The sequence below is a fragment of the Kitasatospora sp. NPDC001132 genome (assembly GCF_053598415.1).
This window is the reverse complement of record NZ_JBSFKF010000007.1, coordinates 1-56,797: the sequence shown is the minus strand read 5'-3', so window position 1 is coordinate 56,797 and position 56,797 is coordinate 1. Positions and strand designations below refer to the sequence as shown.

The 56,797-nt window shown below is 70.3% G+C and carries 55 protein-coding genes, 2 tRNA genes and 1 pseudogene (1 of these 58 cut by a window edge); 46 read left to right on the top strand and 12 right to left on the bottom strand.

The window, feature by feature from the left end; genetic code table 11:
• The 7 genes from ACWDBE_RS11880 to ACWDBE_RS11850 form a co-directional block, all read right to left on the bottom strand.
• On the bottom strand, positions 1–88 hold the start of the coding sequence (locus ACWDBE_RS11880) for a hypothetical protein (RefSeq protein WP_449788086.1). The gene continues 701 nt to the left of window position 1, outside the view; the window shows 88 of its 789 coding nt (coding positions 1–88); it begins with the start codon at positions 86–88; its stop codon lies off the left edge, out of view.
• A gap of 196 nt (positions 89–284) precedes the next feature.
• Positions 285–358: transfer RNA gene (locus ACWDBE_RS11875), tRNA-Met, on the bottom strand.
• Positions 359–408: 50 nt separating this feature from the next.
• Positions 409–1,737, bottom strand: coding sequence for a PrsW family intramembrane metalloprotease (locus tag ACWDBE_RS11870; RefSeq protein WP_449807887.1), 1,329 nt, complete (start codon positions 1,735–1,737; stop codon positions 409–411).
• Between the two features lie 115 nt (positions 1,738–1,852).
• Entirely contained in the window at positions 1,853–2,683 is an 831-nt protein-coding gene (trmB, locus tag ACWDBE_RS11865) for a tRNA (guanosine(46)-N7)-methyltransferase TrmB (protein ID WP_449788088.1), read from the bottom strand.
• 206 nt (positions 2,684–2,889) lie between these two features.
• A complete protein-coding gene (locus tag ACWDBE_RS11860; RefSeq protein ID WP_449788089.1) occupies positions 2,890–4,467 on the bottom strand; it encodes a TROVE domain-containing protein in 1,578 nt (525 codons plus the stop codon).
• A gap of 427 nt (positions 4,468–4,894) precedes the next feature.
• Positions 4,895–4,958, bottom strand: a tRNA-OTHER gene (locus ACWDBE_RS11855).
• A 128-nt stretch (positions 4,959–5,086) separates the two neighbouring features.
• On the bottom strand, positions 5,087–6,514 hold the full coding sequence (locus ACWDBE_RS11850; protein ID WP_402415666.1) for an MFS transporter: 1,428 nt from the start codon (positions 6,512–6,514) through the stop codon (positions 5,087–5,089).
• Positions 6,515–7,342: 828 nt separating this feature from the next.
• Here ACWDBE_RS11850 and ACWDBE_RS11845 point away from each other — a divergent pair.
• From ACWDBE_RS11845 to ACWDBE_RS11830, 4 genes are all read left to right on the top strand, one after another.
• Positions 7,343–9,496, top strand: a complete 2,154-nt coding sequence (locus ACWDBE_RS11845; protein WP_449788090.1) for an asparagine synthase-related protein — start codon at positions 7,343–7,345, stop codon at positions 9,494–9,496.
• Between the two features lie 154 nt (positions 9,497–9,650).
• Positions 9,651–10,172, top strand: coding sequence for a universal stress protein (locus ACWDBE_RS11840; RefSeq protein ID WP_449788091.1), 522 nt, complete (start codon positions 9,651–9,653; stop codon positions 10,170–10,172).
• 211 nt (positions 10,173–10,383) lie between these two features.
• A complete protein-coding gene (locus tag ACWDBE_RS11835) occupies positions 10,384–12,207 on the top strand; it encodes a recombinase family protein (protein ID WP_449807886.1) in 1,824 nt (607 codons plus the stop codon).
• A gap of 515 nt (positions 12,208–12,722) precedes the next feature.
• Positions 12,723–13,076, top strand: coding sequence for an HNH endonuclease (locus ACWDBE_RS11830; RefSeq protein ID WP_449807885.1), 354 nt, complete (start codon positions 12,723–12,725; stop codon positions 13,074–13,076).
• Between the two features lie 80 nt (positions 13,077–13,156).
• Here the strand turns inward: ACWDBE_RS11830 and ACWDBE_RS11825 are convergent, their stop codons facing one another.
• Positions 13,157–13,498 carry a hypothetical protein gene (locus tag ACWDBE_RS11825; RefSeq protein ID WP_449807884.1) on the bottom strand — a complete coding sequence of 114 codons (342 nt, stop codon included), beginning with the start codon at positions 13,496–13,498 and terminating at the stop codon, positions 13,157–13,159.
• 396 nt (positions 13,499–13,894) lie between these two features.
• Between ACWDBE_RS11825 and ACWDBE_RS11820 the strand changes: the two genes are divergently transcribed.
• The 31 genes from ACWDBE_RS11820 (at position 13,895) to ACWDBE_RS11670 (ending at position 42,204) form a co-directional block, all read left to right on the top strand.
• A complete protein-coding gene (locus ACWDBE_RS11820) occupies positions 13,895–14,239 on the top strand; it encodes a phage terminase small subunit P27 family (protein ID WP_449807883.1) in 345 nt (114 codons plus the stop codon).
• A 25-nt stretch (positions 14,240–14,264) separates the two neighbouring features.
• The gene (locus ACWDBE_RS11815) at positions 14,265–15,818 is read left to right on the top strand and encodes a terminase large subunit domain-containing protein (protein ID WP_449807882.1); all 1,554 of its coding nucleotides are present in this window, start codon (positions 14,265–14,267) and stop codon (positions 15,816–15,818) included.
• A 45-nt stretch (positions 15,819–15,863) separates the two neighbouring features.
• Positions 15,864–17,201, top strand: coding sequence for a phage portal protein (locus tag ACWDBE_RS11810; protein WP_449807881.1), 1,338 nt, complete (start codon positions 15,864–15,866; stop codon positions 17,199–17,201).
• Complete coding sequence (locus tag ACWDBE_RS11805) at positions 17,164–17,778, top strand: HK97 family phage prohead protease (RefSeq protein ID WP_449807880.1); 615 nt, start codon at positions 17,164–17,166, stop codon at positions 17,776–17,778. Before ACWDBE_RS11810 ends, ACWDBE_RS11805 begins: the two co-directional genes overlap by 38 nt.
• Entirely contained in the window at positions 17,778–18,974 is a 1,197-nt protein-coding gene (locus ACWDBE_RS11800; protein WP_449807879.1) for a phage major capsid protein, read from the top strand. Before ACWDBE_RS11805 ends, ACWDBE_RS11800 begins: the two co-directional genes overlap by 1 nt.
• A 63-nt stretch (positions 18,975–19,037) precedes the next feature.
• A complete protein-coding gene (locus ACWDBE_RS11795) occupies positions 19,038–19,403 on the top strand; it encodes a hypothetical protein (protein ID WP_449807878.1) in 366 nt (121 codons plus the stop codon).
• 9 nt (positions 19,404–19,412) lie between these two features.
• Entirely contained in the window at positions 19,413–19,844 is a 432-nt protein-coding gene (locus ACWDBE_RS11790; protein ID WP_449807877.1) for a hypothetical protein, read from the top strand.
• A 12-nt stretch (positions 19,845–19,856) separates the two neighbouring features.
• The gene (locus tag ACWDBE_RS11785; RefSeq protein WP_449807876.1) at positions 19,857–20,864 is read left to right on the top strand and encodes a phage tail tube protein; all 1,008 of its coding nucleotides are present in this window, start codon (positions 19,857–19,859) and stop codon (positions 20,862–20,864) included.
• Entirely contained in the window at positions 20,857–21,285 is a 429-nt protein-coding gene (locus tag ACWDBE_RS11780) for an HK97 gp10 family phage protein (protein WP_449807875.1), read from the top strand. The genes ACWDBE_RS11785 and ACWDBE_RS11780 overlap by 8 nt, the downstream gene beginning before the upstream one ends.
• Positions 21,286–21,294: 9 nt before the next feature.
• Positions 21,295–21,567, top strand: coding sequence for a hypothetical protein (locus ACWDBE_RS11775; RefSeq protein WP_449807874.1), 273 nt, complete (start codon positions 21,295–21,297; stop codon positions 21,565–21,567).
• Positions 21,568–21,840: 273 nt separating this feature from the next.
• Positions 21,841–24,030 carry a phage tail tape measure protein gene (locus tag ACWDBE_RS11770; RefSeq protein WP_449807873.1) on the top strand — a complete coding sequence of 730 codons (2,190 nt, stop codon included), beginning with the start codon at positions 21,841–21,843 and terminating at the stop codon, positions 24,028–24,030.
• 52 nt (positions 24,031–24,082) lie between these two features.
• Positions 24,083–24,859, top strand: coding sequence for a hypothetical protein (locus tag ACWDBE_RS11765; RefSeq protein WP_449807872.1), 777 nt, complete (start codon positions 24,083–24,085; stop codon positions 24,857–24,859).
• A 49-nt stretch (positions 24,860–24,908) separates the two neighbouring features.
• The gene (locus ACWDBE_RS11760) at positions 24,909–25,964 is read left to right on the top strand and encodes a hypothetical protein (RefSeq protein ID WP_449807871.1); all 1,056 of its coding nucleotides are present in this window, start codon (positions 24,909–24,911) and stop codon (positions 25,962–25,964) included.
• Positions 25,965–26,001: 37 nt separating this feature from the next.
• A complete protein-coding gene (locus tag ACWDBE_RS11755; protein WP_449807870.1) occupies positions 26,002–26,751 on the top strand; it encodes a hypothetical protein in 750 nt (249 codons plus the stop codon).
• Between the two features lie 8 nt (positions 26,752–26,759).
• On the top strand, positions 26,760–27,026 hold the full coding sequence (locus ACWDBE_RS11750; protein ID WP_449807869.1) for a hypothetical protein: 267 nt from the start codon (positions 26,760–26,762) through the stop codon (positions 27,024–27,026).
• A 23-nt stretch (positions 27,027–27,049) separates the two neighbouring features.
• Positions 27,050–28,471: a hypothetical protein gene (locus tag ACWDBE_RS11745; RefSeq protein WP_449807868.1), complete on the top strand. Its 1,422-nt coding sequence runs from the start codon at positions 27,050–27,052 to the stop codon at positions 28,469–28,471.
• 98 nt (positions 28,472–28,569) lie between these two features.
• Positions 28,570–29,346, top strand: coding sequence for a peptidoglycan-binding protein (locus tag ACWDBE_RS11740; RefSeq protein WP_449807867.1), 777 nt, complete (start codon positions 28,570–28,572; stop codon positions 29,344–29,346).
• Positions 29,347–29,443: 97 nt separating this feature from the next.
• Positions 29,444–29,662: a hypothetical protein gene (locus tag ACWDBE_RS11735; RefSeq protein WP_449807866.1), complete on the top strand. Its 219-nt coding sequence runs from the start codon at positions 29,444–29,446 to the stop codon at positions 29,660–29,662.
• The gene (locus ACWDBE_RS11730; protein WP_449807865.1) at positions 29,659–30,228 is read left to right on the top strand and encodes a deoxynucleotide monophosphate kinase family protein; all 570 of its coding nucleotides are present in this window, start codon (positions 29,659–29,661) and stop codon (positions 30,226–30,228) included. Before ACWDBE_RS11735 ends, ACWDBE_RS11730 begins: the two co-directional genes overlap by 4 nt.
• A 167-nt stretch (positions 30,229–30,395) precedes the next feature.
• Positions 30,396–31,628, top strand: coding sequence for a hypothetical protein (locus ACWDBE_RS11725; protein ID WP_449807864.1), 1,233 nt, complete (start codon positions 30,396–30,398; stop codon positions 31,626–31,628).
• A 61-nt stretch (positions 31,629–31,689) separates the two neighbouring features.
• A complete protein-coding gene (locus ACWDBE_RS11720; protein ID WP_449807863.1) occupies positions 31,690–31,899 on the top strand; it encodes a hypothetical protein in 210 nt (69 codons plus the stop codon).
• Between the two features lie 227 nt (positions 31,900–32,126).
• The gene (locus ACWDBE_RS11715) at positions 32,127–32,966 is read left to right on the top strand and encodes a hypothetical protein (RefSeq protein WP_449807862.1); all 840 of its coding nucleotides are present in this window, start codon (positions 32,127–32,129) and stop codon (positions 32,964–32,966) included.
• 142 nt (positions 32,967–33,108) lie between these two features.
• The gene (locus tag ACWDBE_RS11710; protein ID WP_449807861.1) at positions 33,109–33,810 is read left to right on the top strand and encodes a recombination directionality factor; all 702 of its coding nucleotides are present in this window, start codon (positions 33,109–33,111) and stop codon (positions 33,808–33,810) included.
• Positions 33,811–33,870: 60 nt separating this feature from the next.
• Entirely contained in the window at positions 33,871–34,914 is a 1,044-nt protein-coding gene (locus tag ACWDBE_RS11705; protein WP_449807860.1) for a DNA cytosine methyltransferase, read from the top strand.
• Positions 34,915–35,176: 262 nt separating this feature from the next.
• A complete protein-coding gene (locus ACWDBE_RS11700) occupies positions 35,177–35,701 on the top strand; it encodes a hypothetical protein (RefSeq protein ID WP_449807859.1) in 525 nt (174 codons plus the stop codon).
• Positions 35,688–38,123, top strand: coding sequence for a phage/plasmid primase, P4 family (locus tag ACWDBE_RS11695; RefSeq protein ID WP_449807858.1), 2,436 nt, complete (start codon positions 35,688–35,690; stop codon positions 38,121–38,123). The genes ACWDBE_RS11700 and ACWDBE_RS11695 overlap by 14 nt, the downstream gene beginning before the upstream one ends.
• 105 nt (positions 38,124–38,228) lie before the next feature.
• Positions 38,229–40,040, top strand: a complete 1,812-nt coding sequence (locus ACWDBE_RS11690; protein WP_449807857.1) for a DNA polymerase — start codon at positions 38,229–38,231, stop codon at positions 40,038–40,040.
• A gap of 239 nt (positions 40,041–40,279) precedes the next feature.
• Positions 40,280–41,104, top strand: a complete 825-nt coding sequence (locus ACWDBE_RS11685; protein WP_449807856.1) for a sigma-70 family RNA polymerase sigma factor — start codon at positions 40,280–40,282, stop codon at positions 41,102–41,104.
• The gene (locus ACWDBE_RS11680) at positions 41,101–41,259 is read left to right on the top strand and encodes a hypothetical protein (protein ID WP_449807855.1); all 159 of its coding nucleotides are present in this window, start codon (positions 41,101–41,103) and stop codon (positions 41,257–41,259) included. Before ACWDBE_RS11685 ends, ACWDBE_RS11680 begins: the two co-directional genes overlap by 4 nt.
• 11 nt (positions 41,260–41,270) lie before the next feature.
• Positions 41,271–41,528, top strand: a complete 258-nt coding sequence (locus ACWDBE_RS11675) for a hypothetical protein (protein WP_449807854.1) — start codon at positions 41,271–41,273, stop codon at positions 41,526–41,528.
• A 334-nt stretch (positions 41,529–41,862) separates the two neighbouring features.
• A complete protein-coding gene (locus ACWDBE_RS11670; protein ID WP_449807853.1) occupies positions 41,863–42,204 on the top strand; it encodes a hypothetical protein in 342 nt (113 codons plus the stop codon).
• Between the two features lie 141 nt (positions 42,205–42,345).
• On the opposite strand, the gene ACWDBE_RS11665 is transcribed toward ACWDBE_RS11670, so the two are convergent.
• Positions 42,346–43,419, bottom strand: a complete 1,074-nt coding sequence (locus ACWDBE_RS11665; protein ID WP_449807852.1) for a Scr1 family TA system antitoxin-like transcriptional regulator — start codon at positions 43,417–43,419, stop codon at positions 42,346–42,348.
• A gap of 177 nt (positions 43,420–43,596) precedes the next feature.
• On the opposite strand from ACWDBE_RS11665, the gene ACWDBE_RS11660 reads away from it, so the two are divergent.
• The 6 genes from ACWDBE_RS11660 to ACWDBE_RS11635 all read left to right on the top strand — a co-directional run bounded on the left by ACWDBE_RS11660 (position 43,597) and on the right by ACWDBE_RS11635 (position 47,502).
• Entirely contained in the window at positions 43,597–43,860 is a 264-nt protein-coding gene (locus ACWDBE_RS11660; RefSeq protein WP_449807851.1) for a hypothetical protein, read from the top strand.
• Between the two features lie 674 nt (positions 43,861–44,534).
• Positions 44,535–44,975 (top strand): NUDIX domain-containing protein, encoded by a 441-nt coding sequence (locus tag ACWDBE_RS11655; RefSeq protein WP_449807850.1) that lies wholly within the window; start codon positions 44,535–44,537, stop codon positions 44,973–44,975.
• Positions 44,976–44,978: 3 nt separating this feature from the next.
• Positions 44,979–45,359, top strand: coding sequence for a hypothetical protein (locus ACWDBE_RS11650; RefSeq protein WP_449807849.1), 381 nt, complete (start codon positions 44,979–44,981; stop codon positions 45,357–45,359).
• Between the two features lie 13 nt (positions 45,360–45,372).
• Positions 45,373–46,479, top strand: a complete 1,107-nt coding sequence (locus tag ACWDBE_RS11645; RefSeq protein WP_449807848.1) for a radical SAM protein — start codon at positions 45,373–45,375, stop codon at positions 46,477–46,479.
• A complete protein-coding gene (locus ACWDBE_RS11640) occupies positions 46,476–46,610 on the top strand; it encodes a hypothetical protein (RefSeq protein WP_359820620.1) in 135 nt (44 codons plus the stop codon). The genes ACWDBE_RS11645 and ACWDBE_RS11640 overlap by 4 nt, the downstream gene beginning before the upstream one ends.
• Positions 46,611–46,692: 82 nt before the next feature.
• Positions 46,693–47,502, top strand: coding sequence for an aminoglycoside phosphotransferase (locus ACWDBE_RS11635; RefSeq protein WP_449807847.1), 810 nt, complete (start codon positions 46,693–46,695; stop codon positions 47,500–47,502).
• Here ACWDBE_RS11635 and ACWDBE_RS11630 read toward each other — a convergent pair.
• On the bottom strand, positions 47,499–47,798 hold the full coding sequence (locus tag ACWDBE_RS11630; RefSeq protein WP_449807846.1) for a GntR family transcriptional regulator: 300 nt from the start codon (positions 47,796–47,798) through the stop codon (positions 47,499–47,501). The genes ACWDBE_RS11635 and ACWDBE_RS11630 overlap by 4 nt on opposite strands.
• Positions 47,799–47,959: 161 nt before the next feature.
• Between ACWDBE_RS11630 and ACWDBE_RS11625 the strand changes: the two genes are divergently transcribed.
• From ACWDBE_RS11625 to ACWDBE_RS11615, 3 genes are read left to right on the top strand one after another with little or no spacing between them, the layout of a single operon-like run.
• Positions 47,960–48,418, top strand: coding sequence for a hypothetical protein (locus ACWDBE_RS11625; protein WP_449807845.1), 459 nt, complete (start codon positions 47,960–47,962; stop codon positions 48,416–48,418).
• A complete protein-coding gene (locus ACWDBE_RS11620; RefSeq protein ID WP_449807844.1) occupies positions 48,415–48,594 on the top strand; it encodes a hypothetical protein in 180 nt (59 codons plus the stop codon). Before ACWDBE_RS11625 ends, ACWDBE_RS11620 begins: the two co-directional genes overlap by 4 nt.
• Before the next feature lie 26 nt (positions 48,595–48,620).
• The gene (locus tag ACWDBE_RS11615) at positions 48,621–49,346 is read left to right on the top strand and encodes a DsbA family oxidoreductase (RefSeq protein WP_449807976.1); all 726 of its coding nucleotides are present in this window, start codon (positions 48,621–48,623) and stop codon (positions 49,344–49,346) included.
• Positions 49,347–49,445: 99 nt separating this feature from the next.
• Here the strand turns inward: ACWDBE_RS11615 and ACWDBE_RS11610 are convergent, their stop codons facing one another.
• Positions 49,446–51,689 (bottom strand): sigma-70 family RNA polymerase sigma factor, encoded by a 2,244-nt coding sequence (locus tag ACWDBE_RS11610; RefSeq protein ID WP_449807843.1) that lies wholly within the window; start codon positions 51,687–51,689, stop codon positions 49,446–49,448.
• A gap of 338 nt (positions 51,690–52,027) precedes the next feature.
• Complete coding sequence (locus ACWDBE_RS11605) at positions 52,028–52,918, bottom strand: TetR/AcrR family transcriptional regulator (protein ID WP_449788093.1); 891 nt, start codon at positions 52,916–52,918, stop codon at positions 52,028–52,030.
• A gap of 523 nt (positions 52,919–53,441) precedes the next feature.
• Here ACWDBE_RS11605 and ACWDBE_RS11600 point away from each other — a divergent pair.
• A complete protein-coding gene (locus ACWDBE_RS11600; protein WP_449807975.1) occupies positions 53,442–54,845 on the top strand; it encodes an NAD(P)/FAD-dependent oxidoreductase in 1,404 nt (467 codons plus the stop codon).
• Positions 54,846–55,015: 170 nt separating this feature from the next.
• Positions 55,016–56,308 (top strand): annotated as a pseudogene (locus ACWDBE_RS11595) (SpoIIE family protein phosphatase); the annotation flags it as partial.
• Positions 56,309–56,797 lie beyond the last annotated feature (489 nt).

Below are 56,797 nucleotides of genomic sequence, written 5' to 3'. Positions count from 1 at the left end.
CGTCGCTCTTCTCACTACCGCACGCGGCGGTGCCGGCGGCCAGGACGAGGCAGATCGCGGCGGTGCTGACCAGTCGCTTCGACAGCATGAGGTGATTCCTGTCCGGGGCGGCCCGAACAGCCCGCCCCAAATGTGATGAATTTTTCATCAGTATGGTTCAGGCCTCCGACAGCGGATCATGGGATCGGCCGCTGTTACAGCTTCGTGGCAGGACCGTGTTCTGCCCGTACCCGGAAACGCGGAAGGCCCGGAGGACGAATCCTCCGGGCCTTCCGGCTACTGAGTAGCGGGGACAGGATTTGAACCTGCGACCTCTGGGTTATGAGCCCAGCGAGCTACCGAGCTGCTCCACCCCGCGTCGGTGAACACAACGATACGGGGAAGTCGCCGAGATGGGAAATCGGTTCCTCAGGACGCCCCGCTGCCCGGCACCCGGCCGGGCAGCGGATGCCGGGCCGTGCGGCATCTCGCCCAGGCCGCGAAGCAGACCAGCGCGGCGAAGCAGGGCACCATCAGGGCCCCGTACACCACCAGGAAGCCGTCCGTACCGAGGTCGGCGGCGGCGTTCCAGGTGCCGTGCAGCGCCATCGCCAGCAGCAGCCCGGCCGGCGCCGCCAACCGAGCCAGCCAGCGCCGCGCGGTGGTGAGGGCGACGGCCAGGCCGATACCGGTGAGCGCGGTGAACAGCGGGTGCGCGAAGGGGGAGAGCAGGGCGCGCAGCACGAAGGTCTGCACGGTGCTGTCGAAGTCGCGCAGGCTGGGCGGGTCGCCGAGGCCGATGCTGTCCAGCCGCTGGCGCTGGTCGCTGGTGAAGGCCCGGCCCAGGTAGAGGGCGTTCTCGGTGAAGGCGAAGCCGCAGGCGGCCATCCCGCCGAGCACCATCCCGGCGGCCAGGGTGCGCGGTCGGGAGCGCTGGTGCGGCCCGCCGGAGGGCGGGGCGGGGCGCAGGTAGGGCAGCGGCCGCAGGTACGGGCGCAGCCGCAGCCGGCCGCGGGCGTGCGGTCCGACCGGGTGGCGCGGGTACGGGCGCGGGCTCCGGGGCGCTGGCGACCGGCGCAGCAGCGGCGCGCAGGGGCGCCCGGTGTGGCGGCCGCGGCAGCGCAGCCGCTGGCCGAGCGGGAGCAGGAGCACCAGGAGGGCGGTGGCCTTGGCGGTCTCCTCGATCACCGGGGTGGCGATCCCGGCGCCGAGCAGCTCCCCGAACGGGCCCCGGTGCCGGGTCACGTAGCTCGCCGTCCAGTTGTTGGCGAGGATCGCGACGGTGGTGGCCGCGCAGGCGCCCCAACCGAGGCAGAACACGGTGTGCCGCAGTGGCACCCGCGCGGTGAGGTTGAGCCAGGCCAGGCCGCCGAGGACGAACGGCAGCGGCACCATCGCCAGGCCCAGGCCGACCAGCAGGCCGACCGTGCCGGTCTGCCGCTGGACCAGGTGGAGGATCAGTACCCCGCAGCCGATCAGGGTCAGCACGGTGGTCGCGGTGACGGAGGAGAGCGCCATCGAGCGGCCGCGGCCCGGCGGGGCCCCGGCCGGCCTCCGGCGCCGTTCCCCCGGGCCGAAGGCCGGGACCGGTCCGGCGGCGGCACCCGGCCGGGACAGCAGGCGGTGGGCCCGGCGCCTCCGGGGCCCCGGGATGGTCCGGGTGCCGCCGGTGCTCGGGACCGTCTCCGGTGCGTCGGCGGCGGCGCTGACCGTCGTCCGGCCGTTCGTCCGGAACCCGCCGCCGGACGGGCTGCCCATGCGGCACAGGGTAGGCCACGGTGGCGGCCCGTCGGGAGGAATCGGGCCGGGCCGGCCGTCCCCGGCCGGCCCGAACGGCCGCCGCACGGGCGCCCGTTCGAACGGCGCCGGTGGGTCAGCGGCGGCGGAACAGCAGGTCGTGGACGACGTGGCCCTTGGCGATCCCGGCCCGTTCGAACTTGGTGACCGGACGCCAGTCCGGCCGCGGGGCGTAGCCGGGGATGCTGCCGTCCGGGTGGTCCGCGGGCTCCAGCCAGCCGGTCCCGTCACCCTCGGGGTGCAGGTTCTCCAGCTCCGGGGAGTCGGACAGCACGGCCAGCATCTGCTCGGCGTACGGCTCCCAGTCGGTGGCGCAGTGCACCAGGGCGCCCGGGGCGAGCCGGGGCAGCACCAGGTCGAGGAAGGCGGGCTGGACCAGCCGGCGCTTGTGGTGCTTCGGCTTGGGCCACGGGTCGGCGAAGTAGACCCGCAGACCGGCCAGTGAGGCGTCCGGGAGCATGTCGCGCAGCAGGATCACCGCGTCGCCGGCGGCCGTCCGGACGTTCCGGGAACCGTCGCGCTCCAGCAGGCCGAGCAGGTTGCCGTGGCCGGGGGTGTGCACGTCGGCGGCGAGGATGCCCATGTCCGGGTCGGCGGCGGCCATCGCGGCGGTGGTCTCGCCCATGCCGAAGCCGATCTCCAGGGTCACCGGCAGGCCGCCGAACAGCTCCGGCAGGTCCAGCGGGGTGCCGTCGATGGGTATGCCGTACGTCTCCCAGCTCCGGTCCAGGGCGCTCGCCTGGGCGTTGGTCATCCGGCCCCGGCGCGGCTGGAAGCTGCGGATGCGACGCTCGCGGTGCTGGGCCTCGGTGGCCTTGTGCGGGTACATCGGCGCGGGGTAGGCGGCCGGCGCGGCGGACAGCCGGGCGGACGGCGAGGGCTGGGGGATCGGGGCGGTGGCAGTCACAATCACCCGAGTCTACGGGGCTGTCGGGGCGCTCCGGCGGGGCCTGTGACCGGGCTCATCCGCCCGAGCGCCGGGGCCGGCCGCCGCTTCCCGTCGCCCGGTCCGGCCGCTGCTTCCCGCCGCCCGGTCCGGCCGCCGCCGCTCCGGCCTCGGGAGAGAGGGGGAGCCGTCCCCTTCGGTGACTCCCCCCTCTCCCCGGCGTTCCGCTACTCCTCCCAGGGCCAGCGGGCGTTCGCCCCGGCCTCCAGGAGGGGGATCAGCCGGAAGGCCGCGTCGCTCAGGCCGCCGAAGGTGTGCCGGTGGGCGCCGCCGCTGGGGCCGTGGCCGGTGGCGTAGCCCGCCAGGTTCCAGGTGTAGACGGGCACGTGGGCCGGGACGGCGGCGAGCGGGTCGCCGCCCCGGTGGTTCGGGCCGGTCTGCTCGTCGGTGACGATCACCACCCGGTCGTGGCCGCGGTAGTGGGTGCGGACGGCGTCGGCGGTGTTGGTGCCGCCGAGGTCGGAGAAACGGTCCAGCACCCGCAGCACCGCCTCGCCCCGGCCCACCTCGACCACCCGGCTGGTGGTGCCGAACTCGACCAGGTCCGCCTCGGCGGCCCGGACCTTCAGCGCGGTGCCGAAGATCGCCGCCGAGTCGGCCCGGTTGAGCTCGGTCGGCCCGCCGGAGCGGTCGAACATCGATCCGGAGCGGTCCACCAGGACCAGTGTCCGGCCGGGCAGTTCGGGCACGTTGGCCAGCGAGTGGCCGAGCGCGGTCTCCAGCGCGTGCCCCCAGCGCAGTGAGGTCACGTTGCGGTGCGCGGCCAGGTACCGGAACGGGAACTGGCGCGAGCGCCGCACCTCGCCCCCGTCGGAGATCCGCCGGGCCACCTCGGCCGCGACGGCGTCCGAGATCCCGGCCCGGTCGAAGTTGCGCAGGTTCCGCACCAGCGCCATCGGTCCCATCGAGGGGATGACCGCCTCCCAGACCGCGGCGTCCAGCGGCCCCTGCAGCCAACCCGCCAGCGCCTCCCAGGTCAGCCCGGCGGCGGCCAGCCGCTCGGCGCCGCCCTCGGCGGTCACCGCCGCCCGGCGTTCCTCGACGGGCAGCGCGAGCAGCGCCCGGTTGGCGGTCAGCATCCGGTCGGCGGCCGGCGGGACGGCCTCCTCCGGCCGGTGGCGGCGGTCCAGCGCGTACGCGAACAGGGCGCCCTGCCACTCCTTCCCGGGGGCCGGCGAGGGGTGGGTCAGCTCGATCACGTCGCCGAAGCGATAGCCCTTGCCCGCGGTGTCGTACTTGAGCAGCGCGCGGGCGTCGTACAGGTGCCGGACGGCGTCGGCGACGCCGCGCTTGAGCGGCTTGGGCAGCGCCCGGCCGTAGCGCGAGGTCCAGTAGGCGAGCAGCTCGCCGGGCTCGTCGGCGCGCCGCAGCACCGCCGCGACGGCCTGCCGGGAGTGGCCGTGGGCGCCCGCGTCCAGCCGGGCCCGGGTGAACTCGGCGGCGCCGACCAGGGCGGCGGTGCGCATCTGGGCGCCGTGGCGCAGCCAGCGCAGCAGCCCGAGGGTCCACTCCGGCTCGGTGACGGCGAGTTCGCGCACCAGCGCGGTGTAGCGGTCGTCGCGTTCGCCGCCGCGCTCGTGGAAGGTGTCCTGGCCGACCATGTTGGCCACCGCGAGCAGGAAGAGCTCGGACTTGCGGTCCCGGACGAATCCGGTGCCGCCGTTGTGGTTGACGGTGCGCAGGCCGGTGGTGGCCACCGGCGAGCTCGGACTCGCCTTGGTCCTGCGGAAGTTGAACCTGGACATGCGGCAGCCCCCTCGGCCTGCTGGTGTCAGTGGGGAGGGAGGCATGCCGCGGCCAGGGGTGCCCGAGTTCGTGCCGGCCGCGGGCGGCCGACATCGGCGGAGGTGTATGCCTTGTGCTCTGTCCGATTTGAGCCGGCGGCCGCGCTCGCGCACGGCACGCCCGGGACTCGAACCCGGAACCGCAAGATCCGAAGTAACCCCCGCCTGCGCACCGGGCACTCCGGAACGCGTTGCCTCCCGAGATCAAGGATGGCGGCGGTGTTTCGCGGGCTCGAACCGCGGCGTCCTGCGGACGCCTCACCAAGAAGTAACCGCGGCCGTCGCACCGGGAGGTGCGGAATCTGTTCACGTGTAGGTGTCCAGAGATCGAAGGCGGCTGAGGTGACGAAGCTGCTCTGGCCGACTGAGCTACACCGGCACGGAGCACCGATGACGGGATTCGAACCCGCGACCTGCCCATTTGGAGTGGAAGTAACCTCTGCCTGCGCACCTGGACGGGAGAAACCCTAGCCAGGCCCCTCCCGCCGCCGCACTCCATTTACCGTCGGGATCCACCGGCGGGCCCGGATCGTGGCACCGGGCCCGCACGCCAGGCCCGCACACCGGGCGCGGGCGCCGCTCAGGCCGGAGCGACGATCACCGCCCGGGCCCGCTCGGTCAACTCCCTTACCCGGCGTTCACCTTGGAAGGGCTCCAGCCGCCGCAGCATCTCCACCACGTACTCCCTGCTGCGCTGCGAGGAGATCCGGCCGGCCACCTCGACGGCGCGTTCGCCGGCGGCGACCGCGGCGTCCAGGTTGCCCGCCTCCGCCTCGGCCATCGCCGAGACCACCAGCCGCAGGCCGTGCGAGCGGACGAAGCCCTCGGTGGGCGTGGCCAGCGCCTCGCGGGTGAACTGCCGGACCTTGGAGGGCACTCCGAGGTCGCGGAAGCACTCGGCGGCGTCGGCGGCGAGCCGGTCGTAGGCGTAGAAGTCGATCCACGCGGGATCGGGGTCCCCGGCGCGCGCCCGTTCGAGAGCGCTCTCCGCCGCGCCGAGCGCCGTCGCACACGCCGCCGCGTTGCGTGCCTTGGCCTGGGCCCTGGCCTCCACCAGGTGGAAGAAGCTCATGGTGCGGGCGGTGGCCAGGCCCCGGTTGCGCTCCAGCGCGGCCTGGGCGAGGTCCACCGCCTCCTCGGCGAAACCCCGGTAGCCCGCCTGGAGGCTCATCGACGCCAGCACGTAGCCGCCGAGCGGCACGTCGGCGGCGGCCCGGGCGAGCCGCAGCGCCTGGATGTAGTAGCGCTGGGCGGCCTCGTGCTGCCCGGTGTCGAAGGCCATCCAACCGGCCAGTCTGGTCAGTTCGGCGGTCGCGCCGAACAGCGCCCGGCCGACGGCGTCGCTGTACGAGGCGAGCAGCAGCGGCGCCGCCTCCACCCGCAGGCACTCCGGCACCATCGACGAACGCCAGTCCCCGCCGCCGTACTTGGAGTCCCAGCGGCGGGCCTCCTGGGCGGCCTCGCGGAGCTTGGCGGCGTCCGAGTGGCCGACCCGGTAGGAGGAGGTGTCGGTGGGGGAGCGCGGGACCTCGCGGGCCACCGAGCCGTCCGCCGGGTTGATCAGCCAGCGGGAGACGGGGGTCGCGTAGGCGGCGACCGAGAAGGTGCCGGCCAGGCTGTCGCTCCAGCGGCCGCCGCCGGGGCCCCGGCGCAGGTCGAGGTCGACCCGCCACAGGTCGGTCGCGGAGCGGACCGCGTCGGCGACCTCGCGCGGGAAGGCCAGGCCGAGTTCGGGCGCCGGGTCGGTGTCGCCCAGGCCGATCTCCTCCAGCGGGACGGGCCGGCCGAGCTTGCCGCCGATCGCGGTGGCGATCAGGTGCGGGACGGGCCCCTGCGGCACCATGCCCTTGCTGACCCAGCGGGCCACCGAGGTCTTGTCGTACCGCAGGGTCAACCCGCGTTGGGCGCCGAGGTCGTTGACCCTGCGGGCCAGCCCGGCGTTGCTGATCTGGGCGAGGGTCAGGAGCGTGCCGAGCCGTTCGTTCGGTCCACGTGGGCTGACGGTCATGGTGGCGGCTGCACCTCCTGCGGCCTTGTGCGCGGGGCCCGGGCGGCACCGGGTCGTAGCTGCAGTACCTAGCGTAGTCGGACGCGTTCCGACGGTTAAGAGGTCGCATTCCGGATGGCGGGATCGCGCACTCGGCGGTGCCGCACCGGAGTTGGTCCGGACCACTCGGATCCGGCCGACCGCGCGGCGCTCCGGAGCCTCGTGCTCCGGTCCCGTGTTCACGTGCGCCCGGCCGTGCTCCCTGGCCCGACCGGCAGGTCGGCGATTCGCTGGTGGTCGTGGGTCGGCCTGCCGTCGAGGACCCGGCGGGCCGGGGGAAGCCGCCACCTCAATCCCCGCGGGTGGCGGTGAAGTCCGGGAGGGCATGCGGATGCCCTCCCGGGCCGGGCGACACCTTTCGGCCATCTCGCGATGCCCATGTCAAAGGTGTTCGCGGGTGGTTCCGGGCCGGGGAGGGGGAGGCCCGGCCCGCCCGCCCCCGGGAATGCCGGACGGATCGAACTCGCCTCCGGCGCGCGGAACTTGCTCACCCGGAGCGGTCGAGGCGGCGTGGGAGCCCCCCGGCTCCGGAGCGGTCCGGCGGGCGCGACCGGGAGCCCACCCCCGTCCGCCGTCGTGGCCGCGTCGGCCGTCGAACGGCCGGTTCGAACGGAAACGGAACCCGGAACACCGACCACGGCGGCGCCCCGCGGTGGCACGATGTCTCCTGACGGCGCGTCGAGCTGCGGGGCACGCCGGGACGGCGCGGGCCGGTCAGGCACCCCACCCGGCCGCCCGGCGGCGGCGAACGCGTCGTACGGATGCAGGTCCTCGTCCGGTGGAGGCGCGATGCGGTGGCTGACGGGCTGGTGCACGGGCGCGCCGAGCGCGGGCACCCCGGCGCACGAGACGCTCGGCAGGGTCGAGCCGATCGCCGCGCGGCCCCTGTGGGCCGGGCCCGACCCGCTCTGGGCCGTCGGCGACTGGCGCCCCGGGGAGATCCGCCTGGTCACCCTCCGCCCCGGCGCCCCCGCCGTGGTCAGCACCGGCCCCACCGCCCCCGACCAGGTCGAGGACACCCCCGCCACCTCCCGGCTCGCCGTCCTCGGCCACTGCGGCGCCACCGACGCCGAACTCGCCGCCGGCCTCGCCGCCGCCCGCGGCGGCGCCGTCCGCCACCTGACCGCCTGGCCCGGCAGCTACACCGTCGTGCTGCGCTCCGGCACCCGCTCCACCCTGCTGCTCACCGACCTCGCCGGCGCCCGGCCCGTCTTCCACACCCCGTGGGCCGGCGGCACCGCGTACGCCACCGCCGCCCTGCCGCTCGCCGACCTGGTCGGCGCCCCGCTGGACACCGGCCACCTCGCCGCCCGGCTCGCCTGCCCCGAGTCCCCCGAGGCGCTCGGCACCGGCACCCCGTACCTGGGCGTCCAGCGGGTGCCGCCCGGCCACGTGCTCGGCATCCGCGGCGGCCGCCCGTACCTGTCCGGCTACGACGACCCGGCCGGCGCCGAGCAGCCGCGCGACGAGGCGCCCGCCGTCCGCGAACTCACCCGCGCCCTGCTGGAGTCCGTCCGCTCCCGGGTCCGCACCACCACCCCGGCCCTCGATCCGGCCGGGCGGGCCCGGCTCGGCGTCGACCTCTCGTACGGGACGGCCTCCGCGACCGTCGCGCTGCTCGCCGCCGCCGTCCCGCTGCCGCCGGCGCCGACGGCCGCCGCGTCCACGGCGTCCGTCCCGGCGGCCCGGGCCGCCACCGCCGGGGCCAGGAGCGGCGCGGTCAAGGGCTCCTGGGCCCGCGCCACCGCCCGGGAACCCGCCGCCCCCGAGCAGTTGGCCGCCGTCACCCTCGGCGAGACCGAGCCCCCGGCCGGCCTCGTGCTCGCCCCCGACACCCCGCGGCTGCGGCACACCGTGCTCGACCCCGGCCCGGACACCCTCCCGTACGCCGGGCTGGACGCCGACCCGCGGTCCGGCCGGCTCACCGACGAGCCGGGGCCCGAACTCGTCGCCGCCGCCCGGGCCGAGGCCCGCTTCGACGCCGGCGGCACCGACCACCTCACCGGCTACGGCGCCCGCCAGGTCCTGGACGGGCACCCGGCCCGGCTCGCCGACCTGATCCGGGCCGGCCGGCCACGCGAACTCCTGCCCCCGGTCGTCGCGCTGGCCGGCGCCGACCGGGCGGCCGCGGGCGTCCTCACCGGCACGCTGCGCACCCCGCTCACCGTGCTCCGGGCCGCCCACCGGCTCTCCCGGGTCCGCTACGCGGAGGCGCTGGACGAGGCGGCCGCCAGGCTGACCGCCCGCCACGTCCCGGACGGCGACGGCACGGCGGGGGCCCGCTCGGCCGTCGACCTCGCCTGGTGCGTGCCCGGCCCGGCCGCCCGCTGGCTCTCCGACGAGGCGCTCTCCTCGGTCGCGCTGCGGCTGCGCCTGGCGGCGCGCAGACCGGCGCCCGAGGAACACCCCGGCGCGCACCGGGCCCGGCACGCCCTCTACCGGCAGGCGCGCTCCTTCCGCACCCTCGTGCACGCCGCCGAACAGCCCGGCCAGCGGCTGCACGCGCCCTTCCTCGACAACCAGGTGGTGCGCGCCGCCCGGCTGCTGCCCGACGACGTCCGCCTCCAACCCGGCGCCCGGCACGCCCTCCTGCACGCCGTCCTCACCGGCGCCGGCCGCACCGACCTGCCCCCCGACTGGGGCCGGAGCCCCCGCCCCGACCGCACCGCCCCCACCCGCGCCGGCCTGTGCCTCGCCGCCGACGGACTCGCCGAACTCTTCGACGCCCCGCTGCTCGCCGAAGCCGGCCTGATCGACCTCCCCGCCGTCCGGGCCGACCTCGCCCGCTCCGCCGACCCCGCCACCCCGCTCTCCCCGGCCGCCCTCGCCGGCCTCGCGGACCTCGTCTCCACCGAGCTGTGGCTGCGCCGCGTCCGCGCCCGCCGCCACGGCGCCTGCTGGACCGGCCTGCCCGCCCCCCGCCAACCCGCGCTCACGTCCTGACACCACCGGCTGCTCCCGCCGGTCCCCCGGCCTGCCGCCTGCGGGCCCCGGCCCTCCCGTCCGTCGGCCCCGGTCTGCGGCGCGGTTGCCGGGCCCTGGTGGACGGGGCGGTGATGATGGCGGGGGTGTGGGTCCGGGGCGAGGAGGACGTGCGGTGGCCGGTGGGAGCGCGGGGCGGGAGGTGCCGGTCGTGCTGTCGGTGCTGGGGCGTCCGCCGTCGGGGCGGCCGCCGGGGGTGTTGGCGGCGTGTGACGGGTCGGACGGGTCGCTGTGGGCGCTGGACCGGGCGATGACGGAGGCCGAGTTGTTCGGGCTGCCGCTGTACGTGCTCGCCGTCGTCAATCCGGCGCCGGCCGGCTACCCGCCGGGCATGACGGAGCTGGTGCAGGAGAGCGTGGAGACGCTGGTCGAGAGCATGGCGGACGGGCTGCGCCGCTCGGTGGCCGCCGTTCAGCGCCAGCGCCCCGCGCCGTACGCGGGGGAGCTGTCGCTGCACGTGGTGCTGGGCAACGTGATCGAGGTGCTGCTGGAGGCGGCGACCCGGCAGCACACGCTGGTGGTCGGCACCCGGGGCAACGGAGGCTTCGCCCGGCTGCTGATGGGCTCGGTGAGTTCGGCGGTCGTGCACCACGCGGCCTGCCCGGTGCTGGTGGTCCCGGCGCCGCCCGCGGCCTGATCGGCGGGGTGCCGGGAATGTACCGAGATGGTTCACCGTTCACCCGTCTTGTCCACACCTGACAAGACGCCCCCTGGAGCCCCCCGCATGAAGGTCGAGATCTGGTCCGACATCGCCTGCCCCTGGTCGAAGGCTGCAATAACTCTCTGACCCCGGCGCGGGAAGTCGCTGCGCTCTGGGTTGGTCAGAGACCTACAGCCTAGGACTGACCATGCAGCGTGCCGACTACCAGACCCTTCGCAAGATGGGCTTCGAAGATGACGAACTCAAAGAGCTAGGCCTTTGGGACGTCCCGACCGGAGACCCCACGGAACTGGGAATCGCCTACATTCGGCGGTCTCAGAAGTCCGACGATCTCACGACGCTTCGTCAGCATCTCCGGAATATCGTCCGGGCTGCCGACCGTGACGGCATCAAAATCGCGCATGTCTACTTCGAGCAGCGCAGCGCATCCAAGGCTCACGTTTTCCGTGAGGAATTCGAGAGCGCCACGGGCGATATTCTCAAGGGTCGCGCCAAGACGCTCTATGTATGGAAGTCGGACCGCCTTTCCCGGCGTGGAATGGGGCAGGTAGGCCTTCTTCTTGATGAGTTCGACAAGCGCACTGCCCGTGCGGTAAGCGTCACCGAAGGACTGGACTCTTCCCAGGGCTCCCGAATCGTCTGGGCGATCCTCTCGGAACGCGCACGCGAAGAATCCAAGGACATTGCGCTCCGCTCGAAGACCGGCCTTGACGCGCACCGGGCCGAAGGCAAATGGACGGGCGGAGTCGTGCCGTACGGCCTCATGTATGACCCGGAGACCGGGAAATTGGTCCGGCACCCCACGGAGTTCATTCCGGCCCGCCGTATCGCTATCGGCCTGATCAAGAACCGCACGCCCCAGCAAATCGCCTACGCCATGAACGACCGTGGATTCGTCACCCGCACCGGAAAGCCCTGGGGAGCCACGGGAATCATCTCCCTTGCGCACTCGCTGTCCTGGGCCGGAATTGTGGTGGTCAAGGAACGCATGACCGACGAACACGGCGTACCCATCGACAAATGGCACCGAGGCGGGACGGCGCTACTCGACTCCGACGGATTCCCCGTTTCCTGCGGAGAGGGCGTCGTCACTTACGCCGAACACCTCATCATCGAAAAGAACCTTGCAAGTCGTTCCCGCCCAGGAACCTCGATAGGCGACCGCACCCGAGGGAAGCGCAAAGCGAAGTGCGTCGCGAACACGGCACTTCGCTGCCCCTACTGCAAGGGGCGCATGACGAATGCCGGAGTTTCCTTCTACTGCGAAAAGCGTAAGAATGAAGGCGTGTCGTCATGCAAGGGCTCTTCGATTAACCGGCTCGAAACGGAATCCGCAATTGCGGAAATGTGGCAAAATCACATTCTCAGTCTCCCGCCGGAGTCGGACGTCATCGCGCATATCGCGAAGGAATGGCTCAAGTATGATGACCCGGAGAAGGAGGAAAAGCGCGTCAAGGTCGACGCTGCCCTAAAGGATGCACAAACGCGAAAGGGAAAGCTCGAAGACGCGTATTTCGTTGCTGGCACGCTTGCAGAGGATCGGTACACCGAACTGAGCGCCAAGCTGACCACGCAAATCACGGCCTTCCAGAAAGAGCTAGCCGACCTGTCCCGGGAGGCTGACCTAAGCCCCCTCATGGCGCCGGAGTCACTGGCCCGGCTCTGGGGCGCCCAGGACGCCGAAGGGCAGCGGGCACTGCTGAAAGCCGCGGCCACCCACATCGACTTCGTCCACGTCTCCGGCCGCGGGAAGCGCGGGGCCCCGGTCGCTGAACGGCTCAAGGTCACGTGGAAGGCGGAAAGCCGCCCCGACGCTGGCAAGGCCATCAGCACGGCCCTGGACCACGTGGAGCTGACCCGGGCCCGCCGCAAGGCTGCTGAGACCGCCTCGGAAACCCCCGAGAAGCCCATCCTGGTGGAGTTGGCCGTCCGGTCCACGACGGAGGATCGGGCAGTTCGGATCGCCGCCGGACGACGCGCGGCCCGCAAGAGGACAGCCGCCGCTGCCTGACACCCTGTGGCCCCGTTCGACCTACCCGGGTCGGGCGGGGCTCTCTTGTGCCGGCTGATGTGGCGTGCGCACGACAGCACCACAGCGGGCCGATGGTGTTTTGGTGTTTTGGTGCCCGTTCTCAACACACCATAGAAGCAAATAGGGAAGTCAGGATCGGCGCACTAAACACCAGACCACCACGGGAAGGGCTTGCGCTCTAGAGGGGGCAGAGCCGCAGCGCCCCGGGGAACGGGGGGACACGGGGGAGCCCCGGGAAGTCGTTGCGCTCTAGGGAAGGTGGGAGACGGGGAGTGCCGCACACCCCTCCATGGCAGGTGGTCAGAGCGCCCTGTCTCCTTTCGCCCATGCACCACGACCCCCGCGCTACCGGGGGTGCCGCCGGAGTCGTGCGGCGAAGGGGCCGCGTCGCCCACGAGTAGCCATTGCCGAAAGGGGTCGCAAGCTCACGCGGTCCCACCACCGAAGGGGGGTCACGGATCACGTGATCCGTGGCTCAAGGGGGGAGGGGGGTCATGAACATACGGTGCCTTGACTGTAGGGGGTGGGCCACCCGTGACGGCCGATGCGACGAGCACCGTCGGGCCTATGAGGCCGGTCGGACGAGGCAGTCACATCGCAAGCGGCGGGCAGCCATAGCGGCTGGCACCGACGCGGCGGCTCGTCTGCGGAAGGCAGTACGGAAGGCCGGACGCGGTGACTGTGCCGCGTGTGGCGGGAGCTTCCTGCCCAGCGGCGTGGACATCGACCACCGACAGCCGCTCGCACTCGGCGGCCAGGACGTGGACGACAACGTTCAGGTGCTCTGCAAGGCGTGCCACAAGGCCAAGACGCGGCGGGACTTCGACCACCAGCGTCCGCCCTTCTGACAGCACGAAGCCCCGGCACGGGCTCTGAGAGGTCCGTACCGGGGCCGAAGTAATCACATTCGTAGCGGTGCTGCGGGAGGTCAGCTGCGATCTGCGATGAACGGGCTGGCCTGAATGGCGATGGGGGCGAGCCACTCCCTAACCCGGGTAGCTGGGTCGGGTGTGCCGAGGACCGCCGCGCCGTTCTGCCAGGCGAATCGGGTCGCGTATGCCACGCCAGAACTGTCCACGATGGGGAGCTCGGCCGGGATGTACTTCCCGCCACTGACGACGATCACGGGCTGACCGTCCCGGTACTCGATCGACAGGGCGCCCACATCCTCGGGCTTGACCTGGTCGGCCGGGATCAGCGCGGACTCGGTCGTCTCGGGCTTGACCTGGACCGGGGCCGGTCCCTTGGAGTTGGGCGTGGTCTCGGACATAGCTGTCTCCTCACTGGTCGGCTCGCTGCCGACGCGCGATGGACCTTCCCGTGACTGACTGTCATCAAACCATCACCGCTCTGACTGAACGTCTGGCTGGCTGGGTGGGGCGCTCCGGAAGTTCCCGGCCGTGCCCGCCGGCGATCCCGGCCCCAGCTCGAAAAACGCACCCTGGGTGTGATGCCGGACCCAGGCGCCCCCAGTGATCAACTGCCGCGCCGCGTAGGCGAAGCGGTGCTGAGGGGCCCGGAGAAAGGCACCTGCTAAGGGGGTCGAAGCGCCGGTTAGGAGGTGGTCAGGGTGTCCCGAGCGAAGTCGCCGGACCACCGAACCGGCCACCCTTCGGCGGCGCTGGATTCGCCCGCCCCGGTGGTCCACGAAGGTCGTGCTCCGCGCGTGCCGGCTCACCTGGGGAAGGTCGGCCGGGAGGCGTGGCGGACGGTCTGGACGGCCGGGGCCGGGGCCTACTCGCCGGAAACGGACCGGTACATCATCCTGCGGTACTGCGAACTCCAGGACCGGCGGGCGGAGCTGCTGGCGGTGGTCGCTGCCGACGGGTTCATGTCGGAGGGGTACAACGGCCAGCCGGTGGCCCACCCCATGCTCCGCTACGTGGAGTCCACGGAGAAGGAGCTGCGGTCGATCGAGACCGCGATCGGCTTCACGCCGGAAGCCCGGATGCGGCTGGGCATTGTCGCCGCTGAGGCGCGGAGGGTGGCCACGAGCCCCGAAGACTTCTAACTGAACATGGCGGGGGGTGGTCGGCTTGGCCACCCTTGATCCCGTCATCGCTCGGCACATCCCCGACGACGCACCGTTCCCTTCGGAGGGGTACCGCGTCGCCAACTGGATTGAGCACCACTGCCACCTGACGGGTTCGTTCGCCGGTCAGCGTTTCCGTCTGCTGCCCTGGCAGCGGGAGCTGCTGGTCGATGCGTACGAGCTGCGCCAGGACGGCGCCGGTCGCTGGGTTCGCAAGCACCGCCTGGCCGTGGTGTGCATCGCGCGGAAGAACGGCAAGTCGACGTTGGCCGCGGCGATCATGCTGTACCACCTGATCGCCGACAAGGCCGACACCCAGCGCCAGATCATCGCTGCGGCCAACGACCGCAATCAGGCCAGGATGGTCTTCGACTCGGCGCGGCAGATGGTGAACGCGTCGCCGAAGCTGTCGGCGATCTGCTCTGTCCAGCGCGACGTCATTCGCTTCAAGGACTCCACTTACCGCGTCGTCTCCGCGGACGCCGGTCGGCAGCAAGGCCTGAACCCGTCGGCGGTCTCGCTGGACGAGTACGCGTTCAGCAAGTCGGCGGACCTGTTCGACGCGCTGACGCTCGGCTCCGCGGCGCGCAACCAGCCGATCACCTGGGTCGTGTCCACTGCCGGCCCGGACCCGGACGGCCCGTTCGCGCTGCTCTGCGGACGTGGTGAGCGGGTCAACTCCGGTGAGGAGTCGGACCCGACGCTCTTTTTCCGGTCATGGGGTCCGCGCCTGGGCGAAGAGGTCGACCACCTTGACCCGGCCGTCTGGCAGCGCTGCAACCCCAGCTTCGAGATCCTGAACGAAGCGGACTTCGAGGCGGCTGCTGCGCGCAGCTCCGAGGCTTCGTTCCGGATCTACCGCCTGTCGCAGTTCGTCCGGGGCGGGTCGACGTGGCTACCTCATGGGCTCTGGGAGTCCCTGGCAGTTGCAGAAACGATCCGCCCCGGGGACGCGGTGGTCTGCGGCTTCGACGGGTCGTGGAAGGGCGACTCCACGGCCCTGGTTGCCGTCCGCCTGTCGGATCTCTGCGTCTTCGTCCTGGGGCACTGGGAGGCGCCGGCTGGGGATGCGCACTGGCGGGTGCCCATGGCGGACGTGCGGGACGCTCTGCGCTCTGCCCTGGCCACGTACGACGTGCGGCTTCTGGTCGCCGACCCGTACCGCTGGGAGGAGACGCTAGACACCCTCGAAGCGGAGGGGTATCCGATCGAGGCGTTCCCGACGAACTCTCTCAAGAGGATGGTCCCGGCGACCCAGAGCGTCTACGACGCGTGCCGGGACGGGCGGCTGTCCCACGACGGGCACCCGGCTCTTGCCCGCCACATCGGGAACGCGGTTCTCCGCGAAGACCGGCACGGGGCGCGCATCACGAAGGAGCACGCCGGGTCGAAGCGCAAGATCGACCTTGCCGTTGCCATGATCCTGGCCGTCCACGGGGCGGTCATGTACCGGGACGAGAACCCGGACTTCGCGGACTCGCCGATCCTCGCCACCTGGGAGCAGGACGGGCAGGTGTTCACCTTCGGCGGTTCCGCCGAGTACTTCGATGATCTCTAGCTCACGGATTACGTAATCCGTGACCACACACGGGGGGTGGTGGTCATGGGGTTCTGGCGTGACCTGATACGGGGCCGTGCCCCGACGGTCGTCCAGCGCGCCCAGTGGGAGGACGCCGCGGAGGCTCTGGTCCTTCACGGGAAGGTCACGGCGTCCGGGCAGCGGATCGACGCGACCACGGCACTGAAGGTGTCCGCGGTCTTCGGCTGTGTCCGGCTTCTGTCGGAGACCATCGCGACGTTGCCGGTCGCCACGTACTCCCGTCGGGGAGGCGCGCGGAAGCTCGTCCGGTCGCCGCTGTGGCTGGACTACCCGACGGCGGAGCCCGGGGGGCTGGGGCGGATCGATCTCCTGTCCCAGGTGGTGCTGTCGCTGCTGCTCGAAGGCAACGCGTATCTGGCGGTGCTGTGGGACGGCCCGTCGATCGTCGGCCTGGAAGTCCTTGATCCGTCGCGGATCGAGACTCACACGGTGGTGGTCGACGGACGCCGGCGGAAGGTCTTCCACGCCACGGACGTTGACCGGGACGGCAACCCGGTGGCGCTGGGCTGGTTCACGACGCGGGAGATCCTGCACATCCCCGGCATGATGCTGCCGGGGGCGTTCACCGGGGTCTCGCCGATCGCCTTCGCCCGGGAGTCCATCGGTCTCGCCCTGGCGGCGCAGACCTACGGCGGCAAGTTCTTCTCCAACGGGGCCACGCCGGGCGCCGTGGTCGAAGTCCCGGGGGCCATGTCCGAAGAGGGCTTGGCCCGTGCCCGGGAGGCGTGGCGGCTGGCCAACTCCGGCGTCGACAACGCCCACCGGGTGGCGCTGCTGACCGAAGGCGCCAAGTTCTCGAAGATCAGCATGTCCCCGGACGAAGCACAGTTCCTGGAAACCCGACAATTCCAAGTGCCTGAAATCGCACGAGTTTTCGGAGTTCCGCCGCACCTGATCGCCGACGCCACGAACTCCACGAGCTGGGGTTCCGGCTTGGCCGAGCAGAACCAGGCATTCGCCCAGTTCTCGCTGAGACCGTGGCTGGAGCGGATCGAAGCCGGGTTCACGCGGCTCTTGTTCGCGGAGTCCGCGAACCGGCAGCTCTTCGTGAAGTTCAGCTTGGACGGTATCCAGCGGGGCGCCCCGGCGGAGCGCATGAACATGTACTCCACCGGCCTTCAGCAGGGGATCTACTCGATCGATGAAGTCCGCGCCTGGGAGGACCTGGAGCCTCTACCCGACGGCCAGGGCGCCGTTCACCGGGTGCCGCTGAACCTTGCCCCGGTGGACGAAGAGCCCCCAGCCACAGAGCCCGCGGCCACCGACCCGGCCGCGGAGCCAGACGACACCGAAGGGGGAGCAGATGACACCGGAGCGCCGAAGCCTCAGCCTGCCGGCTGAGATCCGGTCCGAAGGCGACCGCCTCACGATGCGCGGCTATGCCTACCGCTTCAACGAGCTGAGCCACGATCTGGGGGGCTTCCGGGAGCGGATCATCCCCGGGGCCGGTGCCGCGTCGTTGGACGGTGCGCGGGACGTCCTGGCGACGTTCAATCATGACGCCAACTACCCGTTGGGCCGCATGAGTTCGGGCACCCTTCGGGCCGGGGAGGACGGCTCCGGAGGCTGGTACGAGATCGACCTACCAGACACCACCACCGGCCGGGACGTCGCCGAACTGCTGCGGCGTGGGGACGTACGGGGGTCGTCCTTCACGTTCCGCATCCTGGGCGACGGGCAGCGCTGGGCCGACCAGGACGACACGGAGACCGGCCTTCCCGTTCGGGAGATCAGCGGCATGGACGTGCTGGAGCTGGGCCCGGTCCTGAACCCGGCCTACCCGACCACCCAGGCGTCCCTTCGCTCCCTGGTGGAGCTGCTGGGGACCAACGGCAGTCCCGACGGGGGACCGGCTGCCGACCACACACTCACGCTCCCGCCGCTTGTGCGGGGGCTGCTCTACGGGGGGAATCACTGATGGACGCTACTACTCTGAGCGCGAACTTCGAGGCGCGCGAGAAGGCGACCGCGGAGCTTCGGGCGCTGACCGACGAGTTCGCCGGTCGGGAGATGCCGGCTGAGGCGCGGGAGAAGGAGACTAAGCTTCTGGCCGCCGTCGCCGACTACGACGACCGGGTTCGCCGCGGTGTCGAAGCCGTCCGGGCCAGCGAGACCGCACAGAAGCTCATGGCCGAGCTCAAGGGGATCGGCAGCAAGAGCGGCGGCAAGGCCGACGAGACCGCGAACGAGCTGCGGGCGCTCGGCCTGGGCGACGGAATCGACTTCCGCCCGGACAAGGCACTCCACAAGAGCGGCGCGGAGCTGCGCGCGGTGGTCGACACCACCACGGGCAAGAACGTCATCCCGCGGACCCTGTTCAACCGCCTTCTGGCGGAGGCGGTCACCCGCTCCACCGTGATGAGCGGCGGCGCCACCATCCTGTCCACCACGGGCGGTGAGCCGATGGACTTCACCGTGGTCACCGGTCGTGCGTCGGCGGGCATCGTGGCGGAGAACGGCGCCATCCCGGAGAGCACCCCGACCACCGTCCAGCGGTCCATGGGTGCCTACAAGTACGCCTACGCGTCCACGCTCTCCAGTGAGTTCGTCGCCGATCAGACGCTTGATCTCGTCGCGTTCCTGGTGGGCGACGCCGGTCCCGCGCTGGGCCACGGCATGGGCCAGCACTTCCTGACCGGCACCGGCACCGGCCAGCCGAAGGGCGTGCTCACCGCGGCCCCGGCTGCGACCGTCACGTTCGCGAAGACCGCCAAGGATGGGGTCGTCTCCGATGGTCTGATCGACCTGTTCTTCGAGCTGCCGCAGCCCTACCGGTCCAGCGCCGTGTACGTCGTGTCCGACGCGACCGCCGCGAAGATGCGCAAGCTCAAGGACGGCCAGGGTCAGTACATCTGGCAGAACGCGCTGACCGCCGGCCAGCCGTCGACCTTCAACGGCGCCCCGGTGCTGACCGACCCGGGCATGCCGGACGACAAGGTCTTCTTCGGTGACCTGTCCAAGTACACGATCCGGCTGGCGGGACCTCTCCGGGTCGACCGGTCGCTTGACGTGAACTTCAAGTCCGACCAGATCGTCTACCGGTTCATCCAGCGCGCGGACGGTCTGCTCGTGGACGAGCGGTCGGCGAAGGTGCTGACCATGACCGGCCCGTGACCGACGTCTAGCGGGGGCTCACGGATTACGTAATCCGTGGGCCCCTTCCCGAAGGGGGGATGGATGACGTACGCGACGATCGCCGACGTCCGGGCCCTGGACGGCATGGACGACACGGCGCTCTTCCCGGACTCCACAGTCAGTGACGCTCTGGCGTACGCGGTGGAGACGGTGGAGTCGTACACGGGTCGTACCTGGGAGGGGACGGATGCTCCGCCGGAGACGGTCCGGTGGTGTGTGCGCACGCTGGCCCGGCAGTACCTCTTGGATCTTGTCTCGCGCATTCCGGACCGCGCGCTCCAGCTCCAGAGCGAGTTCGGGTCCGTTCAGCTCGCCCAGGCGGGAGGGACGTGGCGTCCGACGTCGCTGCCTGAGGTGAACGCGCAGTTGAACAGGTACCGGGTCCGGCTGCCCTTCTTCTTCCTGTAGGGGGTGGCCGTGGCGATCATCTTCGAGACGAAGGTTCGGCTCTTCGAAGCGCTCAAGACGAGCGTGGCCGCCGGGGTTCAGGTCACCTTCGCCGACGCTGGGAAGGCGGACCGGCGGTCCCAGGTCTGGCTTGGCGAGACGACCGAAGACGACCTTGAGCCGGTCGCGATGCGGGCCGGGCAGCGCAAGCCGACGGCCGTGAGCGGGCTCGTGGAAGCCCACGCGCTGGTGATCTCGCCCGGTGGTCCGATTGCGGCGGAGCGGGCCGTCTACGAGCTGCGCGAAGCCGTCGAAGCGGCGTGCCGGCTGATCGACCCGGCGACGGTTCCGGGGCTGACCGACGTACGGCCGGAGTCCGTCCAGGTGGACACGGCCGAGACACCAGACGGCGCGTACAGCGCGCTGACCGTCCGCGTCCGGGTGCGCGGACGACAGACATAACGGGGGGTTCACATGGCGCTTGACGCATCTGTTGGTATCGGCGCTGAGACCGAGTACGGCACCGCCGCTACCGTCATCACCGGCTACGAAGGCAAGGCCGACTCGTGGAAGGTCTCGCGGGAGTTCGTGGAGTCCGTGGGCTTCCGGGCCGGTCTCCAGACTGCCCGCGCCGACCGCCGCAACGTGGTCAACATGGGCGGTGAAGGTGAGCTAGAGATCGATCTTCTGGACGTCGGCGCCGTGGATCTGTTGCGGGCCGTCTTCGACAAGCACACGTCGACCGAGAAGGCCGGTCTGACCACGCACGTCTTCGAGACGTCCACCTACTCCGGGGCCCCGTCCTGGACGGCCCAGATGGTCCGGCCGACCGTCGAAGGGACGCGCGTCGCATACCGCCATGTCGGCTGCGTGGCAACGGAGTTCACATTCTCCGCGGACCTGAAGGGGGCCGTGTCGCTGAAGGTGGCGTTCGACTTCCAAGACGTCAGCCACTCGAAGTCGGCGGCTCAGATCCTCGCACCGGCCTACCCGGTGGAGGCGCGCGCCTACGACTGGACGCGGACGGCGATCACGCTGAAGCGCGGGGGCGTCTCGGCCCCGCTGGACTCGTCCAAGTTCGAGATCAAGGCGGACCTTGGGCTCAAGACCGACCGGCGGTTCCTGCGCGGAACTCCGCTGAAGAAGCGCCCGGTCCGCGCCGCTATCCCGTCCTTCGAAGGCTCCAGCGAAGGGGAGTTCACGGACGCCGCGCTCCCGCTGTACGAGTCGTTCCTAGCGGGTGACGTGCTCGGTCTGGCCGTCGATCTCGTCGGGCTCACCCCGGGCACGTCCATGCGCTGGGAGCTGCCCGCCGTCCAGCTCACCGGGGAGTCACCGGAAGCGAGCGTGGACGACGTGACCGCCATGAAGACCCCGTTCCGCATCCTCGACCCGGGCGACGGCACACCCGCGATGCGCGTGACCTACGTGGAGCCGTCCGCGACCCCGGTCGCCCCGCCGTCCGGCGGCTCCGGTGGCTGAGTCCGCGTTCACCACCCGAGTAGAAGGGCTGGACGAGCTGAAGCGCGCGCTGCGGCAGCTCAAGGACCGGGACCTGAACAAGGCCGTGCGGGAGGTCAACAAGAGCGCCGCGGAGATCGTGAAGCCGGAAGCCCGGAAGACGGCGCCCGCCGGCCACCGAACCCCGAAGTCGTCGAAGAAGTACAAGCCGGGTCGGCTGGCCGCGTCAATCGCTGTTGTGGCGTCCGCCAACTCCGCAGTGATCAAGGCCGGTTCGGCGTCCCGGGTGCCGTACGCGGGGGCGATCCACTTCGGCTTCCCGCGGCGTCACATCCGCCCGAACAGGTTCTTGTTCCGCGCCATGGCGCGCACGTCGGACGAAGTCGCCGACACGTACGAGCGCGAGATCACGGCCGTGATCCGCGACAAGATCGAAAGCTAGGGGGACCTCATGGTGAAGAAGACCGCTACCGGCGACATGGGCGAGCTGCTGTCCATCGACATCGACTCGCTGTCGATCGAGGAGATCGAGACCATCGAAGAGATCATCGACGGTCCGCTTGACGCGCTGGCCAAGCCCGGAGCCCGCAAGGGGAAGATGATGCGCGCCATGGCCGTGGTACTGAAGCGGCGCACCGATCCTGACTTCTCGATCGAGGAAGCGGGGCGGCTCCGGATCTCGCTGAAGACGAAGCCGAAGGACCCTACCGCGCTCAGCGCGTAGTGACCTGCGCCCGTCTCGTCCAGCACTACCGGGGGCTCACCTGGACGGACGTGCGCGGCATGGCGCTGAGGGACTACAACACGCTCGTGGAGCAGATGACGCAAGACCTGGAAGAGCAGGCGCGGGCGGAGGGGCGGTCGCGCCGGGGCCCGGGTGGGGAGCGGAGGACGCCGGTCATGACGTGACGGCGGAGCGGTCGGCGGTGGGCGCTGGGGGGTGCCCCCGCCGGCTGGCAGCACGACGCGGAAGTACGGGGGATCGGGGGGTCCGCGTATGGCCAAGCCAATCAAGATCACACTACTTGGCGACATCACCGACCTAGCCGAGAAGCTGGGCGAAGGGGCGAAGGAAGTCGAGTCCTTCGGGAAGAAGGCCGGGAAGGCTGCGCTCATCGGCGGCGGGCTCGTCGGCGCGGGACTCACGGCCGGACTCGTGGAAGCCCTGGACCGGGACAAGAACAACGACCTGTTGGCCGCCCAGGTCGGGGCCACGCCGGATCAGGCGCGGACGCTGGGAGAGGCTGCGGGCCGCATCTTCGGTGACGGCCTGGGTGATTCCGTAGAGCAGATCAACGAGGGTTTGAAATCCTTGTGGCAGGGCGGGCTTGTGCCGGCCGGAGCGACCGCCCAGGAGATCGAGGGCATCGGCGGGAAGCTGCTGAATGTCTCGAAAATTATGAACGAGGATTTGGGTCCGACCGCCAAAACCGCCGGGACCATGGTCAGAACCGGAATGGCCAAGGACTTCGATCAGGCCATGGATATCCTCGTTCGAGGAACGCAGCTCGGCGTCAACGCCAACGAAGACTTGCTGGACACCTTCAACGAATACAGCGTTCAGTTCAAAAAAGTCGGAATGGACGGTCCGACGGCGCTCGGACTGATGAACCAGGCGCTCAGGGCGGGTGCGCGCGATGCCGACGTTGCGAGCGATGCGATCAAGGAATTCAGCCTCCGAGCAATTGACGGCACCGCCGGATCGGCGGACGCCTACAAGGCGCTCGGCCTGAATGCCAAGCAAATGACCGCGACCATTGCGGCCGGCGGCCCGAAAGCTGCGGAAGCGACGCAGCTGGTCTTCGACAAAATGAAGGCACTGAAGGACCCGGTCGAGAAAAACACGGTTGCCGTAGGGCTTTTCGGCACCCAGGCCGAGGATCTGGGTAGTGCGTTGGCGGCCATGGACCCGAAAACGGCGGTGTCCACTTTGGGGGAAGTCGCCGGAGCCGCCGAAAAGGCGGGAAACACGCTCAACGACAATGCGTCCACGCGTTTGGCCGCCTTCGGAAGGCAGGCGCAACAGGTTTTTGTGGACGTGATCGACCGGTATGCGCTGCCGGTGATCGACAAGGCCACGTCGAAGTTCCACACCCTGGGCGAAGCGGTCAGTGCGGGCGTCGACTTCGTGGAGCGCTACCGGACTCCGATCACGGCCGTCGCCGGGGTGATCGGCGTCATCCTGCTGCCGTCGCTTGTGGCATGGGGGGTCACCTCCGCCCAGGCCGGAGCCGCCAACGTTCTGGCCTGGGTGACGAGCACGGGCAGCGCGACCACCGGGGCGGCCAGTCAGGTGCTCGCGCACTGGGCTGTGATCGGCGGGTGGATCAAGTCGGGCGCCCAGGCGGTGCTGTCCGGCGGGCTCGTGGTCGGGCAGTGGGTGATGATGGGCGCCGAGTCCCTGGTTCAGGCCGCCAGGATGGCCGCGGCATGGCTGATCGCCATCGGGCCGGCTGCGCTGGTCATTGCGGCGGTTGTCGGCGTTGCCCTGTTGATCTGGCAGAACTGGGACAAGGTCAAACAGTGGACGGGCGAAGCCTGGGACTGGGTCGTTGCGAAGCTCAAGCAAGCGGTCGACTTCATGGTGTGGCTCTTCCTGAACTTCACCGGGCCGGGGTTGTTGATCAAGCACTGGGACGCGATCAAGGCAGCGACCGCGGCAGCCTTCCAGTGGGTCCAGGACAAGGCCCGTGCAGGGCTAGACGGCGTGATCAGTTTCTTCACGTCCCTGCCGGGGCGGATCGCTTCGGCAGCCGGCGCCGTGCGGGACGCGGGCGCCCGGATCGGTGGCGTTGTGATCGACGGCATCTCGTCAGGCCTGTCGAAGCTGACCGGGTTCGCGGCCAGTCTGGCGGACGCCGTCCGGGGCGCGGCCAAGGGTGCGATCAACGCTGTGATCGACCTTCTGAACTGGGCGATCCCGGACAGGCTGGGCTGGGGCCCGGTCTCGATCAACCTGCCTCCCAACCCGATCCCGAAGATCCGTGCCGCGGGCGGTCCGGCGTCCGGACGGGTCCGGGTGGGTGAGCGCGGGCCGGAGGAGGTGTGGCTGCCGAAGGGGTCGACCGTCGTCCCCAACCACGCCATGGCCGGTGGAGGCGGGGTCGTGGTCAACGTCCAGACGAACGCGGACCCGTTCGCGATCGGCCGGGAAGTCGCGTGGGCGCTCCGTGTGGCACCGCGCTAGGTCACGGATTACGTAATCCGTGACAGCTCAACAAGGGGGGAACATGGCGGAGTTGGACGAGTGGACGTGTGAGTACTCCGGGCTGCTGATCGGCTCGTCCGACTCCGCCCTGTCCCTGGTCGGGGTGGATGGGCTTCTGTCGCTGCCGGATGTCCGTTCCTCCGATCTCGTACTCATTCAGCGCAAGGGACGGTGGCCGGGAGACGACATCCTTGACGGCCGGCCGGTCACGCTGACGATCGAGGTGTACGGGAGGACACCGGAGGAGTTCTCCACCGCCTGGGCGGCGCTGACAGCGGCCTACCGGGTCGGGCGCCCGGAGCTGCCGTTCCGGTTCCGCTTCCCGGGGATCGCCGCCGGGGAGACCGCCTACGTCATGGCGCGTCCGAGGAAGCGCGGCGGGTCCATCGACCTGTCCTTCGCCTACGGGGTGTCGACGGTGCCGATCGAGCTGTACGCGACGGACCCGAAGATCTACGCGGAGTCGTCGCGGAAGGTGAGGGCGAGCAGCCGCACCGGATCGCCGGTGTTCACTCAGCGGGGCTCCGTCCCGGCACGGCCGATCGTTGAGATCACCAACGCCAAGAACCCTGTGCTGACCGATGAGTTGACAGGGCAGGCCTTCGGCATCGCGTACACCGGGTCCGTGACGGTGGACAGCGCCGCGGAAGTCGTCCGGTCGTCGGCAGGCGGGGATATCACCGGGCTCGTGACCCCGGGCTCCGTCTGGCCGGAGTACGAAGCCGGGAAGCACCGGCTCACGCTCGTCAGCGAGAACAAGGACGTGGAAGCAACGGCCGTGCTGACGTGGCGCGAAGCCTGGGAGTAGTGGGGGCTGGAAGGGCTTGCGCTCTAGGGGGAGCCGAGGAGGTGAGCCCATGGCGCGCTACGAACTGCTCCAGACGAAGCTGAAGACCGGCGAAGTCGTCGCCGCGTTGCCGGCTGCCGCGATCTCGTACACCGAGACGTTGAACCAATCGGGCACCGGGACGTTCGGCATCCCGCTGAACGCGCCCCAGGCCGACCCGGAGAAGCTGTTTCCGGGCGGCTCCGGGCTCGTGGTCGTCCGCGACGACGAACCGGTGTGGGGCGGAATTCTGTGGTCGGCTGCCGCGGACCTTGCCGCCGGGACGCTGAGCCTGGGGGCGTCCGGCTACCACAGTCACTACCGGGGCCGTCACATGGTCGATGGCTTCGATGCCGAAGAGTGGGACATAGCCGATCTGCTGCGGACGTGGCTCTACCGGGTCAACGCGGTGAACACCGACCTGGACGAGCTGGAGCCCACCGGCCGGAAACGGACCCGGCAGTGGACGAAGTACGAGCTGAAGAACGTCGCCGAAGCCGTGGAGCAGATGGCCGACAACATCGGCGGCTACAACTTCCGCTACGCGTCGTACTGGAAGGAGCCCGGCAAGGTCGTCGGGAACCGATTCCTGATCTCCGACCGGTCCGGCAGCGCGACGGCGCACCACTTGACGCACGGCGTCAACTGCGAAGTGCGGCAGGTGACGTACGACTCCACGGCCCTGGCAACAGCCGCGTACGCGGTCGGTGCCGACAACGGTGCCGGAGAGAAGCTGGTCGGCATCGCACAGAACTCCGAACTCGTGGAGCGCATCCCGACGAAGCAGATCGTGACCACCTACTCCGACGTGAAGGAGACGGAAACGCTCCTCACGAAGGCCCAGGCGACGGTGAACGCGGGCCGGGCCCCGACGGCGATTCCGACCCTGACGCTCTACCCCGGTGTCCGGCCACAGGACTACCTGCCCGGGGACGTGTGCGTGGTGGTCGCCGACTCGGGATACGTCGCCCTGGCCGACGAGTTCGTCTTGACCGAGCGCACCACCGGCGTCGACACCAACGGCCGCGAAACCATCGGACTCGCCCTAGCGAACAAGGGAATCTTCTCCAATGCCATCCCCAGTTAACGCCCTCCCGCCGTCGCTCCTGACGGAGATTGCCGACATGCAGCGCCGCTTGACCGCCGTGGAACGGGCGCCGGCTCCGGTCAACACCTTCGACCGCTACCCGGTCGCGGAGTGGGACCCGACGGCCCGTGGCACCATCGCCGACAACGTGTGGCACGCGGTCAGCATCGCCGACGTGACCGGCATGGTCTTCGATCGGCTGGAGACCAAGTTCATCACCTACAACGTGCTCAAGGGGAGACGGGAGCCAGAGATCCGGCTGGCCGCGTTCCGGCACGGCCGGGACGGCGGAAAGCAGATCGTTTCCGCTTCCAGCACGTGGCAGCTCGTCGGCAACGAGAAGCCCTATCTGGCCGCGGGCATGATCCGCTGGATTCACGGCATCCCGCACGGCTGGGAGTACGCCCGGGACACCGACGTCTACACCGTGGAACTCCAGCTCCGGTACGCGGTCGGCCCGGAGCCGGTTCCGACGGCGCGAATGTACGTGCTGGCCGCACTTGACTCGGCCAGCACCGAGGGCCTTGAGTACCGAGGCGTCTTCGAGGAAGACGGGACGTGGCGGTTCGCGCCAATGGCCCGGGACGGCTCTGAGTACAGCGCCCAGCTCCTGAACTACCCGCTCCCCGGAGAGCACGGGAAGGCCCAGCTCTCCGGTATGCAGTACTGCGTTGGTCTCCCCGCCGTCCGCGTGCCCGACGCGACGTCTGCCGGGACGCTGACCTACGACCTGGAGTGGAAGACGGTGCGCGCCCCCGACCTGAACGAACCCGTCATGAACCTCTAGGAGGGGCCGTGAACATCACGGAAGCGCTCGGCGGGGCGGAGATCCTGGCGCCCGCCGCCGTCTTCGCGGTCTTCAGTCTCCAGCGCTGGAAGTCGGGTCTTCACGCGGCGTGGCGGGAGGAAGCGGAGGCGTACCGGGCCCGTGCTGAACGGCTGGACGAAGACGTGGCTCGGCTCGTCGCCGAAGTCCGGGAGCTTCGCCGGGAGAACGCTGCTCTTCGCGCGGAGATCCGGAGCATCTGGAAGACCGGAGACACCGAGTCACGGATTACGTAATCCGTGACGGAACAGGGGGGACCTTGACCACGCCACCGCCGGGACTCCCGGCCAACATCCCGACCGTGCGCGTCCACGGGCGGTACCTGGGGCCGGACGGGCGCCCCCTTGCCGGGACTGTGACGTTCACGGCACCGGCACTTCTCACCTTCGCCGACTCCGATGTGTTCGTGGCCGGTCCGGTCGTCGCTACGTTGGACGAGTTCGGCCGGGTCGCGACCACTCTGCCGGCTACCGACGCCCCGGGCATGAACCCCACGGGGTGGTCCTACTCGGTCCGGGAGAACCTGACGGGGGTCGTCGGCAGCCGCACCTACGCCATGCTCGCGCCGAAGGCCGTGCTCGAAGTCGACCTTGCCGACATTGCCCCCGCGGACCCGACCACGCCCACTTACGTGCCGGTGCCCGGCCCCCAGGGTGAGACCGGACCGGCCGGAGCCCAGGGGCCGAAGGGCGACCCCGGAGCGGCGTCGACCGTGCCGGGACCGAAGGGCGACAAGGGCGACACCGGGGCGCCCGGACCCCAGGGCCCGAAGGGCGACACCGGGGCGACCGGAGCCCAGGGCCCGAAGGGCGACCCCGGAGCCGGTTCGGTGAACTCCGTGAACGGCAGGCTGGGGCCAGATATCCAGCTGGACGCGGCCGGCGTCGGCGCCGTCTCCAGTTCCGCGGTCGGTGCTGCCGGTGGCGTGGCCCCGCTAAACTCCTTCGGGAACGTTCCGACCACCAACCTGCCCAACCTGTCGACGCTCTACGTGGACGTGAAGACCAGGGGTGCGGCCAACGGCGTGGCCACGCTGGACGGTTCCAGCCGGCTGCCCGTCGCCCAGCTCCCCGCGGTCGTCGCAAGGAACACCTGGACGCCCCAGGCGTTGGGTTTCGCGGCGTGGAACCTTGACCCTGCCGGGGTCACGAACCCTACGGCGATCAAGTACGCCAAGTTGAACAGGCTGTACCTGTCCGGCATCCACATCACGGAGCCCACGGCGGTGTCTCATCTGTGCGTCTTCGCGCGCGGCTGGGGCGGTTCCGCGGTGGCACCGAATGCCCGCTTCGAAGCATCGCTGTACCGCGAGTCCGGCGAGATCATCATGTACAGCGGAGACCTCTGGCAGCTGGAGCCCGCGGGGCAGTTCCCGGGCGCATCGGCGCCCGCGAAGACCAACCACATCGGGGCCGTCCCGCTGTCGCTCGGCCAGACCATGACCCTTCAGCCGGGCCGCTACTACGGCGCGTTCCTGATGAGGCAGGGCGGTGCATCGGACTTCGCGTACATGCACGTCGGCAACGAGAGCCCGTCGAACCCGGCCAACTATTTCCTGCCGTCCGCCGGCTTCGAGCGCGAGAAGTACCTGGACAGCATCGACCACTGTCCGCAGAACCTCAGCGGAGCGGCATTCAAAGGCGACCACGACATTCCGATCGTGGCTCTCGCCAACCTCTGAGACCGCCAACCAGCCTCGCCCCGCCGGGACTTCCTGCGGGGCTTCTTCACGCCCAGAACAAGGGGGACTTTATGGCGTGGTACCCGAATGCCCGAAAGATGGAACTCCAGCCGGAGAGCGACGCCCAGCCGGCGATCCGCCCGACTCAGGTGATCTTCCACAGCATCGCTGCCCCGTGGTCCGGTGAGCGGACGTATCAGTACTGGCGCGACTCCACCAACCTGGAATCCCACTTCTACGCCGGGTTCAGCGGAGAGGTGTACCAGTACATCGGCACCCAGACCCGCGCCGATGCGCAGATGTACGCTAACCGCCGCTCCGACGGCACCGGCGCCGTCTCCGTGGAGACCGCCAGCAACCTTCAGCACAGCGACCCGTGGACCGATGCGCAGATCGAAGCCCTAATCGGCATCGGGGTGTGGATGCACCGACAGCACGGCATCCCGCTCCGAATCTGCCAGAGCTGGACCGACCCGGGCTTCGGCATCCACCGGATGTACCCCCAGTGGTCCGACGGCGGAACCGCCTGCCCCGGCGACGCGCGCGCCGCCCAGTTCCGCGACCGGGTGTTCCCGGGCATCGTTGCCGCGATCAACGGCGGCGGCTCGTCGGGGGGTTCGGGCTCGTCGCTGGCCCCGTTCCCCGGTGCTGGCTTCTTCCGCGCGGGTCAGCACTCGGACCTGATCACGCGCCTGGGTCAGCGACTGGTCGAAGAGGGCTGCGGGCGGTACTCCGTCGGCCCCGGCCCGGACTGGGGACCGGCAGACCAGCGGTCGTACGCCGCGTGGCAGCGCAAGTGCGGCTACTCCGGCAGCGCCGCCGACGGCATCCCTGGCGAAGCGTCGTGGGCGCGCCTCCGTGTTCCCACCAACTGACCGACCCACCCAAGTCAACGGCCCCGACTGGCCGTTCGCTGACGGGCTCCAGCCGCCCCGGCCGGAGCCGGACAACCGACAGAGAGGTACCACCAACATGACCTTCGTCCGTACCCACGCTGCCCGCCTGTACGCCCTGGCGGTCGCCGTTCTGGCGCTCGTCGCCCACTTCGTCCCGGAGCTGCCGTCCGCGCTCGTCCTGGGTGTCGTCGCCGCGGCGCTGGGTGTCGGTGAGGCGGTCCACCGTGTGACCGGCCCGACCCCGGAGACCGCCACGCCGGCTGAGACCGCCGTTCCGTCCGAGGCAGGCGAGTGACCGTCCCCGGCATCGCGCTCGTCGGCAAGGCCCGGAGCGGCAAGGACACCTTCGCCGCGCGACTGGTGGAGCGCTACTCCTACACCAAAGCGGCCTTCGCCGATCCGCTCCGGGCCGTCGCCCTGGCCGCCGACCCCATTGTGTCGGCCGACTCCGGGCACTTCGGCTACCTGCCCGTACGGCTGTCGGAGGTCGTGGAGCGGCACGGCTGGGAGAAGGCGAAGACCACCCTGCCGGAGGTGCGCCGCACGCTCCAGAACTTCGGCCAGGCCGTCCGCGACGTCGACCCGAACTTCTGGTTGAACCTCATGCTGGAGCGTCTGGACGTAGCCGCGTCGTGGAACCTGCCCGTCGTCGTCACGGACACCCGGTACGTCAATGAGGCAACGGCACTTCGGGCCCGCGGTTTCAAGCTCGTCCGGATCGTCCGACCCGGAGCCGGCACACGGGACCACGTCTCCGAAACGGAGTTGGACAACTTCCCGGCGGACGTCACGGTGGCCAACGTCGGGACCGTCGCCGATCTCCACGCCCAGGCCGATCTACTGGTACAGCCCGCCGGCTGACCCCACTGAGCCCCCGCTTCGGCGGGGGCTCTTCGCGTTGTCACGGATTACGTAATCCGTGACTCTCGCGACCTAAGTTCTGAACTTTTCTTGCGCGCCCGACGATCCGTCATTAGTGTACTTCTCGTGCTCGCCGCACCGTGCGGAAGGGCTGGGAGGGAACCGGTATGTGGTACGGAAAGAGCGTTCGGGGCAGGGCACTTCACTTCGGCGAGTACGGCGCGTTGGACGTGGGAAACTATGCGCTGTGCGGGGCGACCGTGCCCGTGGGCAGCCGCTCCGAAAGCAGTGACGGGAAGATGCGGCCCGGGTGCAAGCCGTGCGCCGAGAAGTGGTTGAAGCGGGCCGCTACCGCTCCGAAGACCCAGGGGAAGAAGGACAACTTGAGCACCACCGCTACCACCTCCGGCCGGGACGCCCAGGTGGAGAAGATCCGTAAGGCGATCAAGCGCGCGAACGGGCTCGTCGCCAAGGGGGAGACGGCGAAGGTCGTGACCCTCGGGGGCACGGTCAATGCGCAGATCGACGCTCTCAGCGGCAGGGGTGTCCGGGCGCTTCAGGCGGAGCTGCGCGAGGAGTGGTCCGCAGCGCTCAAGGCTGCGGAGGAGAAGGTGAAGGAGCCCGGCAAGGCCGTCGCCCTTGTCGGCAAGGTCTCCCTTGCGACCGTCCGTTATCAGGACGTGCCCGGCATGGTGGAACTGGTCGAGGAGACCGCCCAGGCGCTTGCCGACGGCGTGGCGCTGGAGCTTGAGACCTACGAACTGGCCCTGAGGATTGCCCGCACCGACTTCCGCGCCCGTATCAAGATCACGAATAAGGACGGTGACCCTGACTGGGTGGGCCGCATGAAGCCGAACAAGGAACGGTCGGCGGAGATCCTGCGCTTGGCTGGCGAGAAGTTCCGGGCTGCGGACGGTGCCGACGCCGACGAGACCGCGGACATGGAGAAGAAGGCCGCGGCAGTGGGCCGCCTTGCCCTTGCGATCAAGAACCAGCGGCAGAACGCCCTTGTGCTGGAGCTGCTGGAGACCGACGCCAATCCGAGCGACGAAGACCGGCGGATCTTTGCGAAGGCCATCGCGGCTCACCCCGATCTCCCAGTTGGGAAGGCTGCCCAGGCCTACTACGGCATGCCGACGGAGCTGAAGAAGGAAGTTGTCGCGTCCTACCGGAAGCCCGAACTGGAAGGCGGCTCCGACGGTGGCGACGGGGATGGAGATGGGGGCGGCGAGAAGCGGACCCCGCTGGAGTTCATCGAACTCAACTTCGCGAAGGCGAAGGCCCAGCTTGTCGCTGCGGAGAAGCGCTCTGCGAAGCTGGACGACGACGGGAAGGCGGCCTTGAAGAAGATGATCACCGAGTTCAAGGCGCTCATGGGCGGCTTCGAGTCCACGCTCTGACCCACCCCCTCCGCCCCGTCCGGGTTCGCCTGGGCGGGGCCCGCTCCGTAGGAGGAGACGCGTGTACCGAGCAGATGCCGGACGGGTCGGCCAGCCGGCGCGGGGCAGCCGGACCTTCGAGACAGCCGACATGGCGGCGCGGCAGCTCTTCGTACTGATCAAGGCGCACGGCTGGGAGGGCAGCGAGGAAGACGCCCTTGCCGTGCTGGCGACCGGTGAGCCCCTGGTCTTCAAGGGCTTCGAGTACCGGGTCACCGAAGTGCCTGCCTGACAGCCCCTACAGCCCCGTTCGACCACCCCCGGTCGGGCGGGGCTTCGCCGTGTCCAGCGGCAGGGTTCGGGGATGGTGAAGTGGTGTTTTGGTGCCCGATCTCAACACCCCCTCTAAGGCCTATAGCAAGTCCAGAACAGCCGCCCAATCGTCAGAACGCCAGCCGTCTGGAAGTCCTTGCGCTCTCCCCCTGAGTGACCGATCCACCCGACCCTGAGGGGGGTTCCATGGGCGCAGTACGCACGATCAAGCGGGGCGGCTCCCGCTTCTACCTGCTGACCGATCAGCCGGACGTCCGGTACCCGGGCGTCACATCCGTGATCAACATGCTACCGAAGGGCTTTCTCCAGTTCTGGGCGGCCAAGCTGACGGCCGAACTCGCTGTCGACAGCCTCCCGTTCGTGGAGCAGATGGCAGCCCGGGACCGCCAGGGGGCCGTCGACTACCTGAAGGGCGCGTCGTCCCGCTACACCCGGATCAGGGCGGACGTCGGCTCGAAGGCGCACGACCTCTTCGAACGGCTGGTCAGGGGTGAGCACGTCGGCGCCGTCCACCCGGACCTTGAGCCGTACAAGGTGCTGTTCCTGGATTTCTTGGCCGCGGTGAACCCGGAGTTGATCCGGGCCGAAGATGTGGCGTGGAGTTCCCGCCACGAGTACGCCGGCTCGTTCGACGCCCTGATCAGGGTGTGGCTGGACGAAGCCGGCAACCCGACCCCGGACCGGAGCGGCCAGGCCGTGGTGCTGCTGGTCGACTGGAAGACCAGCGCGGCCACCTACGCGGACGTCGCGCTCCAGCTCACCGCGTACGCCATGGCGGACCGGCTGATTGCTCCGGACGGCAGCTCCGTGCCCATGCCGGAGATCGACGGTGCCGCGGTGCTGCACATCACCCCGGACGGCTGGGCGCTCAAGCCCGTGCGCGTGGACGAAGAGGTCTTCTCCTTCTTCCTGGCGCTCCGGCGGGTCTTCGACTGGGACCGCGACGTCTCGAAGACCGTGATCGGCAGGGCCATCGCGTCCAGCGCTCAGCGGATGGTGACGGGTACTCAGCGCCGTTCGGGCTGACGGGAAGTCGTCGCGCTCTAGAGGGGGTGGAAGAGGGCGGGGCAGCAGGGGGGCCGGTGGGTGGTCGCGGATTACGTAATCCGTCGTCCGCGAGTGTGGCCCTCCCTCTTCCAACTTCCGAACAAGCATGGGGGGTTGGAGCATGGCGCTTCGCATTTTCGAGACCGATCCGGACGCGCTGCCGAAGGGCAGCTTCGTGGACGAGACGGTTGGCCGCTTCCACAGCGGTAAGCAGGACGAGAACGGTACTCCCGTTGCTCTGGCGAAGTGGCGGATCACCACGGACGATCCGTCGGTGGGTGACGCGGTCGCGCAGCTCTTCGGCGGTGCGGTCGTGATCGACGAGCACTCGGAGGCGGTCCGCAATGTCGAGGTGCAGACCGACCGGGCGACCGTGCTGGTCGTGATCGACGGCCCGGAGGCGCTGACGTCGGACATGAAGCTCTGGAACAGGTCGACGCTCGTGCACCACTGTGACGGCGTGGAGTTCCTGAGCCCGGACGAGCAGAAGGGGCTGAGCTGCGGCTGCCCCCAGCTCATGGAGGAGCGGAAGGCGCTCGCCAAGCGGTTCATGGGGCCGGCGCCGTCGATCAGCCTGACCTTCGCCCTGGCGGACGACGCGGAGCTTGGCAAGTTCCGCTTCTCAACGGGAAGTTGGAAGCTCGCCGAGGAGCTTCACGTCCTGGACAACGCGCTGACGAAGGTCGGTGCTCCGGCGCTCGCTGAGCTGACGCTGACCCTGGTGGAGTACACCACGAAGAAGGGCCGGGACGTCTCGTACTACCGGCCCACGATCAAGGTACTCAAGGCGTACGACGACGCGCTCAGCGACCCGAAGTACTGACCGGCTGGGGGGCTCCGGGGTTCGCCCTGGGGCCCCTTCCTGTCTCGGGGAGGGGGCAGCGTGATTCTGGAACTGTGCGCCGGCTACGGCGGGCTCGGCCTGGCCGTGGAGCATCTGACCGGCGAACGCGTCGGCTGGGTTGCGGAGATCGACCCGCACGCGTCGAAGATCCTCGCGGAGCGGTTCCCGGACGCTCCCAACCTGGGGGATATCACCGGGATCGACTGGGGGGAGCTGGACGGCCAAGTCACCGTGCTGACCGCGGGTTTCCCCTGCCAAGGGATCTCCAACGCGGGACTGAGAAAGGGGTTGGAAGATGAGCGGTCCGCGCTCTGGTTCACTGTCCTGGAAGCGGTTCGCCGTCTTCGACCCGGCATCGTCTTCCTGGAAAATGTCGCTGCGATCCGGCGCCGCGGGCTCGCGGAAGTACTCGGGGGACTGGCCGAAGTCGGGTACGACGTCCGGTGGACGAGCTTTCGAGCTTCCGGAGTTGGAGCCGCCCACCATCGCGACCGCTGGTTCGCCGTCGCGGTCCCGACTTCTGAAAACCCCGACGGCCAACTTGGGCGTCAATGGGGGAGCCCAGCATCCGGACAAGCGGCGCGGTGCTCGTGCAACCTCTGGATCTGCGGGGGGGGGGGGGGGGGGCAGTCTGCCGGTTCCAGGACCCAACCCCACGGGGCAACTCTCGCTGACGAAGTGTGTTTTCTTCTTCCCTACGCCAACCGCCAGCGACGGCTTGGGCGGTCCGGGGACGAGTCCGGCGCGGAAGGGTGGCCTGAACCTTCGGACGCTCGTCATTCTCCTGCCGCATGGTGGGGGGACTACCTGCCCGCCGTCCGGCGCTGGGAGCGGATCTTCGGACGAGCAGCCCCGGCCCCGACCGAACGCGGGCCCCGCGGGGGCATCCGGCTGACGGCGCGCTTCGGGGAATGGCTGATGGGACTGGCGGCCGGCTGGGTCACCGACGTGCCCGGCCTGTCCAGGGGGCAGCAGCTCAAGGCGATCGGCAACGGGGTCGCGCCGCAACAGGCCTACACGGCGTACAAGCATCTGCTGACGTACGCCGACGACGGTCCGGCCGGGGAGACCGACCAGGGCTGACAGATGGTGGGCCGGATCACTCCACTTCCGGGGTGATCCGGCCCTTGTGCTGTCACGGATTACGTAATCCGTGACGGACGGGGGGACGACATGATTCGAGGGATCGACCGGGAGCATGCCCCGGCACTGGGAGACGTGCGCGCACTGGGCGAAGGGGACGTGATTCTCCTTCTTCCCGGGGCGGAGGAGCGGGACGACTGGGCGCGGTACACGGAGGCGATCGGCGCTGCCGTCGGTCGCGGGGCTGACGCCCGGTGGACCCGTGGCTAACGCGAACAAGAGGCAGGGGACGAGCTGGGAGTCCGCCGTCCGGGACTTCCTGAACCGGGTGCTGGGGCTCGTGGACGAGAAGGGCCGGCTGCGCAACCCGTTCGACGCCATGAACGTGCGACGGGTGGCCCAGGAAGGCAGCCGGGATGTGGGAGACGTCCACGCGGTCCCGTTCGTGCTGGAGGCGAAGGACGTCGCGAAGGCAACCGTCCCGACCTGGATTCGTCAGGCCGAAACCGAAGCCGGGCACGCTGGCTTCCCGTTCGGCATCGTGGTCCACAAGCTTCGCCGCGCCAACGTCCGCGCGGGCAAGGTGCACTTCGGCATCCGGACGTGGACCCGCGTGCGGCTCGTCCTGGGACTGAGCACCCGGGAGTTCTACGACCGGTACCGCTTCACGTTCAGCGTGCGCGGTCTCGACTCCGGCAAGTGGTACGCGACGACCGACCTGGAACGGCTCGCCGTGCTGCTGGCCGACGTACGGAACGAGATGGGGGGATCTCGTGCAGCTGAATGACCTACTCGCCAAGTTCGCCGACGTGAGCGAAGAGGCCGATGGTTACCTTGCCCGGTGCCCGGCCCACGGCGACACCCGGCCGTCGCTGCGGATCTGGGTCGGCGAAGACCGCAAGGTCAGGTTGAGCTGCCGGGCAGGCTGCGCAACGGACGACGTCCGCCAGGCCGTGGGGCTCGACTGGTCGGCCTTCTTCGATGTCCAGGGCGACGGCATCACCGTGCCGACTGAGCGCCCGTCGCTCGTCGGGCCCGGTCCGATCGCCGCCCTGGCGGACTACGTGGACCACACGGTCACCGTCCTGGGCAAGCAGGACGACGAGTGGTCGACCCGGGCAGCGCGGTACGCCCGGGACCGCTTCGGGCTCGACCTGGACGCCTGCCGGGACCTGGACGTGGGCGTGGACGACGGGGAGACGATCCCCGGCCTGAAGTGGCGCAGCCGTCCCTTCCTGGCGTACCCGCGGCTGACCGTCCCCCTCCGGGACTTCCGGGGAGTCGTCCACGGCCTACAGGGGCGGGACCTCACCGGGAACTGCCCCGGCCGCTGGGTGGGGCTGAGCAATCCGCGCGGTGCCCGCTGGGGTTTCTACGGCGTGTTCCGCGGCCAGGGCGGCTACGGGACGGCGATCCTCACCGAAGGTCCGGGCGACGGGCTCACCGTGGCCGGTGTCGGCTACGACGCGGTCATGGTTCGCGGGGCTTCCCTGGCGATCAGTCCGGAGCTGATCGAGGAACTGGCCGAAGGCCTACAGGGTTCCCACGTGATTGCCGCGGGCGACAACGACCCGGCGGGGCAGGCGTTCAACCGGGCACTGGCCGAAGGGCTGAAGCCGTACGGCATCACCGTGCACGGGTTGCCGATCCCGGACCACGGCCCGAAGACGGACGTCACCCGGTGGCGGGAGGTCGATCCGGGCGCCTTCCCCGGTGCGTTCCACGCCGCGGTCAAGGCAGCTCGTCCCGTGCCGGTGGGGGTCGACGCGGACGCCCAGGCTGTGGACGCCGAACTCACCGCGCGGACCGGGGCCGGCGCAGTCACCGGAGATCAGGGGGCGGAGGCTGCCCGGGTTCTGGCGGGGCTGATCGGCAAGTTCGGGGAGTCGGATGCGATGAACGCCCATGCCCTGGTGGCTTGGGTGAACGGCAGGATCAAGTACGCGTCGGGGCTGGGCTTCTACGTCTGGAACGGTCGTGCGTGGGAGCAGGACGCTGACGCAGTCCGGCAGCAGGTACACAGGATGGGTGCCGCGCTCGTCCTGGCCGGTGATACCAGGGGTGCGCGCGGTTTCACGATGACGACCAGAATTGACGCCCTGCTGACGGAGCTGCGGAGTGTCCCGACAGTCCGCGTGAAGGCCGCCGATTTCGACGCCCGACCGGAGCTGCTGAGCTTCGCCAACGGGACCGTCGACCTTCGGTCGGGGGTACTTCGCCCGCACGATCCGGCGGACATGCTGACGTACTGCCTCGATGTCGACTACCGGCCGGAGGCGAAGGCGCCGCGCTGGGAGGCCTTCCTTCGGGAGGTGTTCCCGGGCATGCCGGAGATGCCCGCGTACATACAGCGGCTCGTCGGGTATGGCATCACCGGCAGCGCGGACGAACAGGTCTTCGTTGTCGCCTGGGGCAAGGGCGCGAACGGGAAGTCGGTCTTGACCGACACCCTGACGCGGGTGTTCACCTCGATCTCGAAGACGACTCCGTTCAGCACCTTCGAGGAGCGGAACAACGGCGGCATCCCGAACGACGTGGCAGCGCTCCGAGGGGCCAGGCTCGTCTTCGCGTCGGAGGGTGAAAGCGGCAAAGCCATGAGCGAAGCCGTGCTGAAGCGCGTCACGGGCAAGGACGAAGTCACGGCAAGATTTTTGCGAAAGGAGTTCTTCTCCTACCGGCCCAGCTTCCTGTTGGTCCTGGCGACCAACCACCGCCCGCGGCTGCGCGGCCAGGACGAAGGCCTGTGGCGAAGGGTGCGGCTCATCCCGTTCAGGCGCTGGTTCTCCCCGGAGGAGCGCGACCACGGTCTAGACGCGAAGCTCCAAGCCGAAGCCGAAGGCATCGCGGCATGGGCGGTCCGCGGCGCTGTCCAGTGGTACCGCGAAGGGCTCATGGACCCGGCCGAAGTCACCGGAGCGTCCGACGACTTCCGGCAGACGTCGGACGCCCTGGCCGGCTTCTTCCCGGGCGTACTGGAACGGGGCCACGACCACGAGGTGATGAACGGGACGGAGGCCTTCAACCACTACCTGGACTGGGCGGAACAGGAGAACCTGCCGTCGAAGGAGAAGTGGACACGGCGCGCCTTCTACGACGCCATGGAAGAGAGGGGGGTGCCACGGAAGAAGACCGCGAAGGGGGTCGGGCTCGTCGGGCTCCGCCTGCCGGCTGCCGAACCGGCCGCCGCGCCGGGGATCTTCACGAGCTGACAGCACACCGAACAGGGCTCACGGATTACGTAATCCGTGGGCCCTTCGGCATCTCCGGGGGGAGAGATGAAGACTTACCGTCACACAGTCTCGGGGGAGACTGTCATGGTCCACGTGCCGCAGGATGCGGACGACCTGGGCGCGTTCCTGGACTGGGTCCGGGAGGCGGACGCCCGCGGCCCGATCGGGCTGGACACCGAGACCACCGGCCTGGGGATCTATGGCGCCGACTTCCGTCTTCGCACCGTGCAGTTCGGGGACCGGTCCACGGCCTGGGTGATCCACTGGGAGCGCGGCGGGCTCTTTGCCGACGTCGCCCGTCGGGCGCTGGAGAACGTGGGCCGGTTCGTGATCCACAACGCCCCGTACGACTGGGCGGTGCTGGATCGGTGCGCAGGAATCAAGATCGAATCGCTGGCACCGCGCACCACCGACACCCGGATCAAGGCCGCGCTGATCGACCCGCGGCAGCCCCAGGAAGGCGGCCAGGGAACCGCGCTCAAGCCCTTGTGCGCGCTGTACGTCGACCCGTTGGCACCGGACACCCAGGCCGACCTTGCCCAGGTATTCCGCGCGTACGGGCTGACGAAGGCGGACGGCTTCGCGAAGATCGACCTGAACGACCCGACGTTCAATCTCTACGGCGGTCTTGACGCAGTCTTCGCGGCCCGGCTGGACCCGGTCCTGACGTTCGAACTGGGACGCCTGGGCGTCCGCGACGCGCTGACCGAGTACGAGCACGAGCTAGCACGGATCTGCACGATCATGCAGCGCCGCGGCATCATCCTGGACACCGAGTACATGAGGGAGTTGGACGCCGCGCTTGGCCGGGAGGTCGAAGAGCACGCGGCAGCCGCGGCCCGGTACGGCGTGGAGTCGGTCAACTCCACGCGGCAGATTGCCGAAGCACTAGCCGGCATGGGCGAGGAGCTGACGGAGCGGACGGCGACCGGCGCCGTCCGGGTGGACAAGGCCGTCCTTCTCGCCCTGGCCGACCGCGACATGCAGTGGAAGCGGATCGGCTCCCGGACGCCAAACCCGCTGGCCGAAGCGGTGCTTCACGCGAAGAGGGCCGGTAAGTGGCAGGTGTCCTACGCTCAAGGTCTGGTCGCTGACGTGGGGGCGGACGGCCGGTACCACGCCGGTATCAACACCTTGGCGGCCAGGACGGGCCGCATGGGGGTCTCCCGGGTCCACCAACTCCCGTCGTCCGACTTCGCGGTACGCCGCGGCTTCCTGGCCGACTCAGGTCATGTCATGGTGAGCACCGACTTCCAAGCCGTGGAGATGCGGATCTTGGCCAGTTTGGCGAGGGTCCGACGCATGGTCGACGGCTTCGTGAACGGTGGTGGGGACTTCGACATCCACATGCACACGGCCCAGTTGATCAAGGGACCGGACGCCACGAAGGACGATCGGAAACTCTACAAAGGCGCGGGCTTCGGGAAGGTGTACGGCGGCGGGATCACCACGCTGGCCAGGCAGAGCGGTGCCGGCGAGGAAGAGATCCGGCGGGCGGTCGCTGCGTACGACCGGCTGTACCCGGAGATCCGGCGGGCGTCCGCACGGTGGCAGCGGGAAGCCCGTGCCAACGGGATGGTGGCGATTTCCGCGACCGGGCGACGGCTTCCACTCGACCGCGACAGGGTTTACGCCGTCGTCAACTACCTTTGCCAAAGCGCTGGGAGGGACCTCCTGGGGCAGGCGATCCTGAACGCCGAGGAAGCCGGCCTTCTCGACACGATGCTCCTGCCGATCCATGACGAACTGCTCGCGTCGGTGCCCGCCAAGGAAGCGAAGGAGTACGCGCGGGCGTACGAGAAGTGCATGACCATGAGCCTGTACGGCGTGCCCATCGTGGCCGAAGCGGAGATCGGCGGACGGAGCTGGGGGTCTCTGTACGGCGCCGACTACTGATCCGGTCACGGCAAGGTCACGGCCGGGTCGTCGCCCTCCTCCTCAGGTACGAGCGGCGGCCCCGGCCGGTACGGCGCAGGTAGGAACCGGGGTGCCCGCCGATACCGGCCCGGCAACATCGCGTGACCCGGCCCGACCGGGCTCCTAGGTTCATTCGTGAAGGACCGACCGGCGGTGAGCTGCGGGAAGTCCTTGCGCTCTAGGGGGAGCGAAACCAGAGACGAGCCCAGGGGGATGCCGTGATCGACCTGACCGAACAGCAGATCCGCGACGCGCAGAACAACGACCTGGACGCCGTCACGGCGGTGGTGAAGGCCACCGAAGAGCGGGTCGTCCAGCTTGCCCGCCGGTACGCGTCGACCGGTGGCCGGGTCGATCCGGAACTGGTGGACGACCTTGCCCAGGTTGGCCGGATCGCCGTGTGGGAGGCGATCGGCAGGTTCAAGGGCAACACCGTCGCGGAGTTCTTCACTTTCATCGACCGCACCTTGTGCGGCGCCATGTCGGACGAGCGGAAGACGGAGACCCGCCAGGGCGTGAGCCGCGCCGCGGCGGCGGACTTCGAACGGGCGCTCAGCTTGGCCGGCGGAGACCCGTACGAGGCGGAGTTCCTGGCCACCACGGCCGAAGCGATGGGCGCCCGCCGGATGAGCGACGACGCGGCGTACGCGGCCCGCCTGTCGTACCAGGGGGTCCGGTACCTGGAAGCGCCCCTGACGACGACCGGCAACGTCTTCCCCGGCGAAGAGGCGGGCGGCGTGCGGACCATCGGGGAGTGGCTGGCCGATCGGCTGTCCGTCCCGGAAGAGCTGCTGGAGCCGTCCGACTTCGAGCGGGACCGCCGCGAGCAGACCAGGGAGAGCGTCCACGCCACCCTTGGCCGGATGGGCGAGCAGCAAGCACACGTGCTCCGGGCGCTCACCGGAATCGATCCGGTCGGATACTACGGCACCGAGAACGACGACGAGCTTGCCCGGGACATGGGCATCCCGCGGGCCCGGGTCTCCGTCGTCCGGAGCAAGGGCAAGGACCGGTTCCGCGTGCTGTGGGGGAAGGCTGCATGAGACTCCGGACCCAGGACGGAGGCAGCGTCGAACTCGTCCGGTACGGGCGGCGTGTCGAGATGCACCTTCGAGCCCCCGACGGACGGACCGTCGCCACCGTCGACATGAGCGCCGAAGCCGCCGTCGACCTGATCACCGAACTGCCCAACCCGTAGGAGAGGTACCCATGTTCAACATCACCCGCGAGACGAAGGCCACCCTGGTGTCCCAGGCAGGCGGCAAGGTCGTCGGCTGGTTCAACGACAAGGAAGCGCGCCACGTCTCGATCGCCGTCCCCGGGGACCGGGCCAAGCTGACCCCGACCGAAGCGCGGAGTCTGGCCGGCTGGCTGATCGACGCGGCCAAGGAAGTGGAGAAGGCGGAGACCGTGGAGCGGTCCATCCTGCGCACGGTCAGCACGGCGGAGCGCGTCTCCCGCTGGTGATCCACGGATTACGTAATCCGTGACTCGCCCCCTGCCTCGGCAGGGGGCATTTTGCGTTCCGGACTAAGCCAGTGTCGTGCACAGAACACTTACAGCTGACTTATGGTCAGAAAGTTCGTGGCGAGAGGAGTGCAACCTTCCGTAAAGTCGTGCGTCTTGTTTAGTAATGAAGTAGTGTCCGAAACGGCGTCAGGGGGGTCGCTGTCAAGCCTGTGAGCTGGGCTTTTATCGTGCCCGATTACCCGTCGCCAAGTGTCAGTCACAGGGTGTACTGTCGAGCAGTTGTTCGAACAGCATCCCGAGGAACCGAGCGATGGGGGTGGTCTAGCGCGTTATGACCAGGGGGAGTAGGGCGACAGTCGAGATCCGAACGGAGACGTTCGCGCGGGTAGACCGGCATCATCTGGCCTGGCGGCCGGCTGGGCTGGACTACCCGACCGAACTCGAATTCATCTACACCTACGACGAGCTAGTACGGGCGCTGTACGTCTACAGCGCCGCCGCCGCGCGCTTCCTGCCGACCGACAGGGGGCACTTCCGACTCGTGGCCCGGTCCGTGCGAACCGGCCATGTGCTCGGCATCCACGAGTGGCGCGTCTCCGACGAGACCGGCCGGTGGGTACCGACGGATGCCCCCTGGGTGCTCTGGGAGGGGAGCCAAGAACAGGCCGCCTGACCCGGCGACCGGAGAAGGGACACCCGCCATGCGATGTACGAGACCCCCAGCGCGGGGGTCGCAGTGACGGAGGGACCTATCACTGAAGACCCCGGAGCCATGGTGCTCCGGGGTCTTTTGCGTGCTTGGGCGGGCGGCGGATCAGACGTCGCCGAAGTCGCCGTTGCGCACCCCGGCGACGAAGGCCGACCACCCGGCGGGGCTGATCCCCAGCACGGGGCCGCTCTTGTCCTTGCTGTCCCGGACGGGCACGATGCCTTCGGCCTGGGCGGCCATGGCTACCTCGATGCAGTCACCCCCGTTGCCCTGACTGAACGAACTCTTCTTCCACTCGCGGCGGCGCCAGTCGACCGTCAGGCTCGGCGTGGTCGTCACGTTCACTAGCTCCCTTGCTGCACGGCGAATCCGGTTGGCGCTGTCGGTCCAGTTCAGCGCCGCCCCCCGAAGCCGATCATAGGCCTGAGAGCGGCGTTCAACGATTCCTGGGTCGGTTACAAAATGTCCGCCGTCGCGGCTTTCTGCGTAGCTCCACGTCTCGCCGTTGGGCAGGCTCAGCAAGTGGAAGCTACCCGCACCGGTCTTCTCGCCAAGCTCCCGTTGCGCGATGTGCACGTGGATGTTCGGGTGATGCTCCGGCAGACTCAGCAGGTACTCCAGTTGCTCGCGCATGACCAGCGGCCCGCCTACGTGCTGCCAGATGACTGCCTCATCCACTATGGCCACAAGCTCCGGCCCGCCGGCTGCAAGGAACCGAGTGCGGCGACGAAGTCGGGCAGCTACCTTGCGTTCGATCTCGTCTTCGTCTGCGTCGGGTTGGAGCACGTAGCGAAACAGTGCGCGAGCGTAGGGCGCTGTCTGGAGAAGGCCCGGAACTCGCTCGGTCTGAAGCTGCCGGATGCGCACCGCTTCTTGCTCCCGCGCGACAAGCGATCGAAACCACTCGGGGTGATCGATTGTCGTCCAGTCGACCCGGTTCCAGGTGTCCGTGAACCGTCCGTTGGCCCTGAGTGCCTTGTCGCATGCTTCTGCAAACTGTAGTGCGGGTGCCCGGTCAAGGGCTTCAACTCTGGTGACGTAGCTGGGGTGGTAGCCGACTTCGCGAGCAAGTTCGGCACACGAGTTGAACCCGGCCCTCACTCGGTGGTCCCGCAACAGCCACGCCCAGATGCTCGGCGTGATCTCGATCTCTTGAGGTCGAACCTTGCGTCCGCGCACCTGAACTCCCTTTTCGTGCCACTTGGGTTGGCTCGAAGACAGGTATACCCAACCAGCTACCACGTGTCGTTATCTGGTCACAGAGCAACCCGCTAGCCCCCGACGCCCTACTTGGGCCGTTCGGTTACCCCGCACTACTACGAAGAGGTCAACTCCGCAGGCAGAAAGGTGCGTCGAATGAGTGAGTCGCCGAAGCTCCCCGACCCGGAGCCCGACCCGGACCACTGTCCGAGGGACGGCGAGGTGCTGACCGTCACCCGACCGGAGCAGAACGCCGGCCCGCCGGACCAGGACGGCTTGGATGAGTGGATGTGCCCCCGGGGGCACTTCGGGTACTTCCTCCCGGCGGAACACCTCCTGAAGCACCCGTACGACGACCGGATTCAGGTCTGCGGCACGAAGCGCCGTACCGACCCGGCCGCCGTCTCGGTCGTCGCCTGAGAGCACCGTCGACCACGCCCAGGTGACCCCCGGCATCTGAACGAAGCCCCTTCAGACCCCCGTCCCGAGCGCGCTGTCATGGCTGGCTCCGAATTCGGGACGGGTTCCAACTCCCGCACCCCGCCCGGGGGCTGAGAACCGGGCCGGAAAGGTCGGATGCGGGAACCGTGGTCTCGTCCGTCCGTGCACCACAACTCCCGGACGGGCGGGCGGGACCGCCACCTGAAGACCCCGTCCTGGGGCTGGCACTCTTCCGTGTTCAGCCACCTCAGGACGGGCAGCACCGACACACGGAGTTGGCCGTTCGCCGTGGTCGGGCGCCCCCGGAACGCGTGGCGAACCGGCTTGGCGCTGCTGAAAGCCCCTTGCCCGACTGTCCGATACCTCCCGGGCAAGGGGCACCCCTCGAACTCCCGGCAAGAGGTCCGTTGATGGTCCGGACCCTGCCGGGCGCGCACCGGGCCTCGGAACCAGGTGCGCACGCCGATCCCCTCTGGCCGGCTGTTCTGACTCAGCACCTGGACAGGGGGGATCGGCTCTCAGACCCCCGCCCCGACTCACGACCGTCCAAGGGTGCCGAGTCGGGGCGGGCCCACCGGATCAGGACGGGAACTCCCTTGACGCAGACGGAAAGTCGGCAGCCGGCACGCTGGCTCAGGGCCGAAACGCTGATCATGAACGGGTATGAACGGCTGCTCATGACGGTGCCCAAGGACCACCCCGGTCTGTTGCTGCCCGGGGTCTACGTCCGCCAGGGCGAGCAGGTGGCGGACGCCGCGGTGCGCGGACTCGCCGAACAGACCGGTCTGCGCCGGGAGATCACCCATCACCTGGGCGTCGACCAGCACCCGGCCAACCCGGCGACCGGCGACCCCGAAGGGCTGACGATCGTCTGCGACGGCGGCGACGCCTCCCTGTTGGAGATGAAGCTGCTGGCCGAACAGGGCGTGCCCGTCGGCGCCTTCCGCGAGATCAGCGGGCACCGATGGGTGGGCCTGGGCGAAGTTGCCGACCTTGCCGACCCCTACGTGGTGACGCGCGTCCGGGTCTCCCTGGGCATCCTGAACGAGGGGCTGAAGCAACCCCTTCTGTACATCGGCCAGCCCGCCGGCTGACCCATGGCAGCGAAGAAGCGGCCCGGTGAACTGAGGTTCCTGGACGCCCTTCACACGGGCGGGAATGCTGTCACGTGCCAGTGCCCCCAGCCGGAGAAGTGCGTGCTTCGGCTCCAACTCCCGCCGCCCCGAGGATCGTTCCTTGACGGGCAGCTTCGCCGGTGGATGGTCGTCGGTCGGAGTCAGGTTGCCGACCCCGTTACCGGGGCGATCCGGAACACGACCATCGTGATCCAGCGGGTCACCGCCGGCGAACCGGTGGAGAGGACGTTCACCTGCGCGGGCCCGGTGAAGGTGGAGAACCGCTACGACAGCCGCCGGCTCCACCGCCCGCCGACCCGAGTCCGGATATCCGACAGCTTCGACGTCCGCCAGACGTCGTGAAATGGAGGGGACCATGTACCAGTTGATCGCCGCCCCGTTCCTGGGCAAGTTCGTCGTGCTGAAACCGGGCCGTCTCGAAGGCATCACGCTCCCCGAACGGCGCTTCCGGGAGCTGGAGCGCGGCGGCGCCGTTCCGGCCTGGCTGGTCGACGCTGCTGACCGTCGGTGGGGCATCTCGCTGCCGGACCGGCCGGTCGGCGAACTCGTTCTCGTCCGTCGACCGTCCGTCTTCGGGCACGGTCGGGCGAGTTGGGAGATCAACAAGGGGTGCGACTTCGGCTGTGATCACTGCTTCCTGGGTGATCGCCCCTTCGCCGGCTTGGACGAGTCGGGCAAGCAGGCGCTGCTGCGGACCATGAGGGACGCGGGTGTTCTCTGGCTCCAGATGACGGGCGGCGAACCCCTGATCGACCGCGACTTCGCCAGTTCCGCCCAGCTTGCGCACGACCTGGGAATGATGATCGAAGTCCAGACGAACGGTTCGCGTCTCGCACGGCCGGAGATCCTGTCCGCGCTGGCGTCCGCCAGGCCGTACCGGGTGGCGGTCTCCCTGTACGGCGCCACACCCGAGACGTACGACGCGTTCACGCACAGCCGCGGGGCGTACAAGCGCGTCACGGCGGGTCTTCGGGCTGCGGTCGACGCCGGGATTCCCGTCCGCTTGACGTTGATCATCACGGCCCAGACGGCACCCGAACAGGCCCAGATGCGCGACATGGCTGACACACTCGGAGTGCCGTACACCGAGTACACCCACATGTCGCCCACGATCTACGGCGGGGGTGCGCCGCTGAAGTCCCAGAGCCCGGCGCACCTGAAGCTGCCCGGCAGGTTCGAAGGCTGCAACGCCGGACACACGTTCTTCCACGTCGACCCGCACGGAAAGGCGTCGATCTGCAAGGTCGGCCGGGACGAGCAGATCGACTTGACCCAGGGCGTCCATGCCCTGTCCCGCCTCGGCGAAATCGCCGATGGCCTCATGCTTCGCACCGGTGGGTGCTCCGGCTGTCAGCTCTCCGAGTCCTGCTCGGTGTGTCGGCCGCTGGCCAAGCGCTACCAGGAGGCGAAGGCACCACTCAAGAACTACTGCCAACACGGACAGAAGGAGAGTGCAGCATGACCGCTGTCATGGTCGAGTTGAGCCCGACCCGCACCGAGGAGGGGGACGAGGAGCTGTCGTTCTTCGACGACGCGGAGTCCTTCGGCGCCGCCGCGCTGCCGGGGTGCGGCGACGACAACCCGTACGTGTAACCCGGCACTAGCGTGACTGCTCCGGACGGGATTTCCCTCTTTTGAGGGGCCCGTCCGGGGCTCGTCCCGATCAAGCGAACGGATGAATGTGTCCAACCGTCGAATCCCGTACGCGGAGCTGTCTCCCGACGTCCGGGCCGCAATCGAAGCGCGCACCGGCCCCGCGCTGAAAACCGAGTCGGCAAGCGAAGGGCTCAACAGCGAGATCGCCGTCCGGCTCGTCTCGCAAACCGGTGAGTACTACGTGAAGGGGCGCCGGTCCGACCACCGCTGGGCGTGGACCCAGCGACGCGAAGCCGAAGTGAATCCCTACGTCCACGGGATCGCTCCCGCCCTGGTCGCCCGGGTCGAAGCCGGCGGCTGGGATCTGCTGATCTTCGAAGCGGTCGACGGCCACCACGCCGACTACCGGCCCGGCTCACCCGATCTTCCGAAGGTCGTTGACGTGCTCCGCCGGCTGGGACGGCTTCCCTGCCCTCCGATCGAGCTGCGGCACGCGGAACAGCGTCTAGAGAGGTACGTCGACCGCCCCGAAGACCGCGCCCACTTCACCGGGGACGCGCTGCTCCATACCGACTGGAACAACACCAACGTTCTGGTGGCTGGTGACCGTGCGCTCGTCGTTGACTGGGGTTGGGCCACGAAGGGCGCTCCGTGGCTGGACGCCGGTTACTGGGTGCTCTGGCTGACCGCATTCGGCCACGAGCCCGCATCCGCGGAACAGTGGGCCGCCCAGGTCCCGGCTTGGGCGAAAGCCCCCGCCGAAGGGGTCGACGCGTTCGCCGTCGCCAACGCCCGCATGTGGGACGAGATCGGCGGCCTGAACCCGGACCCCTGGACGGCCCGCATGGTCGACGCTGCCCGACGGTGGCGGGACTACCGGCAGGCCTAGCCGCTTGCCCCGTCCGGGTCCGCCTGGGCGGGGCTATCCCCTACCCGATGCCGCTGGTCCGCAGGTACCACGGCTGATCCCTTGCCCCAGCGCGTGGTGATCAGTCCCCGTTCGCGGAGTAGTTCGAGCGTGCGGCGGATGGTCATCCGGGCCATCTCGAAGCGGGCGCACAGTTCCGCTTCGGACGGGAACGGGCGCTCGTCGTACAACCCCTCTCCGATCTCGCGACTCAGCACGTCGGCCGCCACCAGATACGGCGGAATGCGACGCGGACGCTTCTCGGGGCTTTCGGACATGGCAGCAGCGTAGACAACCGTCGAAACTCGAACCACTTAGACGAGTGGACGTGTAGACAACTTAGACAGGTGGAGATACCTTCGAATCTCAACCAAATACGAAACCCCGGCGTCGGCGGCAACCGACCCGGGGCATGACCGAAGCCTCGGGAGGCTCCGACATGACTCAGCTTATCGTCCTGGCTGCACTCTGGGTGCTGCGCTTGCTACTGCCGGCGCACGGAGAGCACCGCCGCAAGTCCCTGGTGATCTGTGGCCCTGGAGTGTTCCAGCTGGTGGTGCCGCGGCGCGTCATCTGCGCCCCGACCCGCCCCGTCTCGTTGCTCGATCTGCGTGAGACCGTGCAGCGCTGCCCCGGCCCTCTCGTCCGCCCGCACCTGATCGCCTGGGAGCGCATGACCCCCGCGCAGCAGGAAGTCATTCAGCAGCGTCACGCAGACGACATGGCGCGACGCTGGGAAGCCATCGTGGTGGCTGAACTCGCACGGGACGCAAGCGACCAGCGGCGCCGCCGTGCCGCACTGTTCGCCGCGGCTCTCGACCTGCCCGACCCCATGCACTGGCTGGACAGCATCACGACCGGTGTCCCTCACACCCTCGCCGGGGCGGTGGCCCGATGACCGACACTGCCCACCAGGAAGAGCCCGCGGAGCCCCGTGTCACCCGCATCTGCGCCCGGTGTTCCAACACCCGCCGCGTGACCGCTGTCGGCTACGTGGAGCAGCCGACCGGCGCCGGGTGGACCGTCTGGGGCTGTGACGACTGTGCCCCGGCGCTGCGAAAGCTGATCGGCTAGAACCACCCTGCCCCGTCTAGGACTGCCTGGGCGGGGCACTCTTCGACCCACAAGATATTGCTTGCTTCCACCAGGGGTGTCCCTGGTGCTACATCGGCAAGCGCCGTTTCGAGCAGGCCCTGGCGGACTTCCCGGGCCGGGAGCAGGTCGAGGTCGTCTACCGTCCGTACCAGCTGGTCCCGGACGCCCCCGAAACCGCGAGCCCGCACCGCGCCTGGCTGGCCGAGCGCTACGGCCCGCAGTCGGTGGCGATGGACGCGCGGGTGGCCGAGCTGGGCCTCGCCGAGGGCATCACGTACGACTTCGACGCCGCGCTGCACGCCAACACCTTCCTGGGCCACCGCCTGCTGCACCTCGCCGAGGTCGAGTACGGACCGGCCGTCCAGGGCCGGCTGAAGGAGGCGCTGCTGAAGGCGCACTTCACCGACGGCGTCGACGTCGGTGACCGCGCCGCGCTGACCGACGTCGCCGTCTCGGCCGGCCTGGACCGCGACCGGGTGGCCGCCTACCTGGCGGGCGACGAGGGCACCGCCGAGGTCGACGCCCAGCTGGCCGAGGGCCGGGAGCTGGGCATCAGCGCCGTGCCGACCTTCGTCTTCGAGGGCAAGTGGGCCGTCCAGGGCGGCCAGGACGCGGCGACCTTCCGCAAGGTGCTGGAGCAGGTCGCCACCGAGATCGGCGAGCGCCGCCCCGCCCCGGTGCAGGTCGCCCCGGCCGGGGAGGCCTGCGCGGACGGCTCCTGCGCCATCTGACGGTCAAGGCCACCCGACGGTCACCGTCGGCCCGAGGCCCGTTCCAGGACGCCCTGGAGCGGGCCCCGGGTCATGACCGCCCGGACCGCGTCCGGGCGGTCACGAGCACCGGAAGCGGGCCTGGGCCCAGTCCGCGACGTTCAGCGCCGACCAGATCCCGTTCACCGGCGTGACCGTCAGCTTGATCGACTTCTGCCCGGCCAGCGGCACGTGTACCGGCACCGCGTCGTCGCCGACGGCCAGCGCGCGGGAGCGCCACAGGGTGCTGCCGTCGGAACCCTGGACGGTGAAGACGACCCGGCCCGGCGAGAGCGTCGCGTCGTCCACCCCGGCCACCGCGTCGAAGGACGTGCAGGTGCGGTTGAGGTCGATCACCGTGCTCGCCGGGGCGTGCACGGTGATCGCGTGCGGGTGGTGGGCGCCGCCGATCCAGCCGCCGTCACGCTGCCAGAAGTTGTCGCTGCCCTTCTGCCGGATGCTCGGCTCGGAGGGTGGCACCCGGTTGTTGCCGGGCTTCAGTACGGGCAGCGAGTCGCCCCAGAAGTCGCTGAGCACCGGCGGCACCGGCGGGCTGACGGTCGGGGTCGGCAGCGGCGGCAGGGTCGGCGTCGGGATGACCGGCACGTCGGGCGTGGGCAGCGGCGGCAGGGTCGGCACGGTGACGACCGGGGGGGTGAAGCTCGGCGTCGGCGGTTTCGGGCCGCCGGGTGCGGGCGTTCCGGGCTGCGGGGCCTGGTCGGTGGCGGCCGGCGGAACCGGCGTGGACTTGGTGGTGGGCTTGGCCGCGGGGCTCGCCGCGGGCTCTTCCGGGGCCGCGGCGGCGGTGGACGCCGGGGCCGGAGCCGCCGTGGGCGCGGGCGCGGGCGAGGCCGCGGGCGCCCCGGGTGCGGCCGCGGCCGGCGCGCTGGGGGCCGGGGGAGCGGCCGCCGGGGGCTTCGGTTCGGGCGAGCCGGTGAACGCGTACGCGGCGACGGCGGCCGCGGCCACCGCGATGGCGGCGACGATCCCGGCCTTGGCCGCGGTGCCCAGGCCCTCGCCGACCGCGGTGGCACCGGCCCCGCCGGAGGCCGCCCCGGTCGAGCCGGCGGCGGCCGCACCGGCCGCCGCCCCCGAGGACCCGGAGGCCGCGGCGGCCGTCCCGGCCGCTGCCGCACCGCCGACGGCGGCGGCACCGCCCACGGCGGCCGCGGCGGCGCCGAACCCGCCGACGCCGATCCAGACGAGCACCCCGCCGGGCAGCAGGGCGCGCAGCCCGGTGTTGATCTCGGTCAGTTCGAGGCAGGCCGCCGTGCAGCGGTCGCACTCCTGGAGGTGCCGGCCGACCTCCGCCGAGGCCCGCTTGCGCAGCGAGCCGCGCGCGTACGCCCCGAGCCGGTTGGCGTACGCCTCGCATGCCCGGTCCTGGCTGCCCGAGACGTGCGCCTGGAGGAACGCGGCGGCGAGCCGGTCCCGGGCCCGGTGGGCCTGGACGGCGGTGGCGTTGGCGGTCTTGCCGAGCATCACCGCGACGGTCTTGGGGGATTCCCGCTCGACCTCGGTGTGCCAGAGCACCACCCGGTCGTCCTCGGGCAGTTCGGCGTAGGCCTGCATGACCATCCGCTGGTCGGCCATCGCCATCGCCCAGGCGTCGGCGCCCGGGTCGGCGAGGTCGACGTCGACCACGGCGGCCGAGGTCTGCGCGAACACGGCGAAGTCGTCGACGAGTTGCTCGCGCCGCTCGCTGCGGTGCCAGGCGGCGGCGACGTTGCGCACGGCGGTCAGCAGGTACGCGCGGACGGCGAACTCGGGGCCCTTGCCCGCCCGCAGCGCCTGCAGGGTGCGGGCGAACACCTCGCCCGCGAGGTCCTCGGCGGTGAAGCTGTCCCGGCAGCAGGTGCGCGCGTAGCGGCGCACCGAGTCGGCGTGCCGGCGGTAGATCTCCTCGTACGCGGCGTCGTCGCCGGCCCGCACCCGGGCGGTCAACTCGGCGTCGGAGGCGGGGCGCTCGCCGTCCACCGGATCGGCGGGGGCGGGCACGGTCGGCCGGGCGGTCCGGCCGTCGCCGGTGAACGGTTCCCCGACGAACGCCTCGGGGGAGACACCGCCGCGGCCCGCCGGGGCCTGCCCGGGCACCCGGCCCGGGGGCAGCGCGGCGGCGGAGGCGGAGAGCGTCTCGCGGCTGGGCATCCCGGCCTGGTCGGGGACGTGTCCGGCGGCCGCACCCGGTGCGGAGCCCGGCACTTGGGCCGCCCCGCCGGCCTTGCCGAGACTGCAGGGGCCCGTGACGGACCCCTCGGCGCCGTCGCCGGAGAGGCCTCCGAAGTCGAGACCGTACCCGTAGTCGTTCTGTTCCTCGGCGCTCACAACGGACCCCAGATTCCACGACAGCCCCCGTAGCGTGGCAGGGCGCGCGGGCGTGCGCGGGCGCACGGCTCCCCGGCGTACGGCGCCGACGGCGCGCGAACGGCGCGCATCGGGACATTGGCTCCAACCACGGGCAAAGGATGGCATAGCGCAGGGGCGGGCGGTAGCCGGAGCGACCGCCTTCCACCCCTCCGAGGGGCCGTCGCGGGAGTGTTCGCCCAGCGTGCGGCGGTGGGGTGTGCGACTCCCACACCCGGCGCGCGCACCCGGGCCGCGCGCCGGTCCTTCCTCCAACTCCCCTGCCCGCCGGGCGTGGCGGACCGGCCGACCGGCGGGCGTCAGCGCTCCCGCAGGCCGTCCAGCAGTATCTGCAGCAGCCGGTCCGAGGGCCCGGCCGCCGGTTGACCGTCCGTCTGCGAAGAAATCGGCGAGAAACCGCCGGCGGCCGGCGCGGAGAGCGACGGACGGACCGCGTGCACCGGCACCGAGGCGGTCAGCACCAGCACCACGTCCGACACCGTGACGCCCGGCCGCAGTTCGCCCGCGGCACCGGCCCGCGCCACCAGGGCGGCCAGCAGTTGGAGGAGCAGCCGGGGGTCGGCGTCGGCCGCCGACGGCTCGACCACCCCGCCGGAGCGGGCCTCCTCGCCCCGCAGGTCGAAGCGGACCGCCGCGGGCTGCTCCGCCGTCCGCTGCTCGGGCACCCGGCCCAGCTCCTCCGCGTAACGGAACGCCTCCGGCGGCAGCAGCCGCCCGGCACCGCTGCTCACCGCGCGGGCCAGGTAGCCTGCCAGCGCGTCCCAGGCGCCGTCACCGCCGTACAGCGACTCCCGCGCCTGCGCGGTCAGCCACGCCACCTCCTCGGCGGCGATCCGCTGGACCAGCACCTCCTTGCTCGGGAAGCGCCGGTAGACGGTGCCGACCCCGACCCCGGCCCGGCGCGCGACCTCCTCCATCGGCGCGCCGTAGCCGAACTCGCCGAACACCTCGCGGGCCGCCCGCAGCACGCTCTCCAGGTTCCGCCGGGCGTCCACCCGCAGCCTGGCCCCGGGCACCGCCGCGGCGGCCGCCGCCGGCTCGGCCCGGTACGGGACGGCCGCCTGGACCATGCCGACCTGCGCGAGCCCGCTCTGCGACGGCAGCTCCACCGGGCCGCGTTGCTCGGGGACCACGCCCGGCCCGGCCTGCGGTGCGACCGCCCGCCCCAACACCTGCTCCTGATCCATCATCCCAACTCTCCCCCGCAGGCGTCCGAAACCGGACCCTGTCGTCGCCCGCCCCTGCACCCCCCGGTGCAGCTCAGCCCGTCAGAAATGACCCGATGACCCATTGCTCGTGCCGCCCGTCCCGATCCGGTGACCACGGTTCGTGCCGCCGTGCCGGGTCCACGTCCGGCTCGGCGCGTCGGCACCGTCCGGGGCCCTGTCCGGGAACTACCCTTCCCCGGATGACCGGCCCCCAGTCGGGTTTACACGCCAACGCTGGAACTGGCCGTAGTGGCCGCTCCACGGTGCGTCGCCGCCGATTGTCATGGCGACGGCCGCCCCGGTACACAATCCGACCATAGTTCACCAGTCTCCGAGGCCGAAAGTGCGTCAGAAAGTCGCCCAGTAGGCACAACTGGCCACGGTGGTCACTCGTGTCGCAACCCGCCCCGTACGGACTGTGGACAAGACCGCCTCCGCCGGTCCTTCATAGGGGCGTGATGGGGGGACACACCCGGCCGCGGGGCGGCCGGGGACGAAACGTCGCATCGGCAGGAGGCGCACCATCAGGATCCTGATCGCCGGCGGCGGCTGCGCCGGAACGGCCGCCGCCCTCCACCTCCAGCGCGCCCTGCGGGAACGGCTGCGGCGCGGCGAGGTGGAGATCACCGTCGTCGAGCCCCAGGCCTACTTCACCTACCACCCGCTGCTGGCCGAGGTGGCGGCCGGCTCGATCGACCCGAGACACGTGGTCGTGCCGCTGCGCCGGGTCCTGCCGGACTGCCGGGTGCTCACCGCCCGGATCACCCGGATCGAACACGCAGCCCGGCGCGCCCTGGCCGACGCCGTCGGCCCCGGCGAACCCCCCGCCCCGGTCGAACTGCCCTACGACATCCTCGTGGTGGCCCCCGGCTCGGTCTCCCGCACGGCTCCGGCGCCCGGACTCGCCGAACACGGCCTCGGCTTCTCCACCGTCGGCGAGGCGGTGGGCCTGCGCAACCACGTCCTGGAGCAGCTCGACCTGGCCTCCGCCACCCGCGACCCGGCGCTGCGCCAGTCCGCGCTCACCTTCGTCTTCGTCGGCGCCGGCTACGCGGGTGTCGGCGCGCTCGCCGAGCTGGAGGACATGGCCCGAACCGCCGTGCGCGGCTACCACAACGTCGGCGCCGAGGACCTGCGCTGGGTCCTGGTCGAGGCGACCGGCCGGATCCTCGCCGGGGAGTCGCCCGAACTCGCCGAACACACCCTGGGCGAACTGCGCGAGCGGGGCGTCGACATCCGGCTGCGCACCACCCTGGAGTCCGCCGCCGACCGGGTCGTGGCGCTCTCCGACGGCAGCCGCTTCGGCGCCCGCACCCTGGTCTGGACGGCGGGCGTTCGGCCGTCCCCGCTGTTGCGCGAGACCGACCTGCCGCTGGACACCCTCGGCCGGGTGCGGTGCCTGGCGACCCTGCAGGCCGTCGGACCGGACGGACGCGCCCTGCCCGGGGTCTGGGCGGCCGGCGACTGCGCCGCCGTACCCGACCCGAACGCGGACGGCGCCCCCTGCGCCCCCAACGCCCAGCACGCGTTCGCCCAAGCCGAGTTGCTCGCCCGCAACGTCGTGGTGGCGCTGGACGGCGGGCCGCACGACCCCCGCCTGGCCGACTACCGGCCGGGCCCCGCCGCCTGCTCGACCTCGCTCGGCCCGCGCCGGGCCGTCGCGCACACCCGGCGGGGCGGCACGCTCACCGGCCGCCGGGCCTGGTGGCTGCACCGGGCCCGGCACCTGAGGCGGCTGCCGAGCGCCGAACGCCGGGTGCGGGTGCTGATGGACTGGGTACTCGGCGGGGTGTTCTCCCGCGAGGTGGTCTCGCTGGGAGCGACGGAGCACCCGCGTTCGGCCTTCGAGGGAGGGTTCGGCCCGAAGTCCGGGCGGCGGTCCGACGCCGGCCCGGATGCTCCCCGGTGAACGCGCCCGCCGACCCGGCCGGGCAGTCGTCCGGACGGCCACGCCGGGCGTGCGACTTCCGGAACCGGGCCTCCGCCTGACAGGATCAGCCCGACCTGGTCATTACCCCTTGTGGTGCTGCGCACACAAAAAGTGATGATATGCCTGGAAAACGAGGAAGCGGCCGTCGTTTGAACCTCATGCGCTGGAGCGCCCGGCTCGCCGGAGTCCCCTGGCGTGCCCTCCCGCCCACCGGGACCGGCACCGAGGACGGTGCGCCCTGCCCCGACGGCGTCGTCGTGCCCAGCCCTCGAGACCCGACCGGTCCCGCCGCCACCGCCGAGCTCCTCGACCCGCACAAGCCGCAGAACCTGCGCGAGGTCCTCAACCGCATCCCCGCCCCGGTCGCCGTCACCTACGGCCCGCTCCACCAGCTCGGCTACGCCAACCGCGCGTACCGCGAACTCTTCGGCGAACGCCCCACCGGCCTGCCGGCGGCGGAGGCGCTCCCCGAACTCGCCACCATGGGCGTCCTGCCCCTGATGGACCAGGTCATCCGGGGCGGCCGCCCGCGCAGCGTCAAGGCCCGCTGCATCCTCGGCCTCACCGGCAACCGCTACTACAACGTCTCCTGCGTCCCGCTCGGCGCCGGGGAGAACGGCGACACCCCCGTGGAGGGGCAACCCGCCGGAGTGCTGATCTTCGCCGCCGAGGTCACCGACCAGGTCCTCGCCGCCGCCCGCCTGCGCGAAGCCGAACGCCGCCAGCGCGAGGCCGCCGTCACCCTCCAGCGCAGCCTGCTCCCGCAGAAGCTCGACCAGCCGGCCGGCCTGCGGGTCGCCGCCACCTACCAACCGGGCGGCGCCGAGGCCGCGGTCGGCGGCGACTGGTACGACGTCATCGCCATCGACGGCGGGCGCACGGCCCTCGTCATCGGCGACGTCATGGGCCGCGGCCTGCGCGCCGCCGCCGTCATGGGCCAGCTGCGCACCGCCGTCCGCGCCTACGCCCGCCTCGACCTGCCCCCGCACGAGGTGATGCGCCTGCTCGACGGGCTCGCCATGGAGATCGACGCCAACCAGATCGCCACCTGCACCTACGCCGTCTGGGACCCGCAGCGCCGCACCCTCTCCTACGCCTCCGCCGGACACCTGCCCGTCCTGCTGCGCTGCCCCGACGGCACCATCCTGCGCAGCGAGGAACAGAACGGCCCGCCGCTCGGCACCGGCGGCGGCCTGCACGTCTCCCACACCCTGCGCCTGCTCCCCGGCACGACCGGCGTCCTCTATACCGACGGACTGGTCGAACGCCGCGACCAGGACATCGACGAGGGCCTCGATCTCCTGGCCCGCACCCTGACCGGTGCGATCGGCGCCCCCGAGGTGGTCTGCGCCAGGCTGCTGCGGGCGATGGGCGTGACCTCCGAGCACGACGACGACGTCGCCGTCCTGGCCTTCCAGCTGCCGGCGGAAGAGAGAGCCGGAAATCCGCTTGCGCCACTTGACCCGGAGAGTCCAGAGGTCTAGTGTTCTTCGAGCTGCCTGGCAGGGAGCACCGGACACGCATCGGCGCGGACGGTCCCGGGGCGGCCAATCCTCTGAAACGCCACTTCCCAGGTTCGGGCTGGGTCGCGTCGACATTTCCTCGTCGCGGCTGAGCGCTTATTTGGCGTGCTCGTTTTATCGGGTTGCGGTCGGATTCGCTTTTCGGAGCGGAGATCGGCTAGAGTTTGAAACGTCGGACAGGGCGTCAAGCCCCGGAAGACACCGGCGAGTTGGATGACGAAGCCCCGGAAACGGAGCGGAAAACATCTGATAAGCTGGAAACACGAAAGAACGAAGCCCGGAGGGCCCGCTGGAAGGCGGTCCGAAGGAAGCGTCCGTTCCTTGAGAACTCAACAGCGTGCCAAAAGTCAACGCCAGATATGTTGACATCCCCGGCCTCAGGTTTCCTGGGGTTGGAGATTCCTTTTG

Excerpts from the sequence above, each read along its gene's own strand:
- ACWDBE_RS11760 (WP_449807871.1), top strand. The coding sequence starts at position 24,909 with ATGGCGCGCTACGAACTGCTCCAGACGAAGCTGAAGACCGGCGAAGTC.
- ACWDBE_RS11775 (WP_449807874.1), top strand. The coding sequence starts at position 21,295 with ATGGTGAAGAAGACCGCTACCGGCGACATGGGCGAGCTGCTGTCCATC.
- ACWDBE_RS11860 (WP_449788089.1), bottom strand. The coding sequence starts at position 4,467 with ATGTCCAGGTTCAACTTCCGCAGGACCAAGGCGAGTCCGAGCTCGCCG.
- ACWDBE_RS11785 (WP_449807876.1), top strand. The coding sequence starts at position 19,857 with ATGGCGCTTGACGCATCTGTTGGTATCGGCGCTGAGACCGAGTACGGC.
- ACWDBE_RS11660 (WP_449807851.1), top strand. The coding sequence starts at position 43,597 with ATGAGTGAGTCGCCGAAGCTCCCCGACCCGGAGCCCGACCCGGACCAC.
- ACWDBE_RS11810 (WP_449807881.1), top strand. The coding sequence starts at position 15,864 with ATGGGGTTCTGGCGTGACCTGATACGGGGCCGTGCCCCGACGGTCGTC.
- ACWDBE_RS11690 (WP_449807857.1), top strand. The coding sequence starts at position 38,229 with ATGGTCCACGTGCCGCAGGATGCGGACGACCTGGGCGCGTTCCTGGAC.
- ACWDBE_RS11640 (WP_359820620.1), top strand. The coding sequence starts at position 46,476 with ATGACCGCTGTCATGGTCGAGTTGAGCCCGACCCGCACCGAGGAGGGG.
- ACWDBE_RS11870 (WP_449807887.1), bottom strand. The coding sequence starts at position 1,737 with ATGGGCAGCCCGTCCGGCGGCGGGTTCCGGACGAACGGCCGGACGACG.
- ACWDBE_RS11625 (WP_449807845.1), top strand. The coding sequence starts at position 47,960 with ATGACTCAGCTTATCGTCCTGGCTGCACTCTGGGTGCTGCGCTTGCTA.
- ACWDBE_RS11825 (WP_449807884.1), bottom strand. The coding sequence starts at position 13,498 with ATGTCCGAGACCACGCCCAACTCCAAGGGACCGGCCCCGGTCCAGGTC.
- ACWDBE_RS11715 (WP_449807862.1), top strand. The coding sequence starts at position 32,127 with ATGGGCGCAGTACGCACGATCAAGCGGGGCGGCTCCCGCTTCTACCTG.
- ACWDBE_RS11735 (WP_449807866.1), top strand. The coding sequence starts at position 29,444 with ATGACCTTCGTCCGTACCCACGCTGCCCGCCTGTACGCCCTGGCGGTC.
- ACWDBE_RS11755 (WP_449807870.1), top strand. The coding sequence starts at position 26,002 with ATGCAGCGCCGCTTGACCGCCGTGGAACGGGCGCCGGCTCCGGTCAAC.
- ACWDBE_RS11670 (WP_449807853.1), top strand. The coding sequence starts at position 41,863 with ATGACCAGGGGGAGTAGGGCGACAGTCGAGATCCGAACGGAGACGTTC.
- ACWDBE_RS11655 (WP_449807850.1), top strand. The coding sequence starts at position 44,535 with ATGAACGGGTATGAACGGCTGCTCATGACGGTGCCCAAGGACCACCCC.
- ACWDBE_RS11710 (WP_449807861.1), top strand. The coding sequence starts at position 33,109 with ATGGCGCTTCGCATTTTCGAGACCGATCCGGACGCGCTGCCGAAGGGC.
- ACWDBE_RS11830 (WP_449807885.1), top strand. The coding sequence starts at position 12,723 with ATGAACATACGGTGCCTTGACTGTAGGGGGTGGGCCACCCGTGACGGC.
- ACWDBE_RS11645 (WP_449807848.1), top strand. The coding sequence starts at position 45,373 with ATGTACCAGTTGATCGCCGCCCCGTTCCTGGGCAAGTTCGTCGTGCTG.
- ACWDBE_RS11795 (WP_449807878.1), top strand. The coding sequence starts at position 19,038 with ATGACGTACGCGACGATCGCCGACGTCCGGGCCCTGGACGGCATGGAC.
- ACWDBE_RS11725 (WP_449807864.1), top strand. The coding sequence starts at position 30,396 with ATGTGGTACGGAAAGAGCGTTCGGGGCAGGGCACTTCACTTCGGCGAG.
- ACWDBE_RS11845 (WP_449788090.1), top strand. The coding sequence starts at position 7,343 with ATGCGGTGGCTGACGGGCTGGTGCACGGGCGCGCCGAGCGCGGGCACC.
- ACWDBE_RS11620 (WP_449807844.1), top strand. The coding sequence starts at position 48,415 with ATGACCGACACTGCCCACCAGGAAGAGCCCGCGGAGCCCCGTGTCACC.
- ACWDBE_RS11805 (WP_449807880.1), top strand. The coding sequence starts at position 17,164 with ATGACACCGGAGCGCCGAAGCCTCAGCCTGCCGGCTGAGATCCGGTCC.
- ACWDBE_RS11635 (WP_449807847.1), top strand. The coding sequence starts at position 46,693 with ATGAATGTGTCCAACCGTCGAATCCCGTACGCGGAGCTGTCTCCCGAC.
- ACWDBE_RS11630 (WP_449807846.1), bottom strand. The coding sequence starts at position 47,798 with ATGTCCGAAAGCCCCGAGAAGCGTCCGCGTCGCATTCCGCCGTATCTG.
- ACWDBE_RS11800 (WP_449807879.1), top strand. The coding sequence starts at position 17,778 with ATGGACGCTACTACTCTGAGCGCGAACTTCGAGGCGCGCGAGAAGGCG.
- ACWDBE_RS11770 (WP_449807873.1), top strand. The coding sequence starts at position 21,841 with ATGGCCAAGCCAATCAAGATCACACTACTTGGCGACATCACCGACCTA.
- ACWDBE_RS11605 (WP_449788093.1), bottom strand. The coding sequence starts at position 52,918 with ATGATGGATCAGGAGCAGGTGTTGGGGCGGGCGGTCGCACCGCAGGCC.
- ACWDBE_RS11740 (WP_449807867.1), top strand. The coding sequence starts at position 28,570 with ATGGAACTCCAGCCGGAGAGCGACGCCCAGCCGGCGATCCGCCCGACT.
- ACWDBE_RS11850 (WP_402415666.1), bottom strand. The coding sequence starts at position 6,514 with ATGACCGTCAGCCCACGTGGACCGAACGAACGGCTCGGCACGCTCCTG.
- ACWDBE_RS11680 (WP_449807855.1), top strand. The coding sequence starts at position 41,101 with ATGAGACTCCGGACCCAGGACGGAGGCAGCGTCGAACTCGTCCGGTAC.
- ACWDBE_RS11835 (WP_449807886.1), top strand. The coding sequence starts at position 10,384 with ATGCAGCGTGCCGACTACCAGACCCTTCGCAAGATGGGCTTCGAAGAT.
- ACWDBE_RS11650 (WP_449807849.1), top strand. The coding sequence starts at position 44,979 with ATGGCAGCGAAGAAGCGGCCCGGTGAACTGAGGTTCCTGGACGCCCTT.
- ACWDBE_RS11675 (WP_449807854.1), top strand. The coding sequence starts at position 41,271 with ATGTTCAACATCACCCGCGAGACGAAGGCCACCCTGGTGTCCCAGGCA.